At 63.3% G+C, this 57,193-nt stretch carries 51 protein-coding genes (1 of these 51 cut by a window edge); 17 read left to right on the forward strand and 34 right to left on the reverse strand.

Translation table 11 applies throughout. The features are described from left to right. Positions 1–21 precede the first annotated feature (21 nt). Positions 22–531 (forward strand): DUF6803 family protein, encoded by a 510-nt coding sequence (locus KI612_RS18240; protein ID WP_226441474.1) that lies wholly within the window; start codon positions 22–24, stop codon positions 529–531. On the opposite strand, the gene trmB is transcribed toward KI612_RS18240, so the two are convergent. The 9 genes from trmB to KI612_RS18285 all read right to left on the reverse strand — a co-directional run bounded on the left by trmB (position 528) and on the right by KI612_RS18285 (position 8,349). After that, positions 528–1,322: a tRNA (guanosine(46)-N7)-methyltransferase TrmB gene (trmB, locus tag KI612_RS18245; protein WP_226441475.1), complete on the reverse strand. Its 795-nt coding sequence runs from the start codon at positions 1,320–1,322 to the stop codon at positions 528–530. The two genes, KI612_RS18240 and trmB, sit on opposite strands and share 4 nt — an antisense overlap. Beyond that, complete coding sequence (locus KI612_RS18250) at positions 1,319–2,101, reverse strand: thiazole synthase (RefSeq protein ID WP_226441476.1); 783 nt, start codon at positions 2,099–2,101, stop codon at positions 1,319–1,321. The genes trmB and KI612_RS18250 overlap by 4 nt, the downstream gene beginning before the upstream one ends. A gap of 103 nt (positions 2,102–2,204) precedes the next feature. Next, positions 2,205–2,408 carry a sulfur carrier protein ThiS gene (gene thiS / locus KI612_RS18255; protein WP_226441477.1) on the reverse strand — a complete coding sequence of 68 codons (204 nt, stop codon included), beginning with the start codon at positions 2,406–2,408 and terminating at the stop codon, positions 2,205–2,207. A 4-nt stretch (positions 2,409–2,412) separates the two neighbouring features. After that, positions 2,413–3,177, reverse strand: coding sequence for an SDR family oxidoreductase (locus tag KI612_RS18260; protein WP_404818066.1), 765 nt, complete (start codon positions 3,175–3,177; stop codon positions 2,413–2,415). A gap of 6 nt (positions 3,178–3,183) precedes the next feature. Continuing rightward, positions 3,184–3,828, reverse strand: a complete 645-nt coding sequence (locus KI612_RS18265) for a thiol:disulfide interchange protein DsbA/DsbL (protein WP_226441479.1) — start codon at positions 3,826–3,828, stop codon at positions 3,184–3,186. 3 nt (positions 3,829–3,831) lie between these two features. Beyond that, the gene (locus KI612_RS18270) at positions 3,832–4,467 is read right to left on the reverse strand and encodes an SPOR domain-containing protein (protein WP_226441480.1); all 636 of its coding nucleotides are present in this window, start codon (positions 4,465–4,467) and stop codon (positions 3,832–3,834) included. An 8-nt stretch (positions 4,468–4,475) separates the two neighbouring features. Continuing rightward, entirely contained in the window at positions 4,476–6,251 is a 1,776-nt protein-coding gene (gene argS, locus KI612_RS18275; protein ID WP_226441481.1) for an arginine--tRNA ligase, read from the reverse strand. A gap of 47 nt (positions 6,252–6,298) precedes the next feature. After that, complete coding sequence (locus KI612_RS18280; protein ID WP_226441482.1) at positions 6,299–6,808, reverse strand: DNA-deoxyinosine glycosylase; 510 nt, start codon at positions 6,806–6,808, stop codon at positions 6,299–6,301. A gap of 17 nt (positions 6,809–6,825) precedes the next feature. Beyond that, on the reverse strand, positions 6,826–8,349 hold the full coding sequence (locus tag KI612_RS18285; RefSeq protein WP_226441483.1) for a GGDEF domain-containing protein: 1,524 nt from the start codon (positions 8,347–8,349) through the stop codon (positions 6,826–6,828). A gap of 223 nt (positions 8,350–8,572) precedes the next feature. On the opposite strand from KI612_RS18285, the gene ubiB reads away from it, so the two are divergent. Beyond that, a complete protein-coding gene (gene ubiB, locus KI612_RS18290) occupies positions 8,573–10,093 on the forward strand; it encodes a ubiquinone biosynthesis regulatory protein kinase UbiB (protein WP_226441484.1) in 1,521 nt (506 codons plus the stop codon). Between the two features lie 6 nt (positions 10,094–10,099). After that, complete coding sequence (locus tag KI612_RS18295) at positions 10,100–13,378, forward strand: DEAD/DEAH box helicase (protein ID WP_226441485.1); 3,279 nt, start codon at positions 10,100–10,102, stop codon at positions 13,376–13,378. A gap of 61 nt (positions 13,379–13,439) precedes the next feature. Here KI612_RS18295 and KI612_RS18300 read toward each other — a convergent pair whose 3' ends face one another. The 3 genes from KI612_RS18300 to pncC are packed head-to-tail and all read right to left on the reverse strand — an operon-like array spanning position 13,440 to position 17,703. Continuing rightward, positions 13,440–16,004 carry a PAS domain S-box protein gene (locus KI612_RS18300; protein WP_226441486.1) on the reverse strand — a complete coding sequence of 855 codons (2,565 nt, stop codon included), beginning with the start codon at positions 16,002–16,004 and terminating at the stop codon, positions 13,440–13,442. Further along, the gene (locus KI612_RS18305; RefSeq protein WP_226441487.1) at positions 16,001–17,143 is read right to left on the reverse strand and encodes an FIST signal transduction protein; all 1,143 of its coding nucleotides are present in this window, start codon (positions 17,141–17,143) and stop codon (positions 16,001–16,003) included. Before KI612_RS18305 ends, KI612_RS18300 begins: the two co-directional genes overlap by 4 nt. Before the next feature lie 59 nt (positions 17,144–17,202). Continuing rightward, complete coding sequence (gene pncC / locus KI612_RS18310) at positions 17,203–17,703, reverse strand: nicotinamide-nucleotide amidase (protein ID WP_226441488.1); 501 nt, start codon at positions 17,701–17,703, stop codon at positions 17,203–17,205. Positions 17,704–17,785: 82 nt separating this feature from the next. Between pncC and KI612_RS18315 the strand changes: the two genes are divergently transcribed. From KI612_RS18315 to KI612_RS18330, 4 genes are all read left to right on the forward strand, one after another. Then, a complete protein-coding gene (locus KI612_RS18315) occupies positions 17,786–18,463 on the forward strand; it encodes an SIMPL domain-containing protein (protein WP_226441489.1) in 678 nt (225 codons plus the stop codon). Positions 18,464–18,528: 65 nt separating this feature from the next. Continuing rightward, entirely contained in the window at positions 18,529–19,854 is a 1,326-nt protein-coding gene (locus KI612_RS18320) for a DEAD/DEAH box helicase (RefSeq protein WP_226441490.1), read from the forward strand. Positions 19,855–19,967: 113 nt separating this feature from the next. Then, positions 19,968–20,150: a hypothetical protein gene (locus tag KI612_RS18325; protein ID WP_226441491.1), complete on the forward strand. Its 183-nt coding sequence runs from the start codon at positions 19,968–19,970 to the stop codon at positions 20,148–20,150. 252 nt (positions 20,151–20,402) lie between these two features. Then, complete coding sequence (locus tag KI612_RS18330; protein ID WP_226441492.1) at positions 20,403–20,846, forward strand: c-type cytochrome; 444 nt, start codon at positions 20,403–20,405, stop codon at positions 20,844–20,846. Between the two features lie 97 nt (positions 20,847–20,943). Here KI612_RS18330 and KI612_RS18335 read toward each other — a convergent pair whose 3' ends face one another. The 5 genes from KI612_RS18335 to KI612_RS18355 all read right to left on the reverse strand — a co-directional run bounded on the left by KI612_RS18335 (position 20,944) and on the right by KI612_RS18355 (position 26,339). After that, positions 20,944–22,932: a UvrD-helicase domain-containing protein gene (locus tag KI612_RS18335; RefSeq protein WP_226441493.1), complete on the reverse strand. Its 1,989-nt coding sequence runs from the start codon at positions 22,930–22,932 to the stop codon at positions 20,944–20,946. 123 nt (positions 22,933–23,055) lie between these two features. Then, a complete protein-coding gene (locus KI612_RS18340) occupies positions 23,056–23,373 on the reverse strand; it encodes a hypothetical protein (RefSeq protein WP_226441494.1) in 318 nt (105 codons plus the stop codon). Between the two features lie 51 nt (positions 23,374–23,424). Further along, positions 23,425–24,111: a DUF4197 domain-containing protein gene (locus KI612_RS18345; RefSeq protein WP_226441495.1), complete on the reverse strand. Its 687-nt coding sequence runs from the start codon at positions 24,109–24,111 to the stop codon at positions 23,425–23,427. An 18-nt stretch (positions 24,112–24,129) separates the two neighbouring features. Continuing rightward, positions 24,130–25,266: a PilT/PilU family type 4a pilus ATPase gene (locus KI612_RS18350; protein WP_319002962.1), complete on the reverse strand. Its 1,137-nt coding sequence runs from the start codon at positions 25,264–25,266 to the stop codon at positions 24,130–24,132. Between the two features lie 29 nt (positions 25,267–25,295). After that, the gene (locus KI612_RS18355) at positions 25,296–26,339 is read right to left on the reverse strand and encodes a type IV pilus twitching motility protein PilT (protein WP_226441496.1); all 1,044 of its coding nucleotides are present in this window, start codon (positions 26,337–26,339) and stop codon (positions 25,296–25,298) included. A 55-nt stretch (positions 26,340–26,394) separates the two neighbouring features. Between KI612_RS18355 and KI612_RS18360 the strand changes: the two genes are divergently transcribed. From KI612_RS18360 to KI612_RS18375, 4 genes are read left to right on the forward strand one after another with little or no spacing between them, the layout of a single operon-like run. Beyond that, on the forward strand, positions 26,395–27,084 hold the full coding sequence (locus KI612_RS18360) for a YggS family pyridoxal phosphate-dependent enzyme (RefSeq protein ID WP_226441497.1): 690 nt from the start codon (positions 26,395–26,397) through the stop codon (positions 27,082–27,084). Then, complete coding sequence (proC, locus tag KI612_RS18365; protein ID WP_226441498.1) at positions 27,081–27,893, forward strand: pyrroline-5-carboxylate reductase; 813 nt, start codon at positions 27,081–27,083, stop codon at positions 27,891–27,893. The genes KI612_RS18360 and proC overlap by 4 nt, the downstream gene beginning before the upstream one ends. Further along, on the forward strand, positions 27,893–28,426 hold the full coding sequence (locus tag KI612_RS18370) for a YggT family protein (protein ID WP_226441499.1): 534 nt from the start codon (positions 27,893–27,895) through the stop codon (positions 28,424–28,426). Before proC ends, KI612_RS18370 begins: the two co-directional genes overlap by 1 nt. Beyond that, positions 28,423–28,716, forward strand: coding sequence for a DUF167 domain-containing protein (locus KI612_RS18375; protein WP_226441500.1), 294 nt, complete (start codon positions 28,423–28,425; stop codon positions 28,714–28,716). Before KI612_RS18370 ends, KI612_RS18375 begins: the two co-directional genes overlap by 4 nt. 49 nt (positions 28,717–28,765) lie before the next feature. Here the strand turns inward: KI612_RS18375 and KI612_RS18380 are convergent, their stop codons facing one another. The 6 genes from KI612_RS18380 to KI612_RS18405 form a co-directional block, all read right to left on the reverse strand. Continuing rightward, positions 28,766–29,110: a ComEA family DNA-binding protein gene (locus tag KI612_RS18380; protein WP_226441501.1), complete on the reverse strand. Its 345-nt coding sequence runs from the start codon at positions 29,108–29,110 to the stop codon at positions 28,766–28,768. A gap of 146 nt (positions 29,111–29,256) precedes the next feature. Next, positions 29,257–30,504: a dihydroorotase gene (locus KI612_RS18385; protein WP_226441502.1), complete on the reverse strand. Its 1,248-nt coding sequence runs from the start codon at positions 30,502–30,504 to the stop codon at positions 29,257–29,259. A 1-nt stretch (position 30,505) separates the two neighbouring features. Beyond that, positions 30,506–31,465, reverse strand: a complete 960-nt coding sequence (locus KI612_RS18390) for an aspartate carbamoyltransferase catalytic subunit (protein WP_226441503.1) — start codon at positions 31,463–31,465, stop codon at positions 30,506–30,508. After that, on the reverse strand, positions 31,458–31,967 hold the full coding sequence (pyrR, locus tag KI612_RS18395) for a bifunctional pyr operon transcriptional regulator/uracil phosphoribosyltransferase PyrR (protein ID WP_226441504.1): 510 nt from the start codon (positions 31,965–31,967) through the stop codon (positions 31,458–31,460). The genes KI612_RS18390 and pyrR overlap by 8 nt, the downstream gene beginning before the upstream one ends. After that, positions 31,951–32,376 (reverse strand): Holliday junction resolvase RuvX, encoded by a 426-nt coding sequence (ruvX, locus tag KI612_RS18400; protein WP_226441505.1) that lies wholly within the window; start codon positions 32,374–32,376, stop codon positions 31,951–31,953. Before ruvX ends, pyrR begins: the two co-directional genes overlap by 17 nt. After that, positions 32,377–32,937, reverse strand: a complete 561-nt coding sequence (locus KI612_RS18405) for a YqgE/AlgH family protein (RefSeq protein ID WP_226441506.1) — start codon at positions 32,935–32,937, stop codon at positions 32,377–32,379. It lies immediately after the preceding gene. Between the two features lie 229 nt (positions 32,938–33,166). Between KI612_RS18405 and KI612_RS18410 the strand changes: the two genes are divergently transcribed. Together KI612_RS18410 and KI612_RS18415 are read left to right on the forward strand one after the other, a co-directional pair. Next, positions 33,167–35,254: an esterase-like activity of phytase family protein gene (locus KI612_RS18410; RefSeq protein ID WP_226441507.1), complete on the forward strand. Its 2,088-nt coding sequence runs from the start codon at positions 33,167–33,169 to the stop codon at positions 35,252–35,254. A 95-nt stretch (positions 35,255–35,349) separates the two neighbouring features. Beyond that, entirely contained in the window at positions 35,350–36,762 is a 1,413-nt protein-coding gene (locus KI612_RS18415) for a cryptochrome/photolyase family protein (RefSeq protein ID WP_226441508.1), read from the forward strand. Here KI612_RS18415 and KI612_RS18420 read toward each other — a convergent pair. Genes KI612_RS18420 through KI612_RS18440 form a run of 5 tightly spaced genes read right to left on the reverse strand, consistent with a single transcriptional unit; the run spans position 36,759 to position 45,829 of the window. Continuing rightward, the gene (locus tag KI612_RS18420) at positions 36,759–42,341 is read right to left on the reverse strand and encodes a hybrid sensor histidine kinase/response regulator (RefSeq protein WP_226441509.1); all 5,583 of its coding nucleotides are present in this window, start codon (positions 42,339–42,341) and stop codon (positions 36,759–36,761) included. The two genes, KI612_RS18415 and KI612_RS18420, sit on opposite strands and share 4 nt — an antisense overlap. Before the next feature lie 22 nt (positions 42,342–42,363). Beyond that, on the reverse strand, positions 42,364–44,520 hold the full coding sequence (locus KI612_RS18425) for a methyl-accepting chemotaxis protein (protein ID WP_226441510.1): 2,157 nt from the start codon (positions 44,518–44,520) through the stop codon (positions 42,364–42,366). A gap of 36 nt (positions 44,521–44,556) precedes the next feature. Continuing rightward, the gene (locus KI612_RS18430) at positions 44,557–45,069 is read right to left on the reverse strand and encodes a chemotaxis protein CheW (RefSeq protein WP_226441511.1); all 513 of its coding nucleotides are present in this window, start codon (positions 45,067–45,069) and stop codon (positions 44,557–44,559) included. A 5-nt stretch (positions 45,070–45,074) separates the two neighbouring features. Beyond that, entirely contained in the window at positions 45,075–45,440 is a 366-nt protein-coding gene (locus KI612_RS18435) for a response regulator transcription factor (RefSeq protein ID WP_226441512.1), read from the reverse strand. 14 nt (positions 45,441–45,454) lie between these two features. Continuing rightward, the gene (locus KI612_RS18440) at positions 45,455–45,829 is read right to left on the reverse strand and encodes a response regulator (RefSeq protein WP_226444310.1); all 375 of its coding nucleotides are present in this window, start codon (positions 45,827–45,829) and stop codon (positions 45,455–45,457) included. Between the two features lie 226 nt (positions 45,830–46,055). On the opposite strand from KI612_RS18440, the gene thiD reads away from it, so the two are divergent. From thiD to KI612_RS18460, 4 genes are all read left to right on the forward strand, one after another. Further along, positions 46,056–46,928, forward strand: a complete 873-nt coding sequence (thiD, locus tag KI612_RS18445; RefSeq protein WP_226441513.1) for a bifunctional hydroxymethylpyrimidine kinase/phosphomethylpyrimidine kinase — start codon at positions 46,056–46,058, stop codon at positions 46,926–46,928. Then, the gene (thiE, locus tag KI612_RS18450; RefSeq protein WP_226441514.1) at positions 46,921–47,550 is read left to right on the forward strand and encodes a thiamine phosphate synthase; all 630 of its coding nucleotides are present in this window, start codon (positions 46,921–46,923) and stop codon (positions 47,548–47,550) included. The genes thiD and thiE overlap by 8 nt, the downstream gene beginning before the upstream one ends. Next, positions 47,547–48,830 (forward strand): glutamate-1-semialdehyde 2,1-aminomutase, encoded by a 1,284-nt coding sequence (gene hemL / locus KI612_RS18455; RefSeq protein ID WP_226441515.1) that lies wholly within the window; start codon positions 47,547–47,549, stop codon positions 48,828–48,830. The genes thiE and hemL overlap by 4 nt, the downstream gene beginning before the upstream one ends. Positions 48,831–48,940: 110 nt before the next feature. Further along, positions 48,941–51,148, forward strand: a complete 2,208-nt coding sequence (locus KI612_RS18460; RefSeq protein WP_226441516.1) for a SulP family inorganic anion transporter — start codon at positions 48,941–48,943, stop codon at positions 51,146–51,148. Positions 51,149–51,224: 76 nt separating this feature from the next. Here the strand turns inward: KI612_RS18460 and KI612_RS18465 are convergent, their stop codons facing one another. The 6 genes from KI612_RS18465 to KI612_RS18490 form a co-directional block, all read right to left on the reverse strand. After that, a complete protein-coding gene (locus KI612_RS18465; protein ID WP_226441517.1) occupies positions 51,225–52,607 on the reverse strand; it encodes a magnesium and cobalt transport protein CorA in 1,383 nt (460 codons plus the stop codon). 65 nt (positions 52,608–52,672) lie between these two features. Next, positions 52,673–53,368: a monofunctional biosynthetic peptidoglycan transglycosylase gene (gene mtgA, locus KI612_RS18470; RefSeq protein WP_226441518.1), complete on the reverse strand. Its 696-nt coding sequence runs from the start codon at positions 53,366–53,368 to the stop codon at positions 52,673–52,675. Next, positions 53,365–54,189, reverse strand: coding sequence for a shikimate dehydrogenase (gene aroE / locus KI612_RS18475; protein WP_226441519.1), 825 nt, complete (start codon positions 54,187–54,189; stop codon positions 53,365–53,367). The genes mtgA and aroE overlap by 4 nt, the downstream gene beginning before the upstream one ends. A gap of 64 nt (positions 54,190–54,253) precedes the next feature. Beyond that, complete coding sequence (locus KI612_RS18480; RefSeq protein ID WP_226441520.1) at positions 54,254–55,144, reverse strand: energy transducer TonB; 891 nt, start codon at positions 55,142–55,144, stop codon at positions 54,254–54,256. Further along, a complete protein-coding gene (locus KI612_RS18485; protein ID WP_226441521.1) occupies positions 55,141–57,045 on the reverse strand; it encodes a ribonuclease catalytic domain-containing protein in 1,905 nt (634 codons plus the stop codon). Before KI612_RS18485 ends, KI612_RS18480 begins: the two co-directional genes overlap by 4 nt. Before the next feature lie 7 nt (positions 57,046–57,052). Then, a protein-coding gene (locus KI612_RS18490; protein ID WP_226441522.1) for a YqiA/YcfP family alpha/beta fold hydrolase crosses the window boundary here: on the reverse strand, positions 57,053–57,193 show its end. Its footprint extends 429 nt past the window's final position; only the last 141 of its 570 coding nucleotides appear in the window; the start codon falls outside the window, past its right edge; the stop codon is at positions 57,053–57,055.

The raw sequence follows: 57,193 nt of genomic DNA on the forward strand, positions 1-57,193 counted from the left end.
CTATTGCATTGGAGAATCATCATGCCCATGACGCATTACATGGAACTGCTCGCGGTCAACCAGCCGTGGAACCTCATTTTGTTCATGGCGATACCGGTCATCCTCGCCGAGACCGTCGCCATTACCGAGTTGTTCATCCTTTTTTCCCGCCAGTTCCACGGTCCGGTCCGCCTGATCAACCGCACGGCAAGCATCATCGGTGGCGTTTATTTCATCGGGGTATTCGTGCACCTGCTGCAGAACGCAGTCATTCCGCTGACGCAAAGCGGCGAGTGGCGCGGCCCGGCCGATGTCATTGCGGTCGGCGCCTATCTGCTCGGCGTCGTTCCCCTTGTCGGCCTGGCCCTGCTCGACCTCGGCATCACAGGCCGCGGCCTGAGTGACGAGCAAAAACTGAAGCAGCACGCTTTCTGGGTTGCGGTATTCCTGGTCGTCGCACACGTTGCGATGATCTTCGGCATGCTCGACCCGAGCCTGCTGCAAGCGGGTGCTGCCGCCATGCCTGAGCATGGCGGCATGCACGGGCATTAACGTTTCTTGAAAATCACGTCCCAGACCCCGTGTCCGAGACGCAGACCACGGTTTTCAAACTTGGTCAGCGGCCGGTACTCGGGGCGCGGGGCAAAGCCGGCCAGGCCTTCGGCCCGGTCGGCCTCGATCGCGGCCGCCAGCGCAGCGGTCGACGGAGCGGAAACGCTGTTTTCCAGGCTGGCTTCGCGGCCGAGCACATCGAGCATCTGCAGCGCGTAATTTTCCCAGTCGGTGGCGCAATGGAAGTAGCCGCCCGGCTTCAGGCGCGAGGCGAGCAGCGCGACAAACGGCGACTGGATCAGGCGGCGCTTGTTGTGGCGCGTCTTGTGCCAGGGATCGGGGAAGAAGACATGGACGCCGTCGAGCGAACCTTCCGGCAGCATGTCGCGCACCACTTCCACGGCATCGTGCTGGCAGATGCGCAGGTTGCTCAGTTCGCGCTCGGCGATCTGCTTGCACAAGGCGCCAACACCCGGCACATGCACTTCGACGCCGAGATAATCGTTGTCGCGGTTGGCATCAGCGATTTTGGCCGTGGTTTCACCCATGCCGGTGCCGATTTCGAGGATTTTCGGGTTGTTGCGACCGTACACCGCATTGAGGTCGATTTGCTGCGGCGTATAGACGATGCCGATCTTCGGCATCATGTCGGCGTAGTAGTTTTCCTGCGCCGACGACATGCGGCCGGCACGGCGCACGTAGCTCTTGATGTGCCCGTGGCCCTCACGGCCTTCGCTATAGGTACCGTCGCCTTCGGTGGCGCTCGGTTGAATCAGGGGGGTATCGCTCATGAGCCGATCAGTCCGGTGGTCGGCGACGAGGGGTCGGCCGAGTAGTATTTGCGGGCCATGCGACCGGCCAGGAAAGCCTCGCGCCCGGCCTCGATGCCCTTTTTCATGGCGCTGGCCATGAGGACCGGGTTTTTGGCGTGCGCGATGGCAGTGTTCATCAGGACGCCGTCACAACCGAGTTCCATGGCGATGGTGGCGTCCGAGGCGGTGCCGACGCCGGCATCGACGATGATCGGCACCTTGGCGTTATCGATGATCAGGCGCAGGTTCCACGGATTGACGATGCCCATGCCGGAGCCGATCAGCGAGGCGAGCGGCATCACCGCGACGCAGCCGATGTCTTCGAGCATCTTGCACTGAATGGGATCGTCGGCGCAGTAGACCATGACCTCAAAACCGTCCTTGACCAGCGTTGCGGCGGCCTTGAGGGTTTCCGGCATGTTCGGAAAGAGGTTGGTCGGGTCGCCGAGGACTTCGAGCTTGCACAGCGGATGCCCGTCGAGCAGCTCGCGCGCCAGACGCAGCGTGCGCACCGCATCGTCGGCCGTGTAGCAGCCGGCGGTGTTGGGCAGGATGGTGAATTGCGACGGCGGCACGGCATCGAGCAGATTCGGCTGGCCGGCGTCCTGGCCGATATTGACGCGGCGCACCGCGACGGTGACGATCTCGGCGCCGGAAGCATCGAGCGCGGCGCGGGTTTCGGCAAAATCCTTGTACTTGCCGGTGCCGACCAGCAAGCGGGAACGGTAGGTCTTACCGGCAATAGTCAGTTGGTGCATTTTTTAGAATCCAGTTATTAGCGGTTAGCTGCTAGTGATTGGTCAAGCGGTTGGTCTGCGGCGCGATTACTCGATCCTAACAGCTCACCGCTCGGTCCTCGCCTCAGCCGCCACCGACGGCGACGACGATTTCGAGCTGGTCGCCGGCCACCAGGGCGGTTGTCGCATGCTGGCTTTTCGGGACGATTTCGCCGTTGCGTTCGATGGCGATGCGCTTGCCGGTATAGCCGAGTGCCTCAATGAGGCCGGAAACGGTCAGCGGGGCGGGGAACTGGCGGTTTTCGCCATTGATCTTGAGTTCGAACATCGGGCTATTTTAACAAGCCGCGCGGCTTTCTCGGCGCGCTTGTGAACAGTCGGTCGTACAGCCAGTTGGGCAACAGGCGCAGCACTTTGGCGACCACGCCCATCTGCCATGGAATGACAGCGTAAGTGGTACCACTTGCGATGGCCGCCGCGAAACGCTCGGCCGCCTGTGCCGCCGGCAGCAAAAAGGGCATTTTGTAGGGGTTGACCGCTGTCATCGGCGTCGCGATGTAGCCGGGCGCAATGGTCACCACCTTGATGCCGTAGGGCCGCATTTCGAGACGCAGGCTTTCGAGATAGGCGATCGCCGCCGCCTTCGACGCCGAATAGGCCTCCGCCCCCGGCAGGCCGCGAATGCCGGCGACCGAGGCAATGCCGACCAGGCGCGCTGCGCTTCCCGCTGCCTTGAGGGCCGGGATGAAGGGCGCGAAGGTCGCCGCCATGCCGAAAACGTTGATGTCCATGACCCGCTTGAACACCGCGAGATCTTCCTCGCATTCAGTCAGCGTGCCGGCCGAAACACCGGCGCTAGCGATCACGATGTCCGGCGCGCCGAAACGCGCCACAAAATCGGCGGCTGCTGCATGCAGGGCGGGCGCATCGGCCACATCAAGCGGATAGCAGGCATGCCGGCCGCCAAGACGGGCATTGAGCGCCGCCAGGCTATCGCCGCGCCGGGCCGCGAGACCGAGCGTGGCACCTTGTGCGGCGTAGTAAACGGCAAGCGCCTCGCCGATACCCGACGAGGCGCCCGTAATGAAAATCTTCAAGGACAATTATTTCTTGCCGGATTTCTCGCCACGCGCCTTGACGACCAGTTTCTCGGCAATGGCGAGGGCTTCGCCGAAATCACGCCCGCCCACCTGGTACTTGCCTTCGACAACCAGCGTCGGGACGCCACTGATCTTGTACGACTGGGTCATCTGCTCGGCCCGCTTGACCTTGCTCATGACGCCAAAGGAGGCGTAAGCATCGCTGAATTTCTTCTGGTCCACGCCCTTCTTGACTACCCACTCGAGCATTACCTTGTCGTCGAACAGGCTGACGCGTTCCTGGTGGATGGCCCTGAAGATGTCGGCTTCGAGACGCACCTGGTCACCGGTGATTTCCAGCGCGTAATAGAGCTTGGCAATATTGGCCCAGGCAGCACGCCCGAAGGTGACCGGCACTTTCTTGACGACAACGTCGCCAGCCTGCCTGGCAACCCAGGCCGCCAGCAGCGGATTGAAATCGGCACAGTGCGGGCAGCCGTAGCTGAAGAACTCGAGCACTTCGATCTTCGCTGCATTTTCCGTCGGCTGGGCCGGGACGATGGGCGTGTAATCACTACCGGCGCTCTGCGCAAAGGCAGAGCCGGTAACGGTCAACGCCGTTCCAAAGGCAAAAATGGCGGCAACGAAACTGCGGCGGGCAAGACTCATGCGTTACTCCTTGTTTTTGGCAAGCTGGGCGTCGATGCCTGCTTTGGCAAGATCGGCGCGCGTTTTGTTCAATTCATCGATCTTCGTATAGGGGCCGACCCGGACGCGATACAGGGTCTTGTCCTGGATCATCACCTGCTGGATGACAGCCTCCACCCCCATGAACGCGAGCTTCGCCTTCTGGTTGTCAGCATCCTGTGCCGTGCTGAAGGAACCCGCCTGCAGGAAGAGCGGCGTCTTGCTCTCCTTGGACTCTTCCTTTTTCGCTTCGTCCTTCTTCGGCTCTTCCTTCTTGGCCTCTTCCTTCTTCGCATCCGGTTTGGCGGCCTTGTCCGGCACGGCGTCGGCCTTGCCGGGCAGGATGTCGTAGAACTGGAAGCGCTTTTCCGGAATCGGGTCGCCCGGCTTGCCGGGCAGGGCCATCGGCTCGACCGGCTTGCCGGCAGCGGCAACCGGTTCCGGCCTGGTCGGTGCCGCCCCCTTGTTGGCAAAGGGCAGCGGCGACTTGTTCATGTACCAGACCACCCCGGCCGCAACAGCCACCCCGAGCACCAGGCCGATGAACATGCCGACCAGCGTACCGCCGCCGGATTTTTTCTTGGCCGGCTGGTTGCGGCGGGATTTCATATCACGGCTCATGTTTTTCCTTACATCGATTCCGGGCAGCTCACACCCAGAATGGCCAGACCGTTGCGAATCACCTGGCGGACAGCCGTCGCCAGTGCGACGCGGGCATCGCGCAGGGCGGCATCATCGACCAGCATGCGTTCGGCGTTGTACCAGCCATGGAATTCACCGGCCAGATCCTTCAGGTAGAAGGCGATCAGGTGCGGCGCCAGGTCGCGGGCGGCATTGGCGATGACATCCTTGAACTCGACCAGCTTGTTGGCAATCGCCAGTTCGCGCGGATTGACCAGCAGCGCCAGGTTGGCTTCGGCCAGCGTGGCCGGGTCACCGGCATGGCTATCGAGCCACTGGCTGATCACCGAGCAGACGCGGGCGTGGGCGTACTGGATGTAATAGACCGGGTTTTCGTTGGTCTGGCTCTTCGCCAGGTCGAGGTCGAAATCGAGATGCTGGTCGGACTTGCGCAGCGCGTAGAAGAAACGGCAGGCATCGTTGCCGACTTCGTTGCGCAGTTCGCGCAGCGTCACGAACTCACCCGAACGCGTCGACATCGACGCCTTCTGGCCGTTGCGGTAGAGCACCGCGAACTGGACCAGGGCAACCTGCAGCTTGTCGGAATCGAGATCGAGCGCCTTGATTGCACCGGTCACGCGCGGAATGTAGCCGTGGTGGTCGGCGCCCCAGATATTGATGACCTTGTCGAAACCGCGCTCGAACTTGTTCAGGTGATAGGCGATGTCGGAAGCGAAGTAGGTGTAGAGACCGTTCTCGCGCTGCACGACACGGTCCTTCTCGTCGCCGAAGGTGGTCGAACGGAACCAGCGGGCACCGTTCTGCACGTAGAGATGGCCCTTCTGTTCGAGCAGGTCGACGCAACGTGCGACCAGGCCGGTGTCGTACAAGGCCTTTTCGGAATACCAGACTTCGAATTCGACGCCGAATTCCTTGAGGTCGTCGCGACAACCGGCAAGCTGTTCGTTGAGCGCGTGCTGATGCACGTAATCCCAGTCCGGGCCGAGCAGTTCCTTGGCGTTGGCGATCAGGGCGTCGAGCTGCGTTTCGCGCTGCTTCTTGGCTTCATCATCGGCACGGCCGGCTTCCGGCTGGCCCGGCGTACCGGCAACAACGGCTTCGGCGCTGCGCACGAACTTGTCGCCGTGGGCATGCGTCAGTTGCTCGGCCATGCCGCGCACGTAGTCGCCCTGATAACCGTTGGGCGGGAACTGGACGGAAACGCCGTGCTGTTCGAGATAACGCAGCCAGGTCGACAGGCCGAGAATATCCATCTGGCGGCCGGCGTCATTGACGTAATACTCGCGCGTCACATCCCAGCCGGCGAAGGTCAGCAGGCTGGACAGCGAAGCACCGTAGGCCGCACCGCGGCCATGGCCGACGTGCAGCGGACCGGTCGGATTGGCGGAGACGAACTCGACCTGCACCTTTTGCCAGCCGCCCTGGGTCGAGCGGCCGTAATTCTCGCCCTCGATCAGGACCTGCTTGACCGCGCTGGTCTTGGCACCGGCGTCGAGCGTGAAATTGATGAAACCGGCCCCGGCCACTTCGGCCTTGGTCACCAGCGCCGAGACCGGCAGCTCATTGACCAGTTGCTGCGCAATTTCGCGCGGATTTTTCTTCAGCGCCTTGGCCAGCTGCATCGCCAGATTGGTCGCGAAGTCGCCGTGCGTCGGGTCGCGCGGGCGTTCAAGTTGAATGGGAGTATCGGTTGCGCTCGGGGCAACGCTGTCCAGCGCCTGTTGCAACAGGGCGGTCAGCCGGGATTTGACGTCGTGGGCCATTGATTTGCAGCTAAAAATCCAAAACGGCGATTATACGCTGCCCGCGGCTAGATATTGGCCTGGCTGATGATCTGCGACCAGCTCGCCAGCTTCTTGTCATAAGCGAGCGCAGCGTGCGCCGGGCTGGTCGACGGCAGACGCTGCAGAACAAGGCCAGCCGCGTCGAGCGTCGGCAGGACCAGACGGCGAAAAGCGGTCTCGGCCGCGGCACCGTTGAAGAAAACATGGCTTATCCGGCGGTTGACCGCAAAAAAAGCGGCAAAATCATTGGCCTGCACGCTCGCCGCGACAATATCCGCATCCAGACTGCCCGGCCGTTCGCAGGCAGCCATCACATCCCACAAGGCGACGCCGGCCGCCTGCAGTTTTTCCAGGCGCTGCGCGTAAGGCAAGTCGGGGCCGGCAGCAAACAGATCGCCCATGATGCGCCAGAAGGCGTTGCGCCCATGCGCGTAGTACTGATTGGCCAGTAGCGAAGCCCGCCCCGGCATGCTGCCGAGAATCAGCAGGCGGGCATCGGCCGCGACCACCGGGGGAAAGCACTGCGCCAGGGACATGCCGGTTTGCGGACGACTCAGGCGCCCATGACGCGGTTCTTGCCGGCGCGCTTGGCGAGATACATCGCCTGGTCGGCGCGCTTGATCGCATCGGCCCCCGACTCATCCTGCTGCAACAAGGCAACGCCGGCACTGAAGGTGATCAGCACCTTGTCCTTGCCGGACAGGAAGAAAGCACGGGTCAGTTCGCGCTGCAGACGGACCATGGCGTCAATCCCCTGCTCCAGCTGCGTGTCGGGCATCAGGATGATGAACTCTTCACCGCCATAACGGGCCAGCGTATCGGTCGGCCGCATGCAGCGACGCGCGACGTTGGCGAGATGGATCAGCGCATTGTCGCCCGCCTCGTGCCCGAGACGGTCGTTGAGCTTCTTGAAGTTGTCGATGTCGAGCAGGCAAACCGAGAGCGGCGTCTCCTTGCGCCGCATGCTGGCGATTTCGCGCGCCAGCGCCTCGTCCAGGCCCTTGCGGTTGAGCGCATCGGTCAGCGGGTCGTGCCGGGCCAGCGCACTGGCACTGTCGAGTTCGCGATGCAGGTGGGCGAGCTCGGCTTCGGTACTCAGCACCTTGTCCTGCAGGCTGCGCAACTGCTCGCGCGAACGCGCCGATTCTTCGGCCATCGAGCGGGTCGCGACAATGACATCCTTGAGTAGCGGCGCCAGTTCCTCGATGCGCTCGACCTTCTCGATCTGGCGGGCGCTTTCCTCGATCTTGCCCTGAAAGGATTCACTCGACGCATTCATCGTCGACAGGCGCTCGATGAAAGCGGCCAGCATCTGGCGCATTTCTTCCTGCACCTCGATCGAGCGGGTTTTGGCCTCGTGCTGCTTGACCAGCACATCACGCAGGCGCCGCTCCATCTCGTCAAGGTGGCGCAGCGTCAGCGGCGGCGCCACGGCCACCAGCAGACCGTCGATCTGCCCCTTCAGCCAGTGATCATCGAGGCTCAGCTCACCGATGTTCTCGATGATCAGGTGCAACAGGTTGAGCAGGGACTCCTTGATCTCGACCTGCTCTTCGGCGGCAAACAATACCTGGTGCGTCATCAGGGCAAGCTTGCCCTGGACGACGGGAATTTCAACCGACGGCTGCCGCAAGGCCTGCAGGAAATCGGCGGCAGTTGCCGTGACCCGCTCGTTTTCATCGCCCAGCGCCGGCAGGATGCATTCGACAAAACGCGCCAGCTTGGTCGCCAGCTCGGCCGGCAACACCGGCAGCACGACAGCCGGATCACCGGCACGGGAATTGCTTTTCTCGCCAGCGGCAACAAAGTCGAGGAAGGCCTCCTGCACGCCGCTCCAGGTACGCCGGCCGATCGCTGCATCGAGCTCGCCCAGCGCCTTTTCCTGTGCCTCGTTGCGTGCCTTCAGTTCAAGCGCCAGCTGGCGCAATTGCTGATCGGGAAAAGGCGCCACATTTGGCAAATTGGCAATTTCGTTGTAGCAGGCCTGAAAATTGGCCGGGGTCGGCGCCATATGCCGTACCGCCAGACGCTTGAGCGCTTCCCGGGCAATTTCGGAAGGATTTTTTGGTTCGTTCATGAGCGCAGGCTGAGCAACTTTCGACAGACAGGGCGCACGGCTTGCACGCCTGTCAGTCGAGTTTATCGCAAGATGCCCGTCTGTCATCAAGAACCTTGCAAGCTTCCGGAGGCAAAATCGGGGCACTCGGCAAAAGCGCAAAACACGGGGCCACAACCGACGGGCACGTGTTAACATGCTCGTTTGACCCAACTGCCCGGCCCGCCCGGCATCCACTGCCGCCATGCGTATCCTCCGCCTGCTCAAGATCGCCTCCGTGGCCAGCCGTTTCGGCCTGGACGAAATGGTGCTCGAACATGAGCCGAGCGGTCGCCTTGTTCGCCTCGCCAACGCCCTGCAGTTCTGGCGCAACCTTTCGGCACCGCGTGCTGAACGCCTGCGTCTGGCCCTCGAAGCGCTCGGCCCGATTTTCGTCAAGTTCGGCCAGGTGCTGTCCACCCGGCGCGACCTGATGCCGGCCGACATCGCCGACGAACTGGCCCGCCTGCAGGATCGCGTACCGCCATTCCCTTCGGCACTCGCCCTGGCGGAAATCGAAAAAGCCTACGGTCGACCGGCCAGCGAAGTGTTTGCCGAATTCGACCCGGTACCGGTCGCATCGGCCTCGATTGCCCAGGTGCATTTCGCCAAATTGAAGGACGAGGATGGCGGACACGAAGTTGCCGTCAAGATCCTGCGCCCCAACATGCTGTCGGTGATCGAGCACGACCTGGCGCTGATGGACAACTTTGCGCTGCTCCTCGAAACCCTGTGGGCCGACGGCAAGCGCCTCAAGCCGCGCGAGGTGGTCGCCGAATTCGCCAAGTACCTGCGCGACGAACTCGACCTGATGCGCGAAGCGGCGAATGCCTCGCAACTGCGCCGCAATTTCGTCGATTCGCAACTGCTGATCGTGCCGGAAGTGCACTGGGACTGGTGCACCTCGACCGTGATGGTCATGGAACGCATGCACGGCACGCCGATTTCGCAGATCGACAAGCTGCGCGCCGACGGCATCGACCTGTCGAAACTCTCCGCCGCCGGCGTCGAGATTTTCTTCACGCAGGTCTTCCGCGACGGCTTCTTCCATGCCGACATGCACCCCGGCAACATCTTCGTGCATGCCGACGGCCGCTACATCGCGCTGGATTTCGGCATCGTCGGCACGTTGACCGATAGCGACAAGAATTACCTCGCCCAGAACTTCCTCGCCTTCTTCCGCCGCGACTACAAGCGCGTCGCCGAAGCGCACATCGAATCGGGCTGGGCACCCAAGGAAACGCGGGTCGATGAATTCGAAGCCGCCATCCGCGCCGTCTGCGAACCGATTTTCGACCGCCCGCTCAAGGACATTTCCTTCGGCAAGATCCTGCTCCGCCTGTTCCAGACCTCGCGCCGCTTCAATGTCGAGATCCAGCCGCAACTGGTGATGCTGCAGAAAACCCTGCTCAACATCGAAGGCCTCGGCCGCCAGCTCGACCCCGAACTCGATCTCTGGAAAACCGCCAAGCCCTTCCTCGAACGCTGGATGAGCGAGCAGATCGGCTGGCGTGGCCTGGTCAAGACCTTCAAGCAGGAAGCGCCCTATCTGGCGCGCAGCATTCCGCAACTGCCGCGCCTCGTGCATCAGGCGCTCAACCGGCCGCACCAGGCCGACCTGCAACCCCAACTCGAACAACTGATTGCCGTCCAGCGCCAGCAGAACCGCTGGCTGGCGATCATCGCCCTGCTGCTTGCCTGTCTCGCCGCCGCGCTTTTTCACTGAACCGGAATGACCGCCACCACCCTGGACAACTTCACCGAAGACGACCTGATCGACTGGCTGGGCGAAGAAGAACTCGCCAAGGCCCGCCCCTACGTTGATCTGGTCCAGGACCTGGACATCGAAAGCGAGCGCGTCCGCGCCATCGTGCCCGGCTCGGCCCGCAAGCCCTACACCTCGATCGCCCGCATCGTGCAGCACAAGGATGGCAACGTTTCGCTGATCAGCGGCTGCACCTGTGCGGCCGGCGTCGATTGCAAGCACGTCGCGGCCATCCTGCTGAAGACCATCGAGGAGCGCAATCCGGTCGAACGGGTCAGCCCCGGCGTCCTCTCCTGGGTCGAAGACCTGCGCCGCGCCTCGGTTGCCGTCGCCAAGAAGAAAGCCCGGCCGAGCGGCGCCCGGCAGCAACTCTTCTACATCCTGAAATGGACCGCCGACCAGCGTCATTTCGGCGTCGAGATCCGCAAGGGCAAGTACCCGGAAAATGCCGAGGAATGGTGGAAGATCGACCGCGCCCTGGTCACGCCGCCGCAGTTCGTCAACGAGGAAGACCTCGTCATCCTGCGCCTGCTCTGGGCCGATCGCGGCCACGAAAGCGGCCTGCGCGCCTTCGCCCTCGGCCCGAAACACGGCACCGAAGCACTGCAACGCATCGCCGCCAGTCATCGCCTGTATTCCGGCGACGATCTCAGCCTGCCGCTGAACGCCGGCCCGGTGCGCCCGGCCGGCATCGGCTGGCAAATCGATACGGCCGGCTTCCAGCGCCCCTTCCTCAAGCCGGAACCGGCCGCCGACATGATTGTGACGGTCGACCCGCCCTGGTATCTCGATTTCAATGCCGGCGAAACCGGCCCGCTCGAAGTCACCGGCAATCCGTCGGTGGTCAGCCGCCTGTTCAGCCTGCCGCCGCTCTCCGCCAAGGAAGCGGCGCTGGTCGCCGAGGCCTTGTGCGAACTGGCACCGGAGCTGCCGCCGCCGGCCGAAGATGCCAGCGAACGCCTGCGCCTGATCGACGCGCCGCTGCAGGCCATCCTCCAGCTCGACACCCTGCACACGCACGGCAACCGCGCCTGGCGCGGCTACGCGCAGAATTTCAACGGCGGCCCGTTCGACATCGCCCGCGTCGTCTTCCGTTATGCCGATGCCGACATCCGGCCCGACGAACGCCACGAATTCATCACCCTGCCCGAAGGCGAGACGGTGCGCCTGAAACGCCGCCCGGAAGCCGAAGCCGCCGCGCTCAAGGTGCTCTCCGGCAGCGGCCTGGAGAAGATTCCCGGCCACACGCTGTCCACCTTCGGCAGCCCGCCGCAGGGCATCTACGGTCTGGCCGAAGAAGGCTACTGGGCCAATTTCATGCAGGACGGCTGCGAACGGCTCAAGGCAGCCGGCTGGCAGATCGAATTCCCCGAGGATTTCCGCCACCACGTACTCGACGTCGACGGCTGGGAAGCCGACCTCGTCGAAGCCGACAACGGCTGGTTCAACCTCGACATGGGCATCATCGTCGAAGGTCAGCGCCTGCCGCTGGCACCCTTACTGGCCGGCCTTTTCCGGCGCGATGCGCGCTGGCTGGAAGCCCTGCAACTGGCCTTCATTCCCGACGATGAGCCGGTCGAGCTGCAAACCGCCAACGGCAAGCGCCTGCGCGTTCCGGCCGGGCGCATCAAGCCGCTCGCCGCAACGCTGATCGACCTGTTCGACGGTTTCAGCGGCGGCAACACGCTGCGTCTGTCGCGCTTCGACGCACCGCGTCTGGCCGAACTGAACGACATCAGCCGCTGGCAGTTCAAGGGCCAGGGCGACATCCTGGCGCTCGCCGACAAGCTGCGCCTGGCGCAGGGCATCGTCGACATCGAACCGCCGGCCGGTCTCGGCCTCGAATTGCGTCCGTACCAGAAGGAAGGTCTTGCCTGGCTGCAGTTCCTGCGCCAGCAGAACCTTTCCGGCATCCTCGCCGACGACATGGGCCTCGGCAAGACAGCCCAGACGCTGGCCCACCTGCTGCTCGAAAAGGAAGCCGGCCGCCTCGACAAGCCGGCCCTGATCGTCCTGCCGACCTCGCTGATCTTCAACTGGAAAAACGAGGCGGCACGCTTCGCCCCGGCCCTCAAGGTGCTGTCGCTGCACGGCCCGGAGCGCAAGAGCCGTTTCGGCGAGATCGCCGAGCACGATGTCGTGATGACCACTTATCCGCTGCTCTGGCGCGATGCCGACGTGCTGATGCAGCACAGCTACCACCTGCTCATCCTCGACGAGGCGCAGACGGTCAAGAACGCGCAGAGCCAGAGCGCCGAAGCGGTGCGCAAGATCGACGCACGGCATCGCCTGTGCCTGACCGGCACGCCGCTGGAAAACCATCTCGGCGAGCTGTGGAGCCAGTTCGACTTCCTGCTGCCCGGCTTCCTCGGCACCAGCAAGCAATTCACCAAGCACTGGCGCACGCCGATCGAAAAGCTCGGCGACACGCAGCGTCGCGACCTGCTCGCCCGCCGCATCCGCCCCTTCATCCTGCGCCGCAAGAAGGAAGACGTCGCGCAGGAACTGCCGCCCAAGACCATCATCATCCGCTCGGTCGAACTCGAAGGCAGCCAGCGCGACCTCTACGAAACGGTACGCGCCGCGATGGATGCCAAGGTGCGCGACGAAATCGCCCAGCGCGGCTTTGCGCGCAGCCAGATCGTCATTCTCGATGCGCTGCTCAAGCTGCGCCAGGTCTGCTGTGACCCGCGCCTGGTCAAGGCAACGGCGGCCACCAAGGTCAGGGAAAGAGCCAAGCTCGACCTGCTGATGGCGATGCTGCCGGAACTGGTCGATGAAGGGCGCAAGATCCTCGTCTTCTCGCAATTCACCAGCATGCTGGCGCTGATCGAAGACGAACTGAACGCGATCGGCATCCCCTACGCGCTGCTCACCGGCAGCACCGACGACCGCGAAGCGCCGATCCGCCGCTTCCAGGAAGGCGAAGTTCCGGTCTTCCTGATCAGCCTCAAGGCGGGCGGCGTCGGTCTCAACCTGACCGCGGCCGATACCGTCATCCACTACGATCCGTGGTGGAACCCGGCAGTCGAAAACCAGGCCACCGACCGCGCGCACCGCCTCGGCCAGGACAAGCCAGTCTTCGTCTACAAGCTGATTGTCGGCGGCAGTATCGAGGAAAAAATCCTCGCCCTGCAGGAACGCAAGGCCGAACTCGCGGCCGGCATCCTGTCCGACGACCACCGCGTGGACGTCAAGTTCGGCACCGACGACCTGGCGGCGCTGTTCGAGCCGCTGCCCAGCTAGACGGTCGACCTTGCGAAAAGGGCATTTTTGCCCTTTTTCGCGGGTTGACCGGTAGACGCCGTCAGCCCTTGCCGACGGCCTGCCGCGCGCTCTGCAGCCAGTACAACAGTGTCTGGTAGAGCACCGCCGGATCGACCGGCTTGCTGACAAAGTCGTTCATGCCGGCAGCCAGGCAATTCTCCTTGTCCTCGGCAAAGACGTTGGCGGTCATCGCCAGAATCGGCACCGACTGGCCGCAAGCCATCTGGCGGATGCGGGCCGTGGCGCCCAGGCCATCCAGACGCGGCATCTGCATGTCCATCAGGATCAGGTCGTAGGCATGCCGCTCGAGTTGCTCGATGGCGGCGATGCCGTCTTCGGCAATGTCGATGACCAGGCCGACATCCTCGAGCAGCATGATCGCCACCTCGCGATTGATCGGATCATCTTCGACCAGCAGGATATGACTGCCGGCAAACTCCCCGAGCAACACCGCTTCGGCATCGCCTTCCCGGATGCTCTCCGGCACAGCGGCCGCCACGGCCTGCCGTTTCAGGCGGGCGGTGATCCAGAAAACGCTGCCCCGTCCCGGCGTACTGACTGCGCCGGCCTGGCCGCCCATCAGCTCGGCAATATGCTTAGTGATCGCCAACCCGAGCCCGGTACCGCCATATTTGCGGGTGGTTGATGCATCGGCCTGCGCAAAGGGATTGAACAAACGCCCCAGCGCCGCCGGTGCGATGCCGATACCGCTGTCCTCAACCTCGAAACGCAACAGCACGCCCTGCGGCGAGTCTTCCAGCACACGCCCGCGCAGACAGACCGAACCCCGCTCGGTGAACTTGATCGCATTGTTGGCGTAATTGATCAGCGCCTGCTTGAGCCGCGTCGCATCGCCGAGCAGGCCAGCCGGCAGGACATCGCCTTCGACCCGTACGCTAAGCCCGGACGAACGGGCACGCTCGGCCAGCATCTGGGCCACCTCATGCATGATGCCATTCGGGTCAAGCGCAACTTCCTCCAGCTCCAGCTTGCCGGCCTCGATCTTGGACAGGTCGAGGATGTCATCGATCACCGACAGCAAATGCTGGCTCGCATTCTCGATCCGCCCCATCTGGCCGGTTTGCTCCTCGCTCAGTCCGGCCCGGCGCATCAGATGCACGGTGCCAAGGATGGCATTCATCGGCGTCCGGATCTCGTGGCTCATGTTGGCGAGGAAGACGCTCTTCGCGCGCGTCGCCGCCTCGGCGGCTTCCTTGGCGAGCAGCAGATGCTGCTCGGCCTTCTTCAGCTCGCTGATGTCGCGCACGAAAGAAATGAAACAGGCCGGCTCCGCCGCCGTCGCTGCGCGGTAATGCAGGGTGATATTGACCGGAATCAGGCGCCCGTCGCGATGCCGGTTCTCGGTATCGAAACTGCTCATGCTCTGCTGCATCTGCGCCGTCACTTCGGCAAAATTCGTGGCCGGGAATGCGGGGTCGATGTCCGCCACATTGAGCGTCTGCATTTCGGCACGGCTGTAACCCAGCATGTCGGCCGCCGCCTGATTGACATAGAGCAGATGTCCGGTCGCACAATCAACCCAGTGGATGCCGATGCCGACGCGATCCATCGCGAACTGCGTCTGCTCGAGGCGGGCGTTGGCCGCAGCCAGATCGCGCGTCCGTTCGGCAACCTGGCTTTCCAGCTGCTGGTGATGCCGCGCCAGTTCCGCCTCGCTGCTCCGCAAGGCCTCCTCGATGCGCCGCCGCTCGGTGATTTCGCGGGAGATGCCGAGAATCCCGATCAGCTGGCCATCATCGCCACGCATCGGCGTCTTGATCGTTTCAAACAGGCCACGATAGCCATTGTCAGCGAAGGTCAGCCATTCCTCGTTGATCGTCGGCACACCGGCCGATGCTGCCGCCCGGTCCTTTTCCCGGAAGAAATCGGCAAGCTCCTGGCTGACGAAATCGACATCCCGACGCCCGACGATCTCATGAGCGCGGGCGTTGTAAAGGCGCGAGAAGGTCGGATTGCATGACAGATAAACACCGTCCGTATCCTTGACCCAGACCAGATCGGGAATGGCCTCGTAAAGGCTGTCGAGAAAGGCCCGCTCGCGCTCGCTTTGCGCCAGAGCCACGGCCAGTTCGGCGCGGGCATCGTCACGGTCAGCCGCCAGCGCCACGGTCAAACGCTCGTTGTTGCGGCACAGCGTGATCGCGCGCGCCAGATTGGCCAGCACCGGCTGAAAGATCTGAGTCAGCGGCAGAACACTGACAAACGCCTCGGGCGAGAGCAAAAGTATCGAAGTCCGGGCGTCGACCGGCAGGCGCAGGCAATGGCCATAACGCTGATCGAGCGACAGGACGTCGAGCAGCGCCGCATCGGCCAGCATCTCGACCTTGCCGCCAAGCAGGCCGTCAGGCAGGTTGAAACGGCTGCCGCAGCGTTCGGCCAGGACATGGTCACCGACAGCAGCAGCAAGCGTCGCCGCCATCCCGAATTCCGAACTCTCCTGATCGACCAGCACGACACCGGCCGGAAACGAGGTGTGGAACAGCAGACGCTGCAGGGTGCGCTTGAGCAGGGCATCAAGATGAATCTCGCTGCCGATCGCCAGCGACAGGTCATAAAGGATGCTGAGGATCTGTTCGCGGTTCATGCGGGCCGCCAGGGCATGCTGACCAGCGTCGCGTTGTGGAACAAGGGATAGCCACGCCGCACGGTACTGCCGATTTCGCCCAGCGAGAGGGCACCGGCCATCGTCGCAGCGCCGCTGTCGGCGTACAACTCGGCCAGCTCGCTCGCCGCCGCCTCGCCCAGATGCATGCGCCGGCCGGCGCAGTAGAAGGTCAGCAGGGGCGCATCCTTGACGTCACCGTTAGCAGCGTGCAGCTTCCCGGCCAGTCGCCGGATGCAGCCATTTTCGCCGGCCGACGGCGCCTTGAGCAGGACCAGCATGGCATTTTCCGGAACCTCGCCGACGCAGAACAGCGAATCGTCTTCAGCCACCGCCACGGGAATGCGGACCACCACTTCGCCATTGGCGCAGAGAATGCCAAACGGGAAGTGCACCGCGTACTGATAGAAATTGGCGCGACTCAGCTCGATGCCATAGTTGGCCTTGATGATTTCCTGGTAAACGGCGAAAGCCGGACGCCAGTCGATCATCGCGATCCGGTTGCCAGCGGTCGACGTCGCACTCATCGCCCTTTCCGGCGAACTGAAACCATGTTCGAGCACCGCGCCGGCATTGCCGGACAGCAACAGGCCGAGCACGCCATTGCCAACGACCTGCTCGGCATCGAACAGGCAGGGCATGGGCTGGAAGGTTTCGCTGCCGGCATTGACGCCGGCGTAGTCGACGCGATTCGCAATGTCGAGATAGAGATCGTCGAGCAGGCTGGCGACATTCGGCAGCATGCCGTCGAACAGCAGGAACAGCGTTGGCTTGGCCGAGTCGGCCGGGAGTTCTTGCAAACCGGCACGCACTGCCGCGACCATCCGGGCAAGTGCCGGCAGCTCCCCGGCATTCAACTCCGGCAGGAGAAAAACCGGCGGCATGACCGGAAAAGGCAGCAACCAGGCACCCGTGCCGACAAATTGCTGATCAACGACCAGGGCCGGGAAAATGGCACCCGCCAGTGCGATGCCGCGATCGCGGCAAGCCGCCTGCAAAAGGGGCAATTTGTCCTTGTCGGCTTCGGCCAGCAAAGCCAGAACGCCGGCCAAGGGCATTTCTGCCCGCCACGCATCCAGGACCTGCCCGGCTCGCCCCGCCTCCAGCTCAATGTAGCGCATCGTTCTCTCCCGCCCCGATTGTAAAGTTTTTTAAACGGGTACGGCTGTTTGCTGCCGAATCAAGCCACGCTGATGGCTGCATCCAGGCAGGATTGCAGACCGAGCAGGGCGTGCCGCACCGCCTGTTCGCGCACCGCTGCCCGCTCGCCGACGAAATGGCAGGTCTGCGCGATGCAAGCCCCTTCCTTGCCGGCCCAGGCAAAACAGACCGTGCCGACCGGCTTTTCCGGCGTGCCGCCGCCCGGCCCGGCGATGCCGGTAATCGCCACCGCCCAGTCGGCCCGGCTGTGAGCCAGCGCGCCCTGCGCCATCACCCGCGCCGTCGCTTCCGAAACAGCGCCGTGCCGTTCCAGCGTCGTTTCCGGCACGCCCAGCATGTCGACCTTGGCGGCATTCGAGTAGGTCACGAAACCGCGTTCGAACCAGCCGGAACTGCCGGCAATCGCCGTCACCGACTGGGCCAGCCAGCCACCGGTACAGGACTCGGCCGCGGTCAGCCATTCACCGCGCGCCAGCAGGCTTGTGCCGAGTCGCTCGGCGAGGATTTCAAGTTCGTTCATGCAACAAATCTTAACATTCAGCCGGCTGCGCCCGGCGTCGCGACGCGGATAATGCACGCACCCGCTGATCAGGAGAAACACCATGTCCTTCCGCCATTTCACCCTTGTTGCACTGCTCGCCGGCAGCCTGCCGCTCGCCCATGCCGGCGCCTTGATCGAACTTTCCGCCGAAGCGAGCCGCCCCGCCGCCAATGACCTGATCCAGGCCCAGGTGTATGCCGAAGCCAATGCCGGCAATCCGGCCGAAGTCGCGCGCCTGGTCAATCGTGACCTCAACGAGGCGCTGAAACTGATCAAGAAGACCACCGGCGTCACCGTCAAGAGCGGCAACCAGAACACCTACCCGATCTACGGCAATGGCCGGCGCATCGAAGGCTGGCGGATGCGCGCCGATCTGCTGCTCGAATCGAAGGACAGCGCCGCCATCTCGGAACTGCTCGCGCGCCTGCAACAGATGAAACTGGCACTCGGCAATGTCAGCCAGATGCCGTCGCCGGCCACGCGCAAGGAAGTCGAGGCCGGCGTCACACGCGACGCAATCCGCGCCTTCGAAGCCCGGGCCGCCGTGATTGCCGAGACGCTGGGCAAGAGTTATCGCATCAAGCGCCTGTCGATCCAGCAGAGCGGCTTCGCGCAACCGATGCCGATGCTGCGCGCCGCCAAAATGGAAATGGCCAGCGCCGTGGCACCGGCCCCGATCGAAGCCGGCGAAAGCCAGGTCAGCACGACGGTCAGCGGCGAAATCGAACTCGCCGATTAAGACAGTCTGAAGCCGGCGACGGCGGAAGCAGGTAAACTCCCGCCTTTCCCCCTTCGGCCATCGCCATGACCTTTGCCTCCCTCGGCCTCGCCGCCCCGCTCCTGCAGGCTCTTGAAACGCTCGGCTACAAGACGCCGACACCGATCCAGGAAAAGGCCATTCCCGCCGTGCTCGCCGGCCGCGACCTGATGGCGGCGGCGCAGACCGGCACCGGCAAGACGGCTGGCTTCGCGCTGCCCATCCTGCAGCGCCTGAGCGAGGCCGAAGACAAGGTCACCAGCAATTCGATCCGCGCCCTCGTCCTGGTGCCGACCCGCGAACTGGCCGAGCAGGTGCATGCCAGCTTCCGCCAGTACGGCGAACATCTGCCGGTCAGCACCTACGCGGCCTACGGCGGCGTCAGCATCAACCCGCAGATGATGCGCCTGCGCCGCGGTGTCGATGTGCTGGTCGCCACCCCCGGCCGCCTGCTCGACCTCTTCCGCCAGAACGCACTGAAGTTCAAGCAGGTGCAGACACTGGTCCTCGACGAGGCCGACCGCATGCTCGACCTCGGTTTTGCGCAGGAGCTGTCCACCGTTTTCGCGGCGCTGCCCAAGCAGCGCCAGACCCTGCTCTTCTCGGCCACCTTCTCCGACGAAATCCGCAGCCTGGCCAAGGGCCGCCTGCGCGATCCGCTGTCGATCGAGGTCAGCCCGCGCAACAGCACCGTCAAGGCGGTCAAGCAGTGGGTCGTACCGGTCGACAAGAAGCGCAAGCCGGAATTGTTCCTGCGCCTGCTCAAGGACCGCAAATGGGGCCAGGTGCTGGTCTTCGTCAAAACGAAAAAAGGCGCCGATGAACTGGTCGCCACGCTGCTCGCCAAGAAGATCCCGGCCGACGCGATCCACGGCGACAAGCCGCAGGCCAGCCGCCAGCGCGCGCTCGACAGCTTCAAGGCAGGCGAGGTGCAGATTCTCGTCGCCACCGACGTCGCGGCGCGCGGTATCGATATCGACGACCTGCCGCAGGTGATCAATTTCGACCTGCCCATCGTCGCCGAGGATTACATCCATCGCATCGGCCGCACCGGCCGGGCCGGCGCCAGCGGCGAGGCGATCTCGCTGGTCTGCGCCGACGAGGCACCGCTGCTCGCCGCCATCGAAACCCTGACCAAGCAGACGCTGAGTCGCGACGAGGAACCCGGTTTCGAGCCGGATCACCGCGTGCCGATGACCAACGGCGCCGGTCAACTGGTCAAAAAGCCGAAAAAACCCAAGGTGCCGGGCGGCCGCGCCGGCAAGGGCGTACCGAGCAACTGGGTCGGCTTCGACGATGCACCGGCCAAAGGCGGCCGGCGCGGCAGCGGTCGACCGGCCACTGGCGGCAAAAAGCCGGCCGCCAAACGCTGACCCGAAATTCACGACACACTGTCTCCAACCTGTGGAAAACCGATATTGCGCTGCGGCATGTCTTGCCTATACTCCGCGCGCAGGATCAAAAAACATAATTGGAGTACAGCAAAATGCAGGTCAAGATTCACTATCGCATCACCCAGGACAGGGCTGGCATTCCGCAGGACTTTAGCGGCGCCCGCCGTTTCGCCGTCAGCGAAGGGCAAGTCATTGAAGACATGGCACGAATCGAACTGGCAGCGGATTACCAGATCCCGCAAAGTGCCGTCGAAATCTGCCGAATCGAGCACTGAGCGGCATTGCGGCGGAAACAGCAACAAAAATGACGTCGCGATGAACACATTCGGTTACACAAGGCTACGAAAGGACGACAGACGAAGGACGGGGGAAAAATTACACTGCAGTTGTGCATTGAACCCCTCCTCTCGAAATCCCCCCTTTCGAGAATTTCAACCCCGCCGCTGGCGGGGTTTTTTTTTGCCCGGAAATCGGACTCAAGCCGTTATAATTGCGCACTTTTATTTTTCCGCAATGAGGTATTCAGCATGGCCGAGAAGCACTCTTCAACGCGCATCATGTGGGCAGTGATCGGTATTGCTGTCGCCCTGATCGCAGTCATCTACCCGCTCACCGTCAAGAACTCCACCTCCGCGGCCGATGCCGTCGGCGGCAATGACGAAGCCGATGTCCGCATCCAGCCGGTCGCCAAGTTCGAACTGGCCAAGGCCGAAGCAGCCGCTGCCAGCGGCCCGCGCGATGGCGCGACGATCTACAACAGCGTTTGCGGCGCCTGCCACAACACTGGCGCTGCCGGCGCACCGAAGATCGATGACAAGGCTGCCTGGGCACCGCGCCTGGCGACCGGCAAGGCTGCGCTGATCAACAGCGTCACCAACGGCAAGAACGCCATGCCGGCCAAGGGCGGCGCCACGCTGTCCGACGAGGAAATCAAGAACGTCGTCGAATACGTCATGGGCAAGGCCAAGTAAGCCGGTTCAGACCCATGAAAAAGGAGGCTGCGGCCTCCTTTTTTTACGTCCGGATTTTGCCGTTCTGCAGCGGTCGACCGCTGGAAAAGGGCAAAAATCAGCGTTTGCCGGCCAGCATCGCCTTCATCGCATCGAGCCGGGCATTGCCGGTCGCCTTGTCGGGCGGGGTATCGGCCTTGCCGCCGGCAAAGCGGATGTCGTCGCGCCCCATTTCGTCGATGAAGCGCGACGGCTCGCAGGGCACGAACTCGCGCGCCTGCTTGCGCCGCTCGCACCAGGAAATGTTCAGCGTGTGCTGGGCACGGGTGATGCCGACGTACATCAGACGGCGTTCTTCCTCGATCTTGGTCGGATCGGTCGACTCGCGGTGCGGCAGGATACCTTCCTCGACACCGACCAGGAAGACATGCTTGTACTCCAGCCCCTTCGACGCATGCAGGGTCGACAGCTGCACGGCATCGACCTCCTCGTCGTTCTGCTTGTCGAGCATGTTGATCAGGGCAATGCTCTGGGTCAGGTCGATCAGCGTCTTGCCGTCCTGCTCGCCCTTGCGGTTGAGCCAGTTGGCGAATTCGCAGACATTGCCCCAGCGCGTCTGCGCCGTGCGCTCCTCTTCCTGGTCGTAGAGGTAGGTCTCGTAGTCGATTGCCTTGATCAGGTCGGGCAGCACCTGCTGTGCCGGCTCGCGTATCGCGCGTTCCTGGGTGCGGTTGATGAACTGGCAGAACTCGAGCAGCGGCTCGAGCTGGCGCGCCTGGACGCGCATCGCGAAGCCTTCTTCGAAGGCGGCCTGGAACAGCGAGATATGGCGCTCGCCGGCGTAGGTGCCGAGCACCTGCAGGGTCGCCGCGCCGATGCCGCGCTTGGGCGTCGTCGCCGCGCGGATGAAGGCGGGATCGTCGTCCTCGTTGGTGAGCAGGCGCAGGTAGGCGGTGATGTCCTTGATCTCGGCCTTGTCGAAGAAGGACTTGCCGCCTGACAGCAGATAGGGAATACGGTGGTCGCGCAGGTATTCCTCGAAGCCGCGCGCCTGGTGATTGGAGCGATAGAGGATGGCGTAGTCCTTGAACTTGGCGCGGTGCTCGAAGCGGTGCGCCTGCAGTTTCATGACCACGCCCTCGGCCTCGGCGTCGTTGTCGCGGCAGGCGGTGACGCTGATCTGCTCGCCGAGACCCAGCTCCGACCAGAGCTTTTTGTCGAACAGCTTCTCGTTGTTTGCAATGACGTTGTTGGCCGCCTTCAGGATGCGCACCGTCGAGCGGTAATTCTGTTCGAGCTTGATCACCTTGAGGGCCGGAAACTCGTTCGGCAACTTCTTCAGGTTCTCGATATCGGCACCGCGCCAGCCGTAGATCGCCTGGTCGTCGTCGCCGACCGCGGTGAATTGCTGGCGGACGCCGGTCAGCAGCTTGAGCACCTGGTATTGGCAGGCATTGGTGTCCTGGTACTCGTCGACCAGCAGGTAGCGCAGGCGGTTCTGCCACTTGTCGGCGATTTCCGGATGCTCGTTGAAGAGCTTCACCGGCAGGCCGATCAGGTCGTCGAAATCGACCGCCTGGTAGGCCTTGAGCGTCGCCTCGTAGGACAGGAAGGCGTGTGCCGCGAGCTTTTCGTGCTCGTCGCGCGCCAGGTGACGGGCCGCTTCCGGCGAGACCAGCGCGTTCTTCCAGTTCGAGATGATCGACTGCAGGTTGCGCAGCGTCGCCTTGTCCACGGTCTTGGCGACTTCGCTGATGATGCCGGCACAGTCGGCCGAATCGAAGATCGAGAAACGCGGCTTGTAGCCGAGCGCCTTGGCTTCCTCGCGCAGGATGCGCACGCCCAGCGAATGGAAAGTGGAGATCTGCAGCTGGTCGGCCTGCGGCTTCGACAGGATCTTGCCGATGCGTTCCTGCATTTCCTTCGCCGCCTTGTTGGTGAAGGTGATCGCCGCCACGTTGCGCGGCTGGTAACCGCAGTCCTGCACCAGGTAGGCAATCTTTTGCGTGATGACCCGCGTCTTGCCCGAGCCGGCACCGGCCAGCACCAGCAAGGGGCCGTCCAGGTAATGAATTGCTTCGCGCTGCTGCGGATTGAGGCCGGACATGTCTCTGCAAAAGGCAGCGCCCCGACGATGCGGGGCGCCTGTGAATTCGATGGGCCAATTCTAACCCAGGCCGGCGGAGGGTTGAAAATTGCCCCGCGCCCGGCGTCGACCGGCTGAATACGCTCAGGCGGTGTCGTCTACCTGGTGAAACTCCGGGGTTTGCGCCGGCTGGCGCAGCAATTCGTCAGCCGCAGCACCGAGCAAGCTCAACTGCGCCGCCACCGCGCGCGCATCGGCCAGCACCTGTTCGCCACCTTCAAACGGCCCGATCGCACGCGGATCAACCTCGGCGATTTCCTGTTGCAGGCTGCGCTGGCGATCACCTTCGATGCCTTCGGCCGCTTCGACCCGGCGCACCTGCTCGTCGGCGGCATGGCGCGCGCGCTCGCCGGTTTCGCGAACAGGTGACTGAGTAGTCGATTCGAGGCGGCTCAGTTTCATCAGATGGACTCCTTGAGTTATCTAACGACCGCCGAACCGCCCGACTTGAGTTTACAGCGCGCCGAACACCTTCTTCAGCAGGTCACTGCCGGCACCGACCGGGTTCGCACGCAGCTTTTGTTCCTCTTCGGCAATCATCAGGAACAGGCCGTCCATCGCCTTTTGCGTGACGTAGCCGTCAAGATCGGCATCCTTCTGGTCGATCAGGCCGCTGCTCGCCGCCTTGCCGGCAAACTGGTTGTACTTGTCGGCGAGCTTCAGCTTGCTGGTCGAGGCCTTGACGATGGGCATGAACTTCTCGCTGAGCTGCGTCGAGGAAGTACGCTTGAAGTATTGCGTGACGCTGCCTTCGCCCCCGGTCAGGATGCCCTTGGCGTCCTGCACGCTCATTTTCTTGATCGACTCGACGAGGATGGGCTTGGCTTCGGCCACGGCATCCTCGGCCGCATGGTTCATCGTTTCGATCAGTTGGTCAGCCTGTTTGCCCATGCCGAACATGCGCAACCCCTTCTCGGCCTTCTGCAGGTAACCGGGCAGCGGAATCTTGACCTTGCTGTTGCCCATGAAACCGCCATCCTTGCCGAGCGAGGCAACCGCGTAATCGGCGCCCTTGGCCAGGGCTTCCTTGACCCCGGCACTGGCATCGCCGGTCGAAATGGCATCCAGCGCCCCGGCCTGGGCCAGCGCAGCGGTCAACAGCAGAAAAAGGGCAAAAATCGAATTGAGCAGGCGGCGCATGAGGTTCTCCGGAATGGGTCAGACAATATCGAGATGGCCGAGGCCGCTGGTCAGGTCGCGATCCTTGGCATCCTTGCCGAGCAGCTTGATCTGCAGACGCAGGTCGTTCAGCGAATCGGCATTGCGCAGCGCATCCTCGTAGCTGATCTTGCCGGCCTCGTAGAGGTCGAACAGCGCCTGGTCGAAGGTCTGCATGCCGAGCTCGCGCGACTTCTTCATGATTTCCTTGATTTCATGCACCTCGCCCTTGAAGATGAGGTCGGAAATCAGCGGCGAATTGAGCAGGATCTCGACCGCGGCGACGCGGCCCTTGCCGTCCTTCTTGGGCAGCAGTCGCTGCGAGACCATGGCGCGCAGGTTGAGCGACAGGTCCATCAGCAATTGCTGCCGGCGCTCTTCCGGGAAGAAGTTGATGATCCGGTCGATCGCCTGGTTGGCGCTGTTGGCGTGCAGGGTGGCCAGGGCGAGGTGGCCGGTTTCGGCGAAGGCGATGGCGTAGTCCATGGTGTTGCGATCGCGGATTTCGCCCATCATGATGACGTCCGGCGCCTGGCGCAGCGTGTTGCGCAGGGCCGGGCCCCAGTCATCGGTATCCACCCCGACTTCGCGCTGGGTGATGATGCAGTTCTTGTGCTCGTGCACGTATTCGATCGGATCCTCGACGGTGATGATGTGACCGTAGGAGTTCTCGTTGCGGTAATCGACCACCGCCGCCAGCGACGTCGATTTGCCGGTACCGGTACCGCCGACCATGATGATCAGGCCGCGCTTGGTCATCGCCAGATCCTTGAGCACGGGCGGCAGTTGCAGCTCGTCCAGGGTCGGAATGCTCATGTTGATGGTGCGGCAAACAACGCCGACGCGCCCCTGCTGGACCAGTGCATTGACCCGGAAACGGCCGATGCCGGTCGGCGAGATGGCGAAATTGCACTCCTTGCTCGCTTCGAATTCGGCCGCCTGGCGGTCGTTCATGATCGAGCGCGCCAGCTCGGCGGTATGCGAGGCCGTCAGCACCTGATTGGAGACCGGCGTGATCTTGCCGTCGATCTTGATCGCCGGCGGAAAGCCGGCGGTGATGAACAAGTCGGACCCTTTTTTCTGCGACATCAGTCGCAGCAGGTCGTGCATGAATTTCATTGCCTGATCGCGTTCCATTCCCTGCCTTTCAGTTGTAATGCACCGGATCAGACCGGGAACGCATCCTTGTTGGCTGCCTTGTTGCGTGCTTCATTGCTTGAGACGATATTGCGCCGCACCATGTCGAGCAGATTCTGGTCCAGCGTCTGCATGCCGAAATTCTGGCCGGTCTGGATCGCCGAATACATCTGCGCCACCTTGTTCTCGCGAATCAGGTTGCGGATGGCCGGCGTACCGATCAGGATTTCATGCGCCGCGACGCGGCCGGTGCCATCCTTGGTCTTGAGCAGGGTCTGCGAAATGACGGCGCGCAGGGATTCGGACAGCATCGAGCGGACCATTTCCTTTTCCGCCGCAGGAAACACATCGACGATACGGTCGACCGTCTTGGCGGCCGAAGAAGTATGCAGGGTGCCGAACACCAGGTGACCCGTTTCGGCCGCGGTCAGCGCCAGGCGGATGGTTTCCAGGTCACGCAATTCGCCGACCAGGATGACGTCCGGATCCTCGCGCAGCGCCGAGCGCAAGGCGTTCGAGAAGGACAGCGTGTGCGGCCCGACCTCGCGCTGGTTGATCAGGCATTTCTTTGCCTCGTGCACGAATTCGATCGGATCTTCGACGGTCAGGATATGGCCGTAATCGTTTTCATTGACGTGGTTGACCATCGCCGCCAGCGTCGTCGACTTGCCTGAACCGGTCGGGCCGGTAACCAGCACGATGCCGCGCGGGTACTCGGAAATTTCCTTGAAAATCTTCGGACAGTTCAGCTCTTCAAGCGTCAGCACCTTGGACGGAATGGTCCGGAAAACGGCACCGGCACCGCGTTGCTGGTTGAAGGCATTGACCCGGAATCGCGCCAGATTGGGAATTTCGAAGGAGAAATCGCACTCCAGCGTTTCTTCATAGATCTTGCGCTGACCGTCGTTCATGATGTCATACACCATGCCGTGCACATCCTTGTGCTCCATCGCCGGCAGGTTGATGCGGCGCACGTCGCCATGGACGCGGATCATCGGCGGCAGGCCGGACGACAGGTGGAGGTCGGAGGCCTTGTTCTTGACACCAAAGGCCAGCAGTTCGGTAATGTCCATACGGATCGTCCTTAAGGCGCGTGTATACTGGGGGCAGACGCAATTCCAATGGATTATGAGCGCAATCGCCACCAACCTGCAAGCTGTCCGGACCCGTATCGCCGCTGCGGCAAGCGCTGCCGGCCGGACGCCGGAAAGCATCACGCTGCTGGCGGTCAGCAAGACCAAGCCGCTCGCTGACGTACTGGCCGCAGCTGCCGCCGGACAGACCGCCTTCGGCGAAAACTATGTCCAGGAAGGCTGCGAAAAGGCAGCCGCAACGGTCGACCTCCATCTCGAGTGGCATTTCATCGGCCCGCTGCAAAGCAACAAGACGCGCCTGGTCGCCGAGCATTTTGCCTGGGTGCACTCGGTCGACCGCCTGAAAATCGCCGAAAGGCTGTCAGCACAACGCCCGACCGATTTGCCGCCGCTCCAGGTGTGCGTCCAGGTCAATGTCTCCGGCGAAGCGAGCAAGAGCGGCTGCACACCCGCCGAAGCACTCGCCCTGTGCCAGGCCGTCGCCGCCCTGCCGCAACTGCGCCTGCGTGGCCTGATGGCGATTCCCGAACCGGCCGACGATGCCGCTGCGCAGCGTGCGCCTTTGCGCCAGTTGCGGGAAATTTACGAATCGATCCGGGCGGCCGGTTTGCCGCTCGATACCTTGTCCATGGGCATGACCCACGATCTTGAAGCAGCCATTGCCGAAGGTGCGACCATCGTCCGCGTCGGCACGGCCATTTTTGGTGAGAGAAACTACACATGAAGATTACATTCCTTGGCGGCGGCAACATGGCCAACGCGCTGATCGGCGGCATGCTCAAGCAGGGCTTCGCCGCGGCTGACATCACGGTCATCGACCCGGGCAGCGAAGCGCGCGCCAGGCTGGCGCAAAGCTATGCGGTCAACTGCCTGGAATCGGCCGAAATGCTCACCGCTGCTGGCGACGTGCTGGTCCTCGCGGTCAAGCCGCAGCAGATGAAGGAAGCCGTTGCACCGCTCGTTGGCAAACTGGGCAACGCGCTGGTCATCAGCATCGCCGCCGGCCTCGACATGGCCGCCCTGTCGCGCTGGCTGGGCGGCCATCGCCAGATCGTCCGCTGCATGCCCAACACGCCGGCCCTGATCGGCGCCGGCATCACCGGGCTGTGTGCCCGGCCGGAAGTAAGCACTGAGCAGCGCGCTACCGCTGACCGCGTTTTGCGCACCGTCGGCACCACGGTCTGGATCGAGGACGAAGCAAAAATCGACGGTGTCACCGCCATTTCAGGCAGCGGCCCGGCCTACGTTTTCCTGTTCATCGAAGCGCTGCAACAGGCCGCCGCCGACCTCGGCTTCACGCCGGAACAGGGCCGCCTGCTGGCCATCGAAACAGTCCAGGGTGCCGCCGCGCTGGCCGCCAACTCCGTCGAGCCGGCATCCGTGCTGCGCGAACGCGTGACCTCCAAGGGTGGCACTACCGCAGCCGCGCTGCAGGTCATGGCGGATACCGGCGTCAAGGAAGGCATTGTCGCCGGCTGCATGGCGGCCGCCGCTCGCGGCCAGGAACTCGGCAAGATCCTCGGAGCCGATTGATGCAAGCCCTTCTCTTTCTGGTCGACACCGTTATCGGTTTTTTCTGCACGCTGTTCCTGCTGCGCTTCATGATGCAGGCGATGCGCGTTTCGTTCGCCGGCCAGATCGGCAGTTTCGTCGTTGCGCTGACCAACTGGGCAGTCAAACCGCTGCGCCGCATCATTCCCGGCATCGGCGGCTTCGACTGGGCCAGCCTGCTTGCCGCACTCGCCCTGCAACTGTTGCTCGCCATATTCCTTGTCGCCATCTCGGGGCGCGACCCGGGCAGCGACGGCGGCGCGCTCGCCCTGATGGCACTCTGGTTCGCACTGCGCAGCCTGCTCCGCCTGGCGGTCTACATCATGATCGGCACCCTGATCCTGCAAGCCGTGCTCTCCTGGATCAACCCCTACTCGCCGTTCGCAGCACCGGCCCATCAGCTGACGCGGCCGCTGCTCGATCCGATCCGCCGCATCGTGCCACTGATTTCCGGCATCGACCTGTCGCCGCTGGTTGCCATCCTGCTCTTGCAGGTCGTTCTGAGAGTCCTGTGAGCGAGTGGTTCCGGCTGACTGGCGACGGGCGCATCACGCTGACCCTGCATATCCAGCCGGGCGCCAAGAAGACGGAATTCGCCGGCTTGCACGGCGATGCACTGAAGATCCGGCTCGCTGCGCCGCCGGTGGATGGCAAGGCGAATGAAGCGCTGGTTCGCTTTCTCGCCGACGTGCTCGACCTGCCGAAATCGGCAGTCATTCTGAAAAGCGGCCAGACTTCGCGGCGCAAGGTGCTCGAAGTCACCGGCAGCGATAGCGCACGCATCAGCGCGCTCAGCGGTATCTGAGGCAACAAAAAAGCGGGCAATTGCCCGCTTTTCGCTTGCTTTCCCGACTTTACTTCACCGGTGCCGCAGGCTTGGGTGCTGCTGCGGCGGGCGCCGGTGGAACAGCCTTCGCAGCGGCCTTGGGGGCCACCGGCGCTTCACCCCCACCCACCGTCAACTCGCTGCGCAGCTTGTCCAGGGTCTTGGCACCGAAGCCCTTGACGGCCTTGAGGTCATCGACGCTCTTGAATGGGCCGTTCTTGGTCCGGTAATCGACAATGGCCTGCGCCTTGCCGGGGCCGATACCTTTGACGGCATCGAGTTCTTCCGGGGTTGCGGTATTGATATTGACCGCGGCAAAGGCCAGATTGATGCTTGCCAGTGCGGCAAGAATCAGCGACAGAACATGCTTCATGAATGTTCACCTCCGTGATTGTCAGCGTTTGATTGATCTTCATCATTTGCAGCGCCGCCGCAAGGTGGCAATGCAAATGACATATTAGTGACCAACCGACAAAAACACAGGTGCTTGATTTGTCAATTTTTGTAATGCCACAGGCATTACGCCGTATAAACCAGGCGCCCTTCGGCCAGGGTAGCCCTGACTTGCCCATTCATCGCGTAACCCAGCCAGGGCGAATTCTTGCCGCGGCTCTTCAGGGCTTCCGGCGTCACCAGCCAGTTGGCGGCCGGATCGAAAACGCAGACATCCGCCGTTGCGCCCACGCCCAGCTGACCGAGCGGCAGGCCCAGCACTTCGGCCGGGGCACAGGTGATGCGGGCGAGCGCAGCGGACAGCGGGACACCGGCGGCTTCGGCCCATTTCAGGGTCAGCGGCAGCAGCAGTTCGAGGCCGGTCGCACCCGGCTTGGCTTCACCGAAGGGCAGCAGCTTGTCATCAGCGCCGACCGGCGTATGGTCGGAACAGATCGCTGCCAGGCCGCCAGCGGCGGCATTCGACAGTGCCAGACGATCGCTTTGGGCACGCAGGGGCGGACAGAAGCGGGCGTGCGGGTTGAAGAAACCGATATCGTTTTCGGTCAGCAGCAGGTGATGGATGCCGATGTCGAAAGTCACCGGCAGGCCTTCGTCACGCGCCGCCGTGAGCAGGGCAACACCGGCCGCCGAGGAAAGTCGGGTGAGATGGACGCGACAGCCGGTGTCGCGCACCAGCTGAACGATGGTGGCAATCGCGATGGTTTCGGCGGCGACCGGAATGCCGGCCAGACCGAGCCGGCTGGCGACTTCGCCCTCATGTGCGATACCGTTGCGCGACAGCCAGTAATCCTGCGGCTGCAGCCAGACGGCAAAACCGAAGGTGGCGGCATATTCCATGGCGCGCAGCAGGGCCTCGGTATCGACCACCGGCTTGTTGGCCTGCGAGAAAGCCACACAGCCCGCCTTTTTCAGGCCGGCCAGTTCGGCCAAGCGTTCGCCATTCAAACCCAGGGTCAGGGCACCGAGCGGCAGGATGCGCGCCTTGCCGATCTCCTCGCCGCGATGTACCAGACGGTCGGCCAGTTCCGGCTCGTCGAGCGGCGGATCGGCATCCGGCGGCACGACGACCGAGGTCACGCCACCGGCAACGGCGGCCGCCAGTTCGGCCTGAATACTGTTGAGGCGGGCACCGAGGTCGATCAGGCCGGGACAGACGATGCAGCCGGTTGCGTCGATACTTTTATCGGCAACGAAACCGGCCGGTGCATCGCCGACTGCGGCGATCTTGCCAGCGGCAATGTAAAGGCTGGCCAGACGGTCGACACCGTTTTTCGGGTCGATGATGCGGCCGTTCAGAATGACTGTGTTCATCTCAATTCCCCGCAACGATGCTCATGACGGCCATGCGCACGGCAATACCGAAAGTGACCTGGGGCAGGATCACGGCCTGCGAACCGTCGGCCACGGCCGAGTGGATTTCGACACCGCGGTTCATCGGCCCCGGGTGCATGACGATCGCGTCCGGCTTGGCGCGCGCCAGCTTCTGCGGCGTCAGGCCGTAGTGGCGGAAATACTCGCCGGCCGAAGGCAGCAGCGCGCCGGTCATGCGCTCGTTCTGCAGGCGCAGCATGATCACCACGTCGCAATCCTTGAGGCCTTCTTCCATGTCGTGGAAGACCTGCACGCCGAGCTTGTCCATATATTTGGGGAGCAGCGTTTCCGGACCGATCGCACGCACTTCCGGCACGCCGAGCGTGGTCAGGGCGTGGATGTCGGAGCGGGCGACACGCGAGTGCAGGATGTCGCCGACGATGGCGACACGCAACTGCGTGAAGTCCTTCTTGTAATGGCGGATGGTGTACATGTCGAGCAGGCCCTGCGTCGGATGCGCATGCCGCCCGTCGCCGGCATTGACGACGTGGATGTCATCGCGCCCGACGCGCTGCAGGTGCTCGGCGATCAGGTAGGGTGCGCCGGAGGAGGCGTGCCGCACGACGAACAGGTTGGCGTGCATCGCACACAGGTTGTCGATGGTGTCGAGCAGGGTCTCGCCCTTGCTCGCCGACGACTTGTTGATGTCGAGATTGATGACGTCAGCCGACAGGCGCTTGGCGGCAATCTCGAAGGTGGTGCGGGTACGCGTCGAGTTCTCGAAGAACAGGTTGAAGACGCTCTTGCCGCGCAGCAGCGGCACCTTCTTCACTTCGCGCGCCGAAACTTCCATGAAGGATTCGGCGGTATCGAGAATCTGGTTGAGGATGGCCTTGGGCAGGCCCTCGATCGACAACAGGTGGGCGAGCTCGCCGTTCTTGTTCAACTGCGGGTTATACATTTTCCAGCCTCCAGGCGAGTTGACCGCTGGCGTTGCGATCAAGAACCAGATTCTGACCATCCTGCAAAGTCACGTCCCAGACACCCCAGGTCGGCGCCACCGGCAGTTCGCGGCCACCGCGGTCGGCGAGCACAGCCAGCGCCACCGAGGCCGGGCGACCGTAGTCGAACAGCTCGTTGATCGCAGCGCGCGTCGTGCGCCCGGTGTAGAGCACGTCATCGACCAGGATCAGGTGGCGCCCTTCGACATCGAAGGGAATCAGCGTCGGTCGACACTGCGGATGCAGGCCTTTTTCGGCGAAGTCGTCGCGGTAGAAGGAAACGTCGATCATGCCGATTTCTTCCGGCAGGCCAAGCAGTTCCTTCAGGCGCTCGGCGATCCAGGCGCCGCCGCTGTAAATGCCGACCAGAGCCGGATTCTTGTGCAGCTGCGGCCGGATCAGTTCGGCCAGCTGGCGGCACTGTGCCTCGGCGTCGGGCAGGGAATCAAGTTGTTGGGACATGCGGACTTTCAAACCAGGTTTGGAGAATGAGTTGGGCTGCCACGGCGTCAAGCAGCGGCTTGGCGGACTTGCTGTTGCGGCCGGTTTCGCGCAAGCGGGCTTCGGCATCGAGCGAAGTCAGGCGCTCGTCGGCAAAGCCGACCGGGATGTTGTAGCGGCGCTTGAGGCGCTCGGCAAACTTGGTGGCCAGGCGGGTCATTTCGTGCGGCGTGCCGTCGGCGTGCGTCGGCAGGCCGACCACCAGCTGTTCCGGCTGCCATTCGGCAACCAGTTTGGCGATCGCGGCGAAGCGGTCGTCGTTCGATTCGGCATGGATGGTGGTCAGCGGATGCGCCGTACCGAGCAGGGTTTCGCCGGTCGCCACACCGATGCGCTTTTCACCGAAATCAAAGGCGAGGACAGTACCCACCTAGGCGTGCCCGGCCACGTCGGAGAGCTGCGTGAAGCTGATACCCAGCTTCTGCATCGCCGCGGGCAGACGCTCTTCCGGCGGCAGGTCGAACAGGATGCTGGCCTTGGCCGGCACGGTCAACCATGAATTCTGGGCCAATTCCGCCTCGAGCTGGCCGGCATCCCAGCCGGCATAGCCGAGGGTGACGATGATTTCGGAAGGCAGGCCATCACTGGCCACCGCCGCCAGCACGTCGCGCGAACTGGTCAGGCCGACTTCCTCGTTGACGGCAAGCGTCGATTGCCACTGCCCGACCGGACGATGCAGCACGAAGCCGCGATCGAGCTGCACCGGGCCACCGAAATAGACCGGATGTCCGGCAATGCCTTCGGCGTCGAGCTTGATGTCGATTTTCTCGAACAGCCCGGCCAGGTCCATGTCGATCGGACGATTGACGATCACGCCCAGCGCGCCCTTCTCGTTGTGTTCGCAGATATAGACGAGGGCGTGCGCGAAATAGGGGTCTTCCAGCGCCGGCATGGCGATCAGGAAGTTATCAGTCAAATTGACGCTGTTCATGGCCGCGATTTTAATGGAAAAATCGACCGGCTACCGGCTTTGCCTGCACTTCGCCCACCCGCCATGCGTCGGGCGCAATCGGCCGACGCCCCCTGTCACAAGCCTGTCATCGGCCGCATCGGATAATCCCGATATGGCAGCGTAATGACGCAGCCCACCCCCGGCATCCTCCTCCAACCTGCGAACGCCTGCGCTGCGCGCCGTTCGCCTTTTCGATATTTCAGGGCAAATGATGAACAAGAAAATCAGCGTGCTGGCCGTTGCGGCAGCCTGCAGCCTGGCCGGCTGCTTCGACGGCGGCGGCAGTTCCGGCTCGTCGGGCCGGCTGGTCGATTCGGCCGTCGAAGGTGTGGCGTACTCGGCGACGCCTTCCGGCAAATCCGGCACCACCGACAGCGCCGGTGTTTTTGCCTGCTCGCCGGGCGACCAGGTCAGTTTCCGGATCGGCGGCATCCTGCTCGGCAGCAGCGCTTGCAGCGCCACGGTAACGCCACTCGAATTGGCCAATATTGCGACGTGGACCGGTAGCGATGACAAGGTCAACAACCGCCTGCTCTTCCTGCAATCGCTCGACGATGACGACAATCCGGCCAATGGCATCCGCATCACCGCCGCCGTCGCCAGCGCCCTGGCCGGTGCCACCCTCGATTTCGCGCAAAGCGCCGCCAGCTTCGACACCGCCCTGGGCGCAGCACTGCCCGCACTCAGCGACGCCTTTGGCAATCCGTATAGCGCGCGCACGCCAAGCGATGCCCGCCGCACGCTGGCCAAGGATCATTTCGAAGGTAGCCTGGCCAGCGTTCTCGGCGAGACTGAAACCACCAAGCTGAACCAGGCCTCGGCCGGCGGCGAGGTGGCGATCACCAAGTACACGCTTGATGCCGACAGCTCGCTATTCATCCCTTACGAAGGCGTCAATGTCGCCGCCGGCAAGGATTTCGCCAAGGGCTTCTTTCCCGCTGTCGGCTCCGGACTCACTTTCAAAGGTACGGCCGCCAACGGCGACCTTGAGTTCTATGCGATTACCGACCGCGGCCCGAACGGCGACAGCCCGCTCGCCCCGGTACCCGGCAACACCTCGGTCAGCAGCATCAGCAAGATGTTCCCGGCCCCTTCCTTCACGCCGTCGATCGGCCTGATCTCGATCGGCAAGAAAGGCGCCGTGCTCAAGTCGCTGCTCCCCATCAAGTCCGATGCAACAAACAGGATCAGCGGCCGCCCGCTGCCCGCCGGCACCACCGGCAGCAGCGGCGAAATCCCGCTCACCGACGAACTGAAATTCGATGCCGCCAAGGCCAACTTCGACAGCCATGGCCTGGACCCGGAAAGCCTGGTCTATGACGCGGCCAACAAGGTCTTCTGGACCTCCGACGAATACGGTCCCTTCATCGTCAAGATCGATGCCAAGACCGGCGTCATCCTCGCCAGATTCCAGCCAGGCAGCGCTGCCGGCGACTTGCCGGAAGTTCTCAAGTACCGCCGCGCCAACCGTGGCATGGAAGGCCTGGCGATGAGCAGCAGCGGCGTCCTGCATGGCTTCCTGCAAAGCCCGATCGAGCCTTTCGACGGCAGCGGCAAGTCGGTCGAGACGACCGATGTCTCCGACCTCGACCAGGACAGCAAAACCACCGACAAGGTCAAGCTCAAGGACTTCGCCCAGTTTGCCCGCTGGCTGGAGTTCAACCCGACGACCGGCACATCGAAGCTCTACGCCTATCCGCTCAACTATCCACTGAGCGCCAACGGCGAAAAATGGGACCGCAACCGCACCGGCAGCGCCAAGCTCGGCGATCTGCTTGCCCTGCCCAACGGCAAGTTCCTGGTCATCGAGCAGGGCGCCGACAGCGCCGGCAAGGTGCGCAACTTTGTCATGCTGGTCGAAATCCCGAGCAACGTCACCGACATCGCCAGTGACGGCATCGAACTGGAAAAGAACAGCATCGACGGCAGCACGGTGACGCCGCATCCGTGGTCCACCGTGGTCAAGCTGAAGAAGACCGTGCTGCTCGATCTCAATGCGCTGGGCTGGAGCGCCGAAAAGGCGGAAGGCCTCGCCCTGGTCAATGGCAACACCATCGCCCTGATCAACGACAACGATTTCGGCCTGCGCACCATCCTGATTGACAGCACTGGCCAGACCGTTGCCGGCGACATCACGTCCTGCACGGTCGACATCAATGGCGGCATCGTAAACGACGGTAATTGCGCGACCGGCGCGGTGAGCGGACGGGTGACGCGCGGCAGCGACAGCGAGCGCCCGACCCGCCTCTGGCTGTTCCGCCTGCCGCAGGCGCTGAGCAGCTACACGCTGCCCTGAGCGAAACAGCAGCCAAGCGGGGCCGGAGCGATCCGGCCCTTTTTTGTTAACCGGGACGACTGGAATTTCCGGCACGAAACAGGTACAAGCAAGGCATGAACGCATCCAAAGCCCTTGTCTGGTTCCGCCGCGACCTGCGCGACCATGACCACGCCGCCCTTGCCGCGGCAATTGCCGCAGCGCCGCAGGTTTATTGCGCCTTTGTTTTCGACACCGACATTCTCGACGCCCTGCCGACGCGCCAGGACAGACGCGTCGATTTCATCCATGCCTCGTTGCAGGAGCTCGATGCCGCCCTGCGCGCCCGTGGCGGTGGCCTGATCGTCCGGCACGGCAAGGCGAGCGAGGAAATCCCGCGGCTCGCCGGTCAACTCGGCGTCACGGCCGTTTTTGCCAACCGCGATTACGAACCGGCCGCGAAAGAGCGCGATGCCGCGGTCGCCGCCCGCCTGCAGACGCAAGGCATTGCCTTCCATGCCTGCAAGGACCAGGCGATCTTCGATGGCGACGAAGTGCTGACCCAGGCCGGCAAGCCGTTTTCAGTCTTCACCCCCTACAAGAATGCTTGGCTGAAACGCCTGACTGCGGCCGACCACGGCATTTTTGCCTGTGCCGGCGCGTTGACCGATAGCGGCCTGAGCGGCGTGCCGCCCCTGGCGGAAATCGGTTTCAGCGCGACCGACCTGGCCGCCGTCGGCATCCGCCCCGGCATGTCCGGCGCACGGGCGCTGTGGGATGATTTCCGCGCCGGCCGCATCACTCGCTACGGCGCGCTGCGCGACTTCCCTGCCGTGAAAGGCGTGTCCTACCTGTCGGTCCACCTGCGTTTCGGCACCATTTCCATCCGCGAACTGGTCCGTACCGCGCTCGCGCAACAAGCCGATGTCTGGCTCAGCGAGCTGATCTGGCGCGATTTCTATTTCATGATCCTCGACCGCTTTCCGCACGTCGTCGGCCACGCCTTCAAGCCAGCCTACGATGCCATCACCTGGGCCGACTGGCCGGCCGGCTTCGCCGCCTGGTGCGAAGGCCGGACCGGTTATCCGCTGGTCGATGCGGCGATGCGTCAGCTCAATTACAGCGGCTGGATGCATAACCGGCTGCGCATGGTCGTCGCCTCGTTTCTGAGCAAGGATCTCGGCCTCGACTGGCGGCTCGGCGAGCGCTACTTTGCCGAAAAGCTCAACGACTTCGATCTCTCGGCCAACAACGGCGGCTGGCAGTGGGCGGCGTCGAGCGGTTGCGACGCGCAGCCTTACTTCCGCATTTTCAATCCGGTCACCCAGTCGGAGAAATTCGACCCGGACGGCAAGTTCATCCGCCGCTATGTGCCGGAACTCGCCGCCGTCAGCAACAAGTACATCCACGCGCCGTGGCTGATGGGGCGGCTCGAGCAGGAAAGCCTGGGCGTGGTGATCGGGCGCGACTACCCGGCGCCTGTCGTCGATCACGCCCGGGCCAGGGAACAAACCCTGGCCCGTTACGCGATCGTCAAAACGTCGGTTTAAGCCTTGCCGGCGCCGACGTAGCCGGCGATCAGGCCGAGCAGTTCGTCTTCGTCGTAGGGCTTGCCAAGATAGTTGTTGGCGCCGATCGACTCGGCGTAATTGCGGTGCTTGTCGGCAGTCCGCGAGGTGATCATGATCACCGGCAGCTGCTTCAGGCGGTCGTCGGCGCGGATGTTGCGCAGCAGGTCGAAACCGTCCATGCGCGGCATCTCGATGTCGGACAGGATGACGTCCGGCAGCACGTCGATCAGTTGCTCAAGCGCATCGACGCCGTCCTTGGCGAGGACCACCTGGTAGCCTTCGCGATTGAGCAGGCGGCTGGTGATCTTGCGCACGGTCAGCGAATCGTCGACCACCATGATGGTCGGCACGCGCTTGGCACCGGCTTCCGGCTCGGCCGCGACCGGCACGGTCGAAGGAGCGCTGCTGGCAGTGACCAGACGGCTGGCCAGCGCCACCGGATTGAGGATCAGCACGACCTGGCCATCGGCCAGCACCGTCGCACCGGCAATACCGACAACCCGAGCAAGCTGGCTGCCGATGTTCTTGACGACGACTTCCTGGTTGCCCTTCATTTCGTCAATCAGCACGGCCACGCGCTGCGTACCGGAACGCAGCAACAGCACCCAGTAGCGGCGATGCGCTTCCGGCACCGCATCGGCATTGCCGAGCAGGTGCGACAGGTAATGCAGCGGATAACGGTTGCCCTGCCATTCGGCAGCGCCCTTGTCGCGCAGGATGGCGAGCGCCTTGTCCTTGAGTTCCAGCACCTGTTCGATCATCGTCGACGGCACCGCATATTGCTGGGCGCCGGCGCGAACCAGCAGGGTTTGCGTCACGGCCAGCGTCAGCGGCAGGTAAAGGCGGAAAGTCGTCCCGACGCCCGGCTGCGAGGAAATTTCAATCCGCCCGCCGAGTTCGCCGACTTCTGTCTTGACCACGTCCATGCCAACGCCGCGCCCGGAAACCTGGGTCAGTTCTTCGGCGGTCGAGAAACCGGGCTGGAAGATGAAATCGTACAAAGTTGCGTCGTCGACCGTCTGGCCGGGCTGGAGCAGGCCGAGCGCCTCGGCGCGGGCACGGATGCGTGCGGCATCCAGACCCTTGCCGTCATCGGCCATGGTCAGGATGATTTCATTGCCTTCCTGGGCCAGCGCAACGGTGATTTCACCGACGTCGGACTTGCCGGCGGCCTGGCGTGCTTCGAGCGACTCGACGCCGTGCGTCACGGCGTTGCGCAGCATGTGTTCGAGCGGCGCCAGCATCTTGTCGAGCACCGAGCGGTCCATTTCAACCTGACCGCCGACGATGTCGAGATTGGCGCGCTTGCCGACGTCCTTCGCGGTCTGCCGCACGATGCGGTAGAGACGCTCGGTCTGGCTGGCGAACGGAATCATGCGCACGCCCATCAGTTCCTGTTGCAGGCTGCGGTTCAGACGTGACTGGGCAAGGATCGCGGCGTTGGCGTCATCGAGGTTCTTGAGCAGATTCTGCTGCACGGTCGCGACGTCGTTGACCGACTCGGCCATGAAGCGGGTCAGTTCCTGGAAGCGCGTGAAGCGGTCGAGTTCGAGCGGGTCGAACTGGGCCTCGCCTTCCGGCGTGCTGGCAACGCGCGCCTGGATCTGGCCTTCGGCCTGGATTTCGATCTCGCGCAACTGGCGACGCAGGCGAATGACGTTTTCGGTCAGTTCGAGCAGCGAGCCCTTCAGGCTGCGCATTTCGCCTTCGATCCGGGCGCGGGCGATCGACAATTCGCCGGCTTCGTTGACCAGGCGGTCAATCAGGTCGGCGCGCACGCGCAACGTGGCACGCTGGCCATGCTCATGCTCGGCGTCGGTCTCGGCGGCCGGCGCATGCACGGCGGCCGGGTGCTGAACGATATCCGCCGTCGCGGTCGACGTCTCGGCAGCGGCAATTTCTTCCGGCGGACCGGAACGCAGCAACTCGACGGCCTGTTCCAGCGTGTCGCAGCCGTTCTCGATTTCATCGATGAAAGCCGATGACGGCTGGCCGGAACGCAGCAGATCCTGGAAGCGCGTTTCCAGCAGGTGGGTCAATTCGCCAAGATTCATCGCGCCGGCCATCCGCGCGTTGCCCTTGAAGGTGTGGAGCAGGCGGGCAATCGCATGCGGCGGTGCTTCGGCGGCCGGTTCGGCACGCCAGGCACGCAGCTGGCTGGTCAGGTCGCGCAGTTGGTCGGCCGCCTCTTCGAGGAAGATGGGGAGCAATTGCTCGTCCAGCTCGTCGGTGAGTTGCGGCAGTTCGCGTACCGGCGCTTCCGGCAAGGCTTCGACCGGCTCGGCCACAGCATGCAGCGGAATGATTTCGGCGCTGATCGGCGCCACCGGCTCGGGGGCTTCTTCAACGACCGGGGCCGGCTGGTAGATTTCATCCAGCGCCGCAATCAGTTGCGGCTGCTCGGCCGGCGGCAACTGATCAGCCAGCGCAACAAACATTTCTTCGAGCGTGATGATGCTCTGGCGTACGGTTTCCAGACCTTCGATGCTGGCCGGGTGGGCCGAGCCATCGCGCCGCAGCAGGGCATGTTCGAGTGCAATCGACAGGTGATGCAAGGGCATCAGGCCGACCGTGGCGGCAATGCCGCCGAGCGTATGCGCCGCCCGTGTCATCTCGAAGGTGGTCGGTCCGGCGGGAGCAGCCTCCAGTTGTGCGTAGCTGTCGAGCAGGGTCTGCAGATGACCGCGCGCTTCTTCACGGAAGATGTCGTAGAGGGTTGGCGAAGCCGGGGGGGCAGACGGAATTGCCTCATTTTCCGGCGTTGACCGTGGCGCTTCGTCGAGCAGCATTTCTTCGGCGTCGGAGAAGATGATCTCTTCTTCCGGCGCGACGATTTCTTCGGCTTCCTCAATGTCTTCAGGTTCGGCCGGCACCTCTTCCTGAGCAGGGATATCCGACAGCGCGGGCATATCCGAGAGTTCGGGAATTTCCGGCAATTCGAGGACGTCCTCTGCGGCATCAACATCCAGCAGCGGCAGGTCGAGCACGATGGACGTTACGTCTTCCTCGGCTTCCGGCAAGGGCATCGCGATCAGCGTGCTGACGAATTGCTCATCCGGATCGGGCTCGGGCGGTGCAACGACCTCAGGTTCCGGCACAGGCGCTGCCAGCGGCGCGACTTCCGGCAGGGTCTCGACGCCACGCAAGCGAATCGCCTGCGCGACCAGCTCGCTCGGGTCAGGCGCCAGGCCATCACCGCTTTCCAGGTGCTTGACCCACTCGGCAAACAGCGCATGGCCACTGGCGATCATCGCCAGCAGTTCCGGATTGGCCGCCAGATCCTGGCGCAACCACAGATTGAGCGTCTGTTCGAGTTCCCAGGCCGTCTCGCCCAGATCGCGCAAGCCGACCATGCGGCCACTACCCTTCAGGGTGTGCACCGAACGGCGGATGGTGGTCAGGGCCTCGACGTTATGCGGCTCGGCAGCAAGCAGGGCCGACTGCTCGCTGATCGTTGCCAGCACTTCGCCGGCTTCTTCAAGGAAGATCGCCAGCAGTTCGGCATCAATCTCTTCGTGGCTCGACTGGGCGAGCAGCAAGGTCGCAGCCGACGGCTGCGGCGCCTCGGTCAACTGCGGTTTGAGGCCGGAAAGCGCGGCATCGACATCGACACTGGCGACATCGCCGCTCTGCAGTGCTTCCAGCGCCGCCTTGGCGGTTTCGCCGAGAGCATGATCGGCCACCAGATCGGCATCCTTCTGGATGGACTGTAGGTTCTGCTTGAGTTCGGCCTGCAGCCGGCTGTCTTCCGGCGCATCCTTGAGGGCTTCGACCAGGGCGTGTGTTTCGCGGGCCTGCTGGGCGAGCTGGGTTTCGACGCTGGGCGCCGAAACGGCTTCCGCAACAAGATCGCTGTCCTCGTCGCGTACCGGCTCTTCGCCGTGCAGACGCCGGATGAAGGATTCGAAATCCTTTTCACCGCTGGGCAAGGCATCGACAAAGAAACCAAGCTGCGACAACTGTTGGGCAACCGCCTCGAAATCATCCGCCTGCGGCGTGTAGTCGGGATCGGCAAAACGCTGGATACGTTCGCCACAATCCTTCAGGCTGGCGGCGGCGCCCATGTGACCAAGCATCGCCAGTGCGCCACCGATCTGCTTGATCTGGCCATTCAGGCCGGAGAGGTCGTGGGCCTTGGCCGGGTCACGGAAGAAGGCATCGAGTGCCTGTTCGACCTGCGCCAGATTGTTCTGGATCTCGCGCGCGACCTGACTGATCAGGAGCTTTTCCTGGGCGCGCCGGGTCATCTCGTCGAGCAGCGGAATTTCCTCGTCGGCCGCCGCCGGACGGCCGGCGATGCAGGCATAGAGGCGGGCGACCATGAGGTCGACCTGCTGCGCGAAATCGGTACCCAGACGCTTGAAATTTTCCTGCGCGTTCTGCAGCAGCAGGATGGAGGTTGCAACCTCCATCGCAACAGTGTCGCTATAGCGAGTGGAGTCTTCCTGCAACCAGTTGGCAATTGCCGCCAGGCCCTGGCCGAGCCGCTTGAGATCGGTCAAGCCAATCTCCTCGGTCAGCCCGCCAATGGCTCGGGCGTGCTCGGCAAAGCCGGCCAGGCTGGCTGTTCCCCCGGAACATACCTTGTTCCAGAGCTCTTCCGTGCTTGCCAGGGCTTCGCGCAGACGACGCAGGACGGCATCGCGCGGTTGCTGGCTGGCATCGGCGACAACCGGCGGCACCAGGGCCGGCAGTTCAAAGGTGCTTTGTACCTGGGCAATCAGCGGCTTGAGTTCGGCCGGCGCCTGGGCGACGTGATAGAGCGCCTCGCGCATCAGACGCTCGGCAACGTTGCTGGAACCTTCCAGCAGGCGACGGATCTGCAGGTCGATTCGCGAACTGACCTGATTGATGCCGGCGGAGGTGCTGATACCGGGATCAGCCAGCGCCTCGACAAAGGCCTGCGCCGCCCACCAGAAGGAACGGGCGGCTGGCGTATCCTGGGTTGCCTCGATACGGGCCAGGGCATCGAGCATCAACTGGCGACCGGCTTCGGCCTCGGCCGGCTTGGTCAGCCAGCTGAGCAAACCCTTTTCGTAACGCATGCGCTCAGCCTTGAGCACGCGCTGCAGCACTTCCGGGCTGAGCGGCGCTACGGCTTCCGCACGTTTGGGCGGACGCAACGACAGATCGGGGAAAAACAGGTCACTCGGCTGCGCGCGTCCCGTACCGCGCAGACCGGCCAGCGCCAGGTGGGCCGGCAACAGGCGCAGCGGCTGGTTCGGTTCGCCAGCCATCAATTCGTCGAGATATTGGCGAATCGCCTGCATCGCCTGGCGCAGGACGGGAACGGTCTCGCCGTCGGCGGCCAGGTTGCCCTCTTCAAGGGCAAGCAGAGCCGCCTCAAGCGACTCGGTAATCTGCGTCACCCCATCCAGACCGACGATAGACAGGGCACCATGCACCTGGTGCACGTGCGTGCGGCAAAACTTGAACTGGGTGTTATCCGCAACCGATTCGTACTGGGTCAGCGCCTCTTCGGCACGCTCCAGCGCCAGATCGATCTCGCTCTTGACCCATGTCAGTGGGGCCAAATCAAATTCAGTTGCGGCGCTCATAGTCTCTCGTGATCGATTTCGGTCAGTCCACCTTGAAGCCGGCAACCGAACCCTTCAGTTCGGAAGCCAGGGCGGTCAGCTCATCCACCGCCTCCGCGGTACGCTGCGTACCGGCCGTCGTCTGCTCGGTAACGCGCAGAATGTCCTGCATCAGCGTCGCCACCTGGGTAGCGGAGTCGGCCTGGGCTTGCGTCGAGGTCGAAATGTTCTGAATCAGGTCGGCCAGATCGCGCGACACCTGCGAAATCTCGGTCAGTGCCTGACCGGCCGCGTCGGACAGCTTGGCCCCCTCGACCACACCCTGCGTCGATTGTTCCATGGCGGACACGGCATCCTGCGTATCGGTCTGAATGGTCTTCACGATCGCGCCGATCTGTTTGGTTGCTTCGGCCGAGCGTTCGGCCAGTCGCTGCACTTCTTCCGCAACCACGGTAAAGCCGCGCCCGGCATCACCGGCCGAAGCGGCCTGGATGGCGGCGTTCAGCGCCAGCACGTTGGTCTGTTCGGTAATGTCGGAAATCAGTTCCACGATTTCGCCAATTTCCTGCGAGCTTTCGCCGAGGCGCTTGATGCGCTTCGAGGTTTCCTGAATCTGGTTGCGAATTTCGTTCATGCCCTTGATCGAGTCATGTACGGCCTGCGTACCCTTTTCAGCAGCCATCAGCGACTGGCGCGCCACCTGGGCCGACTGCGTTGCATCGCCGGACACCTGGTTCATCGAACGCGCCATGGCCAGCGCGGACTGGCCGACTTCCTGAATTTCGCTCGATTGACGTTCGGCAGCGGTGAGCAGCTCGGCGGAGGTCAGACGGGCGATTTCGGTTGCTGCCGTCACCCGGTTGGCCGCGTCATTGATCCGGCCGACCAGCACGCGCAGTTCTTCAATCGTGTAGTTGATCGAGTCGGCAATGGCGCCGGTAATGTTTTCGCTCACCGTCGCGGTCACGGTCAGGTCGCCGTCGGCGAGGTCGCCCAGTTCGTTCATCAGACGCAGAATGGCGTCCTGGTTCTCGCGATTGGTCATTTCCGAAGCCTGACGCTGATGTTCGGCTTCGAGCGCGCGGCGGCCGGTATCTTCGAGATAGATCTTGGCAAGCAGGGCCAGCGCACCCAGCGCCAGCAGAGTCATGACGATCACCAGGAAGATGTACAGGCCACGTTCCGACAGCGTCGCCTGATAGCCGAGCGCCAGATCGTCGGTTGCCTTCAGCAGGTCCTCACTCTCGCGGAAAATGCGTGCGCCAGCCTGCTTGGAAAGCACCAGCGGCTGCATGTTGCCGAGAATGTTGCCAATCGCCGACTGGTATTCCTTGAAGGCGGCATCCAGATCGGCCAGCTTTTCCTTGCTCGCGGCATCGTTGCTGGCGGTCAGGCGCAGCATTTCATTGCCCTTGCTCAAGCCGACCAGCAAGTCGCGGAAGCCGTTGGTGTCCTTGCCGAGCAGGAAGGCCACTTCCGGGTTGATTTCGTCACCGACCAGCAGCGCCGAAGCGTTCTTGGCGATCCGCTGCGTCAACATCACCAGCTGGTTGGCGGCAGCAATTTCCCGCGCCGAGCCGCCCGACTGCAGCTTCAGGGCGGCCAGCTGCTCGGTCAACTCAAGCATCACGGCATTTTTGTTGTCGATGGTGGCAACGTTCTTGCCGAGCTCGACCAGGGTCTTCTCCTGGGCAACCACGGTCATCGCATCCTTGTCGGTCATCGCCCAGCGCTCGGTCAGCGCGGCCAACTGGGTGGAAACCTCACCCGGCGAGGCCGGCACGTCGACACCGCCCACTTCACCACCGTTGCTCAGGCGATCAAGCAGCAGGGCGAAGGTATCGCGCGACTCCTTGAGCTGCTTGAAAGCTACCTGGTTACCCTGCAGGGCCAGCGACGATGCTTTCGCGAGACGTTGCGACAGCATGCGCATTTCGCCGGATGCCGCGATGTACGCGGTACCGTTGGTCGATTCGCGATTGTCGTGGAAGACCAGGGCAGCAATCAGCACGAAGAGGGTGACGAAGACGCCGCCCAGGATCTTCATTTGCTGGATTACCGGCTGTTGCGCGAGAAACTCCGGCAACAGCGACTTCCCGGCAGATGCGGCTGCACCTTCTGTCATGCCGGTCAAGACCGTCATTGGTGATGACGACTTGGCACCAGCGCCGAATTTAGGAAGTTTGAAGCTGAAAGCCATGGAATTCCTCCGCTAGGGGTTCGGGGCACTCCCCGATCAAGCCCCGATATTCATGAAATCTTGGTCGACCAGCAGATCACGCACGGACAGCTTGTGCCAGACCTTGCCCTGACGATCGGTGTAAGACGCTGCAGCCCAGCCCGGCAGCTTGCTGTCGGCTGGCGCCGGGGTGAAATCTTCCGGATTCTTCAGGCCGAGCATGCGCGAAACGAGCAGCGCCGCATTCGAGCCATGCTTGACACCGACCAGCAGCAAACGCGTGCTGGCGTTTTGCGGCGTCGGTTGACCACCACAAAACAACGAAAAATCGGTCACGGCATGCAGGTTGCCGCGAATATTCGCGATGCCGGCGAACCATGGCCGGGCCAGCGGCACGCTGGTCAACTGTGGTGCCTGAACGATTTCGCCGCTATCGGAGAGGTCGACCAGCCAAGAGTCTTCACCGGCCTGGATACCCAGCCACGAAGCGCCCCCCTTGCCCAGCGCCGCTGTTTTCAGACGCCCGGCAAGGTAGGTCTGAAAATCGCGAAGACTTGTTTTTTTGGCCATACGGATCAGGGAATGGCGGCGACGCGCTGCAACAGTTCTTCCGGATTGAGCGGCTTGACGAGATAGTCGACGGCGCCTTGACGCAAACCCCAGATCTTGTCGGTTTCCTGCCCCTTCGAGGTACAGACGATGACCGGAATGCCCTTGGTTTCTTCGTCGCGCGTCAGGGTACGGGTTGCCTGATAGCCGTTCAGCCCGGGCATCACGACATCCATCAGGATCAGGTCGGGCTTGCCGGCCTTGGCCTTGGCAATGCCTTCTTCACCATTCTCGGCGGTGCTCACCTGGTAACCGGCCTTGGTCAACAGATCGACAACAAAAAAGCGTTCGGTTGGGGAATCGTCGACAACGAGGATGTTCTTGACGGGCATCTTTGCTCCCTGGACTACAAGTTGGTTTCTGATTCGGCCGGCAAGGCAAAGGTCGCGACCGTTTGCAGCAGGCTGTCTTTGGTAAAAGGCTTGGTCAGGTACTGGTCGGAACCGACCATGCGCCCGCGCGCCCGGTCAAACAGGCCATCCTTGGAGGACAGCATGATCACCGGTGTCGCTTTGAAGCGGGCATTTTTCTTGATCAGCGAACAGGTTTGATAACCATCGAGGCGCGGCATCATGATGTCGCAGAAGATCACGTTGGGCTGATGATCGGCAATCTTGGCCAGGGCATCAAAGCCATCTTCGGCCAGGACGACCTGACAGCCGGCCTGGACGAGAAAAATCTCGGCACTGCGCCGTATCGTGTTGCTGTCGTCAATGACCATAACCCTGACGCCACGCAGTCTGGACAAATCAGCCAATTCCCGCTCCCCCGGCCCCTTGTTGGGTACTTTCGCTATCGCTGCATCATACTACGGAAGTCGTAATTCGCCATCATCCTGAAAACACTGTTACGGCTTGCCACGGGCAAGGGCGATCGACCCAAGATTCGGATAAAATCGCGGCCATCTTACCCAATCCCCTTCGCGCCCGCCAAGGGCGCGAGATTTCATGACTTCCACCCCGGTTTCACCCAGCCTGCCCCAGGTTCTTGTCTTTGCCGCCAGCGACCCTTCATCCGGCGCCGGCATCCAGGCCGACCTGCTCACCCTGGCCAGCCTCGGCTGCCATCCGCTGACCGCGATCACCGCCCTCACCGTGCAGGACACAACCGGCGTGCAGAGCGTGCATCCGGTCGCCGCCGAACTGCTCGAACAGCAGGCGCGTACCGTACTCGAAGACATGCCGGTGCATGCCTTCAAGATCGGCGTGCTGGGCAGCGTCGAGAATGTCGTGGCCGTTGCCGAAATCCTTTCCGACTATCCGGAAATCCCGCTCATCTTCGACCCGGTGCTTGCGTCGGGGCGCGGCGATGAATTGTCCGGCGAGGAAATCATCGCTGCGATGCGCGAACTGCTGCTGCCGCAGACCACGCTGCTCACCCCCAACGCGCCCGAAGCGCGCCGCCTGGCGGAAAGCGACGAGGACGAAGAGGAACCCTCGATCGAAGTCTGCGCCAAGCGCCTGATCGAGATGGGCGCGCAATATGTATTGATCACCGGCACGCACGAAAACACGGCACAGGTCATCAACACCCTGTACGGCCCGGACGGCGTCATCCGTCGCGACGAGTGGGAACGCCTGCCCGGCAGTTACCACGGTTCGGGCTGCACCCTGGCCTCGGCAATTGCCGGCTGCCTGGCCGGCGGCGCCAGCATCGAGGATGCCGTGCGCGACGCCCAGGACTACACCTGGCAGACGCTGAAAAACGGTTTCCGCGGCGGCATGGGGCAGTTCATTCCCGACCGTTTCTTCTGGGCACGCGGCGGCGACGAGACTGCCGAACAAGCCGGTGCAAACGACGAGCCCAAAGCCGATGCATAAGCTGCGCGGCCTCTACGCGATCACGCCCGAACAACCCGACGGTGCGCGTCTGTTGCGCGACGTCGAGGCGGCGCTGGCCGGCGGCTGCCGCATCGTGCAATACCGCGACAAGATTTCGGCGATGCCCGAGCAGGTCGCCCGCGCCCACGCGCTGCGCGCCCTGACCCGCCGGTTCGATGCCTGCCTGCTGATCAACGACGACCTGGCACTGACCCGCCTGGTCGATGCCGACGGCACTCACCTCGGCGGCGAGGATGGCAACCTGGCGGCGGCGCGCGCCATCCTCGGCCCCGGAAAAACCCTCGGCGCCTCCTGCTATGCCGACTTCAGCGCCGCGCAATCTGCCGCTGCGGCCGGCGCCGACTATGTCGCCTTCGGTGCCGTCTATCCGTCACCGACCAAACCGCTCGCCGCGCGCGCTACGGTCGACCTGTTTTTGCAGGCAAAAACGACGTTGACCGTCCCGACTTGCGCCATCGGCGGCATCACGCTGGCCAATGCCGCGCCGCTCATCGCGGCCGGCGCCTCCCTGCTTGCCGTCATCACCGACCTGTTCAACGCGCCGGACATCGCTGCCCGTGCCGCCGCCTATCAACGCCTATTCGAGGAAGCCCAGTCATGACCTCACGCAACCAGCAACTGTTCGAACGTGCCCAGAAACACATTCCCGGCGGCGTCAATTCGCCGGTACGCGCCTTCCGCTCGGTCGGCGGCACGCCGCTGTTCTTCCAGAAAGGCGTCGGCCCGCGCGTCCAGGATGCCGACGGCAAGTGGTACACCGACTACGTCGGCTCGTGGGGCCCGATGATCCTCGGCCACGCCCATCCCGATGTGATCGCCGCCGTCCAGGCCGCAGTCGTCGACGGCCTGTCCTTCGGCGCGCCGACCGAACGCGAAGTCGACATCGCCGACCTGCTCTGCGAACTCGTCCCGTCGATGGAAATGGTCCGCCTGGTTTCCTCCGGCACCGAGGCGACGATGAGCGCCATCCGCCTGGCGCGCGGCTATACCGGGCGCGACCTGCTGGTCAAATTCGAAGGCTGCTACCACGGTCACTCTGACTCGCTGCTGGTCAAGGCCGGCTCGGGCGCGCTGACCTTCGGCAATCCGTCCTCGGGCGGCGTGCCGGCCGGCACCGTCGCCACCACCCTGGTCCTGCCCTACAACGATCCGCAGGCGCTGGCCGAGGCCTTCAAGACCTACGGCGACCAGATCGCCACAGTCATCGTCGAGCCGGTGGTCGGCAACATGAACCTGATCGCACCGACCGCAGAATTCCTCAAGGCGATGCGCGAACTGACGACGCAGTACGGCGCCGTGCTGATTTTCGACGAAGTGATGACCGGCTTCCGCGTCGGCCTGAAGAGCGCCCAGGGCCTGTTCGGCATCACGCCCGACCTGTCCACCTTCGGCAAGGTGGTCGGCGGCGGCATGCCACTCGGCGCCTTCGGCGGCAAGCGCGAAATCATGGAAAAGATTGCCCCGCTCGGTCCGGTCTATCAGGCCGGCACGCTGTCCGGCAACCCGATCGCCACCGCGGCCGGCCTCGCCACGCTCAAGCTGGTGCAGGAAAAGGGCTTTTACGAAGCGTTGACCGTAAAGACCAAGGCGCTATGCGACGGACTGGTTGCTGCCGCGAAAAAGCACGGCATCGCTTTCAGCGCCCAGAACGTCGGCGGCATGTTCGGCCTCTATTTCGCCGAAAAATGTCCCGGCACCTACGACGAGGTACTGGCCTGCGACAAGGAAGCCTTCAACCGCTTCTTCCACGCCATGCTCGAGGCCGGGCATTACTTCGCGCCGTCCGCCTTCGAAGCCGGCTTCGTCTCGGCCGCGCACAGCGATGCCGACATCGCCGCGACGATCGCCGCCGCCGACGCCTGGTTCGCGACGCAAGCCTGAGACCTGCCACGACATGAGCGGCCAGCCGCCGCTCATGCCAAAGAGCTGCAGCAGCAAGCGCCCGGGCACGTAAAAGCGCTGTAAGATTCCCGAAAAAGGGGAGACGCAGCATGCGCGAAATATTCAGAAAGCTTTACCAGAGCGGCGATTTCTGGGGCGGCCTGGCCGCCATGCTGGTCGCCCTGCCGGCTGCCATCGCCTTCGGCGTCACCATCTACTCGGCGATCGCGCCGATGCACGCCGCCCTCGGCGCCATGGCCGGCATCATCGGCGCCGCCGTGATCGGCCTGCTCGCCTCGATGCTGGGCGGTACCGACCGCCTGATCAGCGCGCCCTGTGCGCCTGCTGCCGCACTGCTCTCGGCCTTTGCCATCGAACTGGTGCGCGATGGCGTGCCGGGCGGCAACATCATCCTGATGCTGCTTCTGCTCGGCATCTTGGCCGGACTCTTCCAGATCCTCTTCGGCTTTGTCGGCATCGGCCGCCTGATCAAATACATTCCCTACCCGGTGGTCAGCGGCTACCTGACCGGGGTCGGCCTGATCATCATCGGCAGCCAGCTCGGCAAACTGCTCAGCACACCGGGCGAACTGCACTGGTACGAGGCGGCCAGTTCTCCCGAACTCTGGGACTGGCGCGCCCTCGCCGTCGGTGCGGCAACCATCGTCGTCATGCTGCTTGCACCACTGCTGACCCGCCGCCTGCCCGGCACCATTCTCGGCATCGCCGCCGGCATCGCCTGCTATTTCCTGCTCGCCAGCCAGGATGACAGCCTGTTCAAACTGACCGGCAACGATCTCGTCATCGGCCCGCTCGGCGCCAGCAGCGCCGGCTATCTCAAGGAAATCACCGGGCGCTGGCACGAGATCGGCGACCTGCGCCTGTCCCAGGTTGCCGCCCTGCTCGGCAACGCGCTGACGCTGGCCGTGCTGCTCTCGATCGACACGCTGAAGACCTGCGTCGTGCTCGACCAGCTGACCCGTTCACAACATGAGCCGAATCGCGAACTGGTCGCTCAGGGCATTGCCAATGTCGCTTCCAGCGCCGTCGGCGGCATTCCCGGCGCCGGCACCATGGGCGCGACGCTGGTCAATCTGTCGAGCGGCGCCACGACGCGCGCTTCCGGGCTGATCGAAGGCATTTCGGCACTCATCTTCGCGCTGGTCCTGAGCAGTTTCATTGCCTGGATTCCGGTCGCTTCCCTGGCCGGCATCCTGATCGTCGTCGGCATCCGCATGATCGACCGCGGGCCGCTGCGCTTCGTGCAATCGTCGGCCACCGTCTTCGATTTCGGCGTCGTCGTCACCGTCGTCATCGTCGCGCTCAGCATCGGCCTGATCGCCGCTTCCGGCGTCGGCGTCGCGCTCTCCATCCTGCTCTTCCTGCGCGAGCAGATCGGCGGCTCGGTGATTCGTCACAAGTTCTACGTCAATCAGATGTCGTCGAACTGGCACCGCCCCGAGGCCGAAACCCGCATCCTCGAGCAGAAGGGCGACCAGGCGGTGATTTTCGAGCTGCAGGGCAGCCTTTTCTTCGGTACGACACAACAGCTCTATGCCCAAATCGACCCCGAGCTGAAAGACCGGCGCTTTGTCATCCTCGACCTGAAACGCGTCCAATCGGTCGATGTCACGGCGGCCCACATGCTTTGCCAGGTGCGCGATGCGCTGGCCGAACGTGGCGCCCAGTTGCTGCTCTCCAGCGTCCGCGAAAACCTGCCGAACAAACGCAACCTGCGTGAATTCCTCGAACAGACAGGCGTCACCGAAAACCCGGAAAGCGTCCGCCTGTTCGCCGAACTGGACAACGCCATCGAATGGGTCGAGGACCGCCTGCTCGGCGAAAGCGAGCTCGCAGGACCGGAAGAGGAAACGCCGCTCGAATTGCACGAAATGGAGCTGTTCAAGGAGCGCAAAGACGAAACCCTGGCCGATCTTGAAGCCTGCCTGGTCAAGCGCTCCTTCAAGCCCGGCGAAGTCGTTTATTCCTGCGGCGAACCGGGCGATGCGATCTACCTGATCCGCCAGGGTACGGTGAAGATTTTCGCCCCGCTCGGCGGCGGACGAAACCGCCACATCGCCACCTTTGGCCGTGGCGATTTCTTCGGCGGACTCGCCTTCCTTGACGGCCTGCCGCACGACAACGAGGCCATTGCCGCCACACCGACCGAATTCTTCATCCTGTCGCAGGAGCAATTCACCCGCCTCACCGACGAGCACAAGAGGCTGGCGCTGACGCTGCTCCAGTCCCTCGCCCGCTCGCTGGCATTGCGCCTGCGCCACGCCGACAGCGAAATCGCGATCCTGCAGGAATACTGAACGCCGCCCTGCGGTGGCGGGCAACAAAAAGGCCAGTCATGCGACTGGCCTTTTGTCTATCTGCGAAAGACTGAAATCAGCTGGTCGACGCCGGTCGACCGGTCAGTTGGCTGGCTTCCTTGAGCTTGCGCCGGGCTTCGCGCTGTTCACCCTGGCGCAGTGCCAGATAGGTCAGCCAGCCGACGATGCCCATGCCGATGGTGAACACGCCGTAAGCCAGCGGCCAGGGAATGCTCTGCGTCATCATCGAGAATTCCGACATGCCACCGATGCCGGCGACGATGTTGATCGGCATGAAAACGATGGACAGCTTGGTCAGCTTCGACACGCGCTGATTCTGGTTGATGTTGATGAAACCGACGACGGCATCCATCAGGAAGTTGATCTTGCCGAACAGGAAGGAGGTGTGACCGTCGAGCGACTCGATGTCGCGCATGATCTGGCGTGCATCTTCCTGCTGGGCAGCTTCGAGCAGCTTGCCACGCATCAGGAAGGAAACGGCACGACGGGTATCCAGCACATTGCGCCGGATGCGCCCGTTCAAGTCTTCCTGGCGGGCGATTTCGGCCAGGATGGAACCGGCTTCCTCGTCGGGCAGATGCGTGGACAATACGTGCTTGGCAACAGATTCCAGCGAGGCATAGACGTCTTCCAGCGCATCGGCGGAGTATTCGGCATCGGCCGCATAGAGGTCGAGCAGCACGTCCTTGGCATCGGTCACGTAACCCGGCCGCGTGCGGGCCCGGTGGCGCTGCAGGCGGAAAACCGGCAACTCTTCGGAACGTACCGAGAACAGGATGTCATCGTGCAGGATGAAGGCCACCGCGACGTTGCGCGACTCGTCGGCCATGTCGAGCAGGAAGTCGGAGTGCAGGTGGAGTTCGCCGTTGTCCTCGATATAGAAGCGGGCACTCGCCTCAAGGTCGGTCAGGCTGGCCGGATCGGGCAGTTCGAGACCGAACTGCTGGCCGACCCACTCGCGCACGCGCGGCGTCGGTGCCACCAGGTCGACCCAGATCGGCTTGATGCTGGCGAAATCGGTCGACCGCTCGACGGTAATCTGCTTCAGGCGCCCGCCCTGCAGGCTGAAGGCATTGACCATGATCTTGCGGCTCGGCCGGTGACCATCACCGACCAGCGCTTCGCGCACTTCATCCGAAAGCAGCTCGAGAATGTCGTCCTGATGTTCTTCGCCGACTTCCTTCCAGGCAGTCAGGCGATCTTCTTCGGAGAGCGCGGAAAGAATGAGGGCAACCGAGACGGTCGGCAGGCGGCCAAACAGCATGTGCAACTCGGCGATATGCTGTTTCTGCACCATGCCTTCGACGATGTCGTGGCGCGGCATTTCCTGGCGCCGCACCATATCTTCGACGAGTCGATGCTTGCCCAGAAGGTTCTGCACCTCGGCCAGTTGATCCTTCAGTTCATCAACTTCATTCAGGGCGATATCGTCGTTCATGGCGACCCAATGCTGCGCTGCAAAACCGCGATTTTAGCACCGCAATGGTGCCGCCAAGCTGACCGTCAAGGAATTTCGGCGCCCGGCATGCGGCCGAGAATGATCCCCGTTTTGCGCCCCAATCCGGGCGCACCGCGATTGCGGTCGTAATAGCGCGGATTCGGCACCATGCCGGCCAGTCGCGCGGCCTGTTCCGGCCCGAGCTGGGCTGCGCTGATGTTGTAGTAATGCCGCGCCGCCGCCTCGGCCCCGAAGACGCCGTTGCCCCATTCGATCACGTTCAGATAGACCTCGAAAATCCGCTCCTTGCTCCACAGATTTTCCAGCATCAGGGTGATGATGGCTTCCTCGGCCTTGCGGAAATAGGACTTGTTCGGCGTCAGGAACAGGTTTTTCGCCAGTTGCTGGCTGATCGTCGAGCCACCGGCGACAAAACGCCCTTTCTTCTGGTTCTTTTCCATGGCTTTCTGGATGCCATCCCAGTCGAAGCCTTCATGATCGACGAACTTGGCATCTTCGGCCGCAATGATGGCGCGTTTCAGATGCACCGAAATGCGCTCGTACGGCACCCACTGCTGCTTCAACTGGGCATCCGGCTTTTTTTCCCTGAGCTCGGCGAGGCGGATCTCCATGAACCGCGTCGTGCCCGGATTCATCCAGCCCCAGAGCAGCACCCAGCACAGCAGCCAGAGCTGCCAAAGGGTGAACAGGCCAAGCAGGCCGAGCAGGCCATATTTGAGCCAGCGGCCCAGCGTTTTCATGCAGCCAGTCCGGCGCGCAGTTCGGCGAGCACGCTGGCCGTTTCCGGCCGCACGCCGCGCCAGACGAAAAAGGCTTCGGCCGCCTGCTCGGCCAGCATGCCGAGACCATCCGCCAGACGCGCAGCACCCTGTGCTCGGGCCTGCGCCAGGAAAGGCGTTTCGCCCTTGCCGTACATCATGTCGTAAGCCAGGCAGCCCGGTGCAAAGATACCGGCCGGCAAGGGCAGGCTGGCACCAGCCAGACTGGCCGAGGTTGCATTGATCACCAGATCGAAGGATTTACCTACCGTTTCGCCGAAACTGCCGGTACCAACCGCCGCCAGATCGGCGAACGCCGCCGCCAGCGCCAGCGCCTTGTCGGCACTGCGGTTGGCAATGAACAGGCTGGCCGGCCCGCCGGCCAGCAAGGGCGCAATGACACCACGCGCTGCACCGCCGGCACCGAGCAGCAGGATGTGCTTGCCGGCGAGCGAACAGCCGAGATTGTGCGTGATGTCGCGGACCAGTCCGGCGCCGTCGGTGTTGTCACCGAAAATTTCGCCACCGGCAAACTGCAGCGTATTGACTGCCCCCGCCCGCGCCGCCCGCTCGCTGAGCCGGGTGCTCAGGCGAAAGGCGTCCTCCTTGAAGGGCACGGTGACATTGGCGCCCTTGCCGCCGGCCGCGACAAATTCGGAAATTGCCGTTGCAAAGCCGTCGACCGGTGCGAGGCGGGCTTCGTAGTGCAGATCCTGCGCCGTCAGCGCGGCAAAAGCCGCGTGGATGGCCGGCGATTTGGAATGGGCAATCGGATTGCCGAAGACAGCGTAGAGATCAGGCATCAGCGGTAGCTAACAAGGTTGATTGACTGGATGACCGCAGCTGGGCGCGCCCGGCGGCCGGCACTCACTTGGCGGAGAGCTGATCGCCCTGGGCAAAATACCAGGTGCGGGTGATTTCGAGAACATCGGTATCGCGCCGGATATCCGGCGGGAAGGGCGAATAGGGCGAGGCCATCTGGACGATGCGGCGCGCCGCATCATCGAGCAGCTTGTGACCGGAAGAGCGGTTGATATCGACGCGCGAGACATGGCCGTCGGCGGTGATGACCACAGTCAGCACCAGCGTGCCGTACAACTTGCCGCGCGCCGCATCCGGATAGTTCAGCGTGCCGATGCGCTCGATCTTCTGCCGCCAGTCCTCGATGTACTGGGCAAAACGGTATTCCTCGGCGCGTGCACCGATGAATTTCTTGCGCGGCCGCTTGTTGTACTCATCGACCGACTTGTTGATCTCGCCTTCCAGCCGGGCCATCGCGCGCGCCGACTCGGCGAGGTCGAGACCGCTCAGGCTGGGCACCGGCGTCGGCTGCTCGCTGCTCGTCTGGCCGGTCGCCACCTTGTGCAGGCTGCGCGCCTGGGCCAGCATTTTCTGCTGTGCCGCTTCCAGTTCCTGCACGCGGCGCTGCATCTGCTGGATATCGTTACCGACCACCTGCTGCTGCGTCGGCGGCAAGGGCGTCTTGGCGCGCCGGTTTTCATCGGTATTGCCGCCACCGTCGAGATTGCTCTGGGCCAGCGCCTGCGCATCGTGCGGCTTCTTCGCCGATTTGGCATTGACCAGGATGATATCGAGTGCCTTTTCGCGCATCGCGTTGGCGGCATCCGGGAACTTGAACTGCACGGTCAACACGACGGCGTGCAGGAAAACGGAAACGCCGATACCGAGCGCCAACGGCGACACATCCGAAAACACGGAGGTCACACGTTGCCGCAGGCTGACGTTACGCGATTTCACGGCGCCTCGTCCTCCACCGCCTCTTCAGCAGCTGTCGTATCCCCCAGCAAACTGGCGAAACGGCAGCTCACTTCCGGCGCCAGCAGGTCGATGCTCTCGACGGCCAGACGCACGCGCTGGCCGGGCGGCAAGTCACCCGGCAGGGACGGCACGCGCAACAGCAGCGGCAGATGGTCGAGCTTGACGCTCTGCTCGCGGCGCACGGTGGCGTCGATTTCCGTGATGTTGTGCTGCTGCAGCCAGCGCAGGCACCAGTAACGTTCCATCTGGCGCTGGAAATCGGCGTAGGCAGCGTAAGTCAGCTCGAAATCGCGCATGGCGCCGAACAATTCGGCCGATTTCTGCGCAAAGGCCGGGGTTTCGCCCTTCAAACAGGCGATCAGCTGCCATTGATTGACCAGATCGCAGTAGCGGCGCAGCGGCGAGGTCATCCAGGCGTATTGCGGCACGCCCAGACCTTCGTGCGGCAGCGGCGAGGTCGTCATGCGCACCTTGCCCTGCGTCTGGGCGCGGTACAGGCAGGCAACATTCTTCTCGGCGAGCAGGCCGCCCCAGGTCGAATTGGCGACGATCATCAGCTCGGCGACCAGCTTGTCGAGCGGACTGCCGCGCTTCCTTTCGGAAATGCCGACGGTACACGCATCCGGATCGGCCAGATCGCCGACGATCTCGAAGTTATAGTCGTTGATGCCCTGCATCGCCGACGGCTTGCCGCGGCGACCTTCACAGGCATTGGCAAAATGCCAGAGATGCACCAGTTCGTCCTTGAACGGCGCATCGGGCAGCGGGCCGTTGATGGTTTCGGCGTTGAACCAGGGCTCGATTTCGTGATGGCGCAGATTGGCGGCGATGTGCACCATTTCCAGCCGCGACTCGTGCGAAACGATCTCCAACGAATCGTTGACCGTCAGGTAGAGCGACACCGCCGGGCAATCGACGCCGCCGGCCAGCGTGTAGTTCTGGACCACGGCATCGGGCAGCATGGTGATCTTGTTGCCCGGCATGTAAACCGTGGACAGGCGGGCACGCGCCACGCCGTCGAGCGGCGAGCCATGTTCGATGGCCAGGCCGGGCGCCGCGATGTGGATGCCGATGCGCGAGCCGATGCCGGGCAATTTGACGACCGACAACGCATCGTCGATCTCGGTGGTGTTGGCATCGTCGATCGAGAAGGCGCGCACGTCGGCGCGCGGCAGGTCGCGCGGCAACTTCGGCGCATCGAGCGCCGGGAAATTGACGCCCTTGGGGAACTGCTCGTGCAGGAAGCGGCGGTAGTGCAGGAAGTAGGCCGACTTGATCGCGCCACACTTGAACAGCATCTGCGCTGCCGACAGGCCGAGTTCGGCGCAGGCCGTCTCGAAAGCCTTGGTTTCCGGCTTGTTGCGGTCCGGCGCGTAGAGCAGCGCATCGGTCAGCGCACCGATCGCCGCCGGCAGCCGGAATTCCTTCAGTTCTGCGATCCAGCTTTCAACCGTGAGCGCTTGCTGACGCTTTTTTTCAAGACTGGCCAGAGCAGCTGCGAGAATGTCGGCAGGCGCCTTGCGGAAGCGGCCCTTGCCTTTGCGATGGAAATAGACGGGCGCGGCGTGCACGGCAAGCAGCACCGCCGTCGCTTCGACCGGGTTGGGCTCGTGTCCGTAGTAATCACGGGCAAAATCAAGAAACGAAAATTCGCCATCGTTGACACACTCCCAGAGAAAATCCGGTTCGATCTCTTCGGCCAGCGGCGCGGCCTGTTCCAGCAGGGCCGCCGACGAGGGCTTCTCGAACCGCAGCAACACGGTTGCTGCCTTGATCTTGCTGCGCTTGCCCGTCGGCAACTCGACCTGCAACGAGCTGTCGTTGTCGGCCATCACATTGCCGGCCTTGAAGCCGCCATCTTCTTCGAACAATACATTCATCGGCGGATTATAACCCAGCGTATTCAATGATTTGCGGCACGAAATCAGGAAACTTCGTGAAGCCGTGGTCGCCATCCGGCAAGACCGTTTGCCGGCAAGCGGCGTAAAAGGACTGCGCCTGCCGGTAATCGAGCACCTCGTCGCCCTC

Origin of the sequence: Quatrionicoccus australiensis (assembly GCF_020510525.1) — a bacterium.
Taxonomy (GTDB): domain Bacteria; phylum Pseudomonadota; class Gammaproteobacteria; order Burkholderiales; family Rhodocyclaceae; genus Azonexus; species Azonexus australiensis_B.

Coding starts and splice junctions, on each gene's coding strand:
- ubiB (WP_226441484.1), top strand. CDS start 8,573: ATGCGTATCCTCCGCCTGCTCAAGATCGCCTCCGTGGCCAGCCGTTTC.
- mtgA (WP_226441518.1), bottom strand. CDS start 53,368: ATGAAAACGCTGGGCCGCTGGCTCAAATATGGCCTGCTCGGCCTGCTT.
- pyrR (WP_226441504.1), bottom strand. CDS start 31,967: ATGTCCCAACAACTTGATTCCCTGCCCGACGCCGAGGCACAGTGCCGC.
- argS (WP_226441481.1), bottom strand. CDS start 6,251: ATGGCCCACGACGTCAAATCCCGGCTGACCGCCCTGTTGCAACAGGCG.
- thiE (WP_226441514.1), top strand. CDS start 46,921: ATGCATAAGCTGCGCGGCCTCTACGCGATCACGCCCGAACAACCCGAC.
- KI612_RS18415 (WP_226441508.1), top strand. CDS start 35,350: ATGAACGCATCCAAAGCCCTTGTCTGGTTCCGCCGCGACCTGCGCGAC.
- proC (WP_226441498.1), top strand. CDS start 27,081: ATGAAGATTACATTCCTTGGCGGCGGCAACATGGCCAACGCGCTGATC.
- KI612_RS18385 (WP_226441502.1), bottom strand. CDS start 30,504: ATGAACACAGTCATTCTGAACGGCCGCATCATCGACCCGAAAAACGGT.
- KI612_RS18360 (WP_226441497.1), top strand. CDS start 26,395: ATGAGCGCAATCGCCACCAACCTGCAAGCTGTCCGGACCCGTATCGCC.
- KI612_RS18465 (WP_226441517.1), bottom strand. CDS start 52,607: ATGAACGACGATATCGCCCTGAATGAAGTTGATGAACTGAAGGATCAA.
- KI612_RS18485 (WP_226441521.1), bottom strand. CDS start 57,045: ATGAATGTATTGTTCGAAGAAGATGGCGGCTTCAAGGCCGGCAATGTG.
- KI612_RS18280 (WP_226441482.1), bottom strand. CDS start 6,808: ATGTCCCTGGCGCAGTGCTTTCCCCCGGTGGTCGCGGCCGATGCCCGC.
- KI612_RS18460 (WP_226441516.1), top strand. CDS start 48,941: ATGCGCGAAATATTCAGAAAGCTTTACCAGAGCGGCGATTTCTGGGGC.
- KI612_RS18410 (WP_226441507.1), top strand. CDS start 33,167: ATGATGAACAAGAAAATCAGCGTGCTGGCCGTTGCGGCAGCCTGCAGC.
- KI612_RS18335 (WP_226441493.1), bottom strand. CDS start 22,932: ATGTCCGGCCTCAATCCGCAGCAGCGCGAAGCAATTCATTACCTGGAC.
- KI612_RS18370 (WP_226441499.1), top strand. CDS start 27,893: ATGCAAGCCCTTCTCTTTCTGGTCGACACCGTTATCGGTTTTTTCTGC.
- trmB (WP_226441475.1), bottom strand. CDS start 1,322: ATGAGCGATACCCCCCTGATTCAACCGAGCGCCACCGAAGGCGACGGT.
- aroE (WP_226441519.1), bottom strand. CDS start 54,189: ATGCCTGATCTCTACGCTGTCTTCGGCAATCCGATTGCCCATTCCAAA.
- KI612_RS18325 (WP_226441491.1), top strand. CDS start 19,968: ATGCAGGTCAAGATTCACTATCGCATCACCCAGGACAGGGCTGGCATT.
- KI612_RS18315 (WP_226441489.1), top strand. CDS start 17,786: ATGTCCTTCCGCCATTTCACCCTTGTTGCACTGCTCGCCGGCAGCCTG.
- thiS (WP_226441477.1), bottom strand. CDS start 2,408: ATGTTCGAACTCAAGATCAATGGCGAAAACCGCCAGTTCCCCGCCCCG.
- KI612_RS18430 (WP_226441511.1), bottom strand. CDS start 45,069: ATGGCCAAAAAAACAAGTCTTCGCGATTTTCAGACCTACCTTGCCGGG.
- KI612_RS18390 (WP_226441503.1), bottom strand. CDS start 31,465: ATGTATAACCCGCAGTTGAACAAGAACGGCGAGCTCGCCCACCTGTTG.
- pncC (WP_226441488.1), bottom strand. CDS start 17,703: ATGAACGAACTTGAAATCCTCGCCGAGCGACTCGGCACAAGCCTGCTG.
- KI612_RS18305 (WP_226441487.1), bottom strand. CDS start 17,143: ATGCGCTACATTGAGCTGGAGGCGGGGCGAGCCGGGCAGGTCCTGGAT.
- KI612_RS18285 (WP_226441483.1), bottom strand. CDS start 8,349: ATGAACGAACCAAAAAATCCTTCCGAAATTGCCCGGGAAGCGCTCAAG.
- KI612_RS18265 (WP_226441479.1), bottom strand. CDS start 3,828: ATGAGTCTTGCCCGCCGCAGTTTCGTTGCCGCCATTTTTGCCTTTGGA.
- KI612_RS18345 (WP_226441495.1), bottom strand. CDS start 24,111: ATGCGCCGCCTGCTCAATTCGATTTTTGCCCTTTTTCTGCTGTTGACC.
- KI612_RS18320 (WP_226441490.1), top strand. CDS start 18,529: ATGACCTTTGCCTCCCTCGGCCTCGCCGCCCCGCTCCTGCAGGCTCTT.
- KI612_RS18300 (WP_226441486.1), bottom strand. CDS start 16,004: ATGAACCGCGAACAGATCCTCAGCATCCTTTATGACCTGTCGCTGGCG.
- hemL (WP_226441515.1), top strand. CDS start 47,547: ATGACCTCACGCAACCAGCAACTGTTCGAACGTGCCCAGAAACACATT.
- KI612_RS18380 (WP_226441501.1), bottom strand. CDS start 29,110: ATGAAGCATGTTCTGTCGCTGATTCTTGCCGCACTGGCAAGCATCAAT.
- KI612_RS18330 (WP_226441492.1), top strand. CDS start 20,403: ATGGCCGAGAAGCACTCTTCAACGCGCATCATGTGGGCAGTGATCGGT.
- KI612_RS18240 (WP_226441474.1), top strand. CDS start 22: ATGCCCATGACGCATTACATGGAACTGCTCGCGGTCAACCAGCCGTGG.
- KI612_RS18350 (WP_319002962.1), bottom strand. CDS start 25,266: ATGGAACGCGATCAGGCAATGAAATTCATGCACGACCTGCTGCGACTG.
- KI612_RS18440 (WP_226444310.1), bottom strand. CDS start 45,829: ATGGTCATTGACGACAGCAACACGATACGGCGCAGTGCCGAGATTTTT.
- KI612_RS18425 (WP_226441510.1), bottom strand. CDS start 44,520: ATGGCTTTCAGCTTCAAACTTCCTAAATTCGGCGCTGGTGCCAAGTCG.
- KI612_RS18405 (WP_226441506.1), bottom strand. CDS start 32,937: ATGAACAGCGTCAATTTGACTGATAACTTCCTGATCGCCATGCCGGCG.
- KI612_RS18435 (WP_226441512.1), bottom strand. CDS start 45,440: ATGCCCGTCAAGAACATCCTCGTTGTCGACGATTCCCCAACCGAACGC.
- KI612_RS18250 (WP_226441476.1), bottom strand. CDS start 2,101: ATGCACCAACTGACTATTGCCGGTAAGACCTACCGTTCCCGCTTGCTG.
- KI612_RS18420 (WP_226441509.1), bottom strand. CDS start 42,341: ATGAGCGCCGCAACTGAATTTGATTTGGCCCCACTGACATGGGTCAAG.
- KI612_RS18295 (WP_226441485.1), top strand. CDS start 10,100: ATGACCGCCACCACCCTGGACAACTTCACCGAAGACGACCTGATCGAC.
- thiD (WP_226441513.1), top strand. CDS start 46,056: ATGACTTCCACCCCGGTTTCACCCAGCCTGCCCCAGGTTCTTGTCTTT.
- KI612_RS18270 (WP_226441480.1), bottom strand. CDS start 4,467: ATGAGCCGTGATATGAAATCCCGCCGCAACCAGCCGGCCAAGAAAAAA.
- KI612_RS18355 (WP_226441496.1), bottom strand. CDS start 26,339: ATGGACATTACCGAACTGCTGGCCTTTGGTGTCAAGAACAAGGCCTCC.
- KI612_RS18340 (WP_226441494.1), bottom strand. CDS start 23,373: ATGAAACTGAGCCGCCTCGAATCGACTACTCAGTCACCTGTTCGCGAA.